Consider the following 56,865-nt stretch of genomic DNA (forward strand, 5'->3'; position numbering starts at 1 on the left):
AAGAAAAAATACTTCAAAGAAAATCCATTGCCTTTCGATTTAGATTCATTACAAGCCTTAGCTAATAATATACATGGATATTCTGCACAAAAAACTTTAGATATTACACAAGCTTTAAGAGATAAATATAAAGCAATTACATACAATAGATCAGAAATTCAATATTTGTCTGATGAACACTATAAAGAAGCACCTGAATTAGTTAAATATGTCTCAGATAAATTAAATATAAATGCTAATTTTAATTTTTCTGATAAACCTAGATGTTTTAACTCAAAAAAACTGGAAGGGAATCCACATCATGGCATTATTCCTACAATGGAAGCCTTTGAACTAAATAAACTAAGCTATGATGAAAAAAATATATATAAATTAATAGCTGAAAGATATTTAATTCAGTTTTTAGAAAGAATTGAATTAGAGAAGACAGAAGCTGAAATAGAGATTGAAAATAGTCTTTTTAAGCAATCGTCAATAAAAATAATAAATCCTGGTTATACTAAATATTTTAATGAAGTGAAAGATGAAGAAGATACAGAAGAAGAAAATCAACTTTCTAAGCTCTCAGAAGGTGTATATGATGTTTTATTAAATCAAGAGGACTTTTATATTGATGAAAAGGAAACAAAGCCTAAAAAACCTTATACAGATTCTACATTATTACTTGATATGAGAAATATAGCAAAATATATTAAAAATCCTGAAATAAGAGAAATATTAAAGGCGAAAGATAAAGGAAAACAGGGAATAAATGGAAGTATAGGAACTTCAGCAACAAGAGGACCGATAATTCAATCACTTTTTGATAAAGGTTATTTAAAAAAAGAAGAGAAATATATTGTTGCAACAGAACTAGCTAAAGAGTACTTAAAGATATTACCTGAATCTTTAAAAACAGCAGACGCAACAGCTTTATGGTATAGCATACAACAAGAAATTGTAGAAGGTAAGGCAGAAATAGAAGATTTAACCATATCAGTTCTTGAAGATGTAAAAAAGATTATAAATTCTTCTGAAAATATAAAAATCTCTTCTAAGGTTGTAAACCAAAATAATAATAAAGGAAGAGAAAATTTTGGAACTTGTCCTAAATGCAAAAAAGGGGAAGTATACTCAAGTGATAAAAACTTCTACTGTAGCGAATATAAAAACGGATGTAATTTTTCTCTTTTCAAAAAGCTGAAAATTTATGGATTAAAAGAAATAGATGTAACAAATGCAAGAGCTAAAACACTTTTAGCGGGTCAATCAATTTTAATAAATAAAGTTCAAAGCAAATCAGGAAAAGAATATGACGCGTATTTTAAATTAGAAATAAAAGATAAATACACAAATCTAATATTTGATAAGTTTAAAGAAACTAAAAAGAAATAAAAGTAAGAGACACATGTGTCTTATAGTTGGAGGTAAAAATGAAAGATAAATTTTTAGATGAATTAAGAAACTTTAAAATAGGGCAAATTAAAGAAGAATTAGGAATAGTTGATGAAGGAAATATTGTATCAGAAGAAGATTTAGAAGGTGATACAGATGAATAATGCTTTTGACATAGTAATGAACGACAGGAAAAAAATAGTAGATAAATTAATTCAAAACATGGAAAGGGGAGATTTAATATTTTCCAAAAATTGGAATAGCAGTGCTTTATATCCACAGAACCCGGTATCAAATGTTAGATATTTAGGTGGAAATAGAGTTAGATTAATGCTAAAGGCTATAGAAAAAGAATATAAAGATCCTCGTTGGTTGACTTTTAAACAAGCAGCAGAAAATGGCTGGAATGTGAGAAAAGGAGAAAAAGGAACTTTATGTGAAAAATGGATATTTACAAAAAAAGAAAAAGAGATAAATAAAGATGGTAAAGAAGTAGAAAAAGAAGTAAAATTAGATAAACCACTTGTAAATTATTTTTATGTTTTCAATGCAGAACAAATAGAAAATATTCCTAAATTAGAAATAAACAACTTTACTAAAGATGAGTCAAATGAAATTGTACAAGATTTTATAAATAGCTCTGAATGTAGTATAAAAGAAGTTGCACAGGATAAAGCCTATTATAATCCTGGAAAAGATGAAATAGTTTTACCTCTTAGAGAAAGCTTTAATAGTAGTCAAGATTTTTTAAAAACTACATTTCATGAAATGGTACATTCTACAGGACATAAAGATAGATTAAATAGAGATTTAACTGGATTAACTGGAGGATTTGGAAGTGAAGAATATGCAAAAGAAGAATTAGTAGCAGAACTAGGTTCTGTATTTCTTCAATCAAAATTAGGAATAAAACTAGAAGGAGAGCATTTTGATAACCATAGTGCATATTTAAAATCCTGGATAAACATTTTAAAAAATGATTCTAATGAATTATTTAGAGCTGCTGCACAAGCAGAAAAAGCAAGTGAAAGATTATATGAAAGATATATTGAACACGAGCAAGAACAACTAAGAGAATTTTCACAAAAAGAATTTAGACCACATCCGTTAGACTCTTTCTCAGTAGAATTTCATTATGCAGAAACATCAAAAGATACAAAAAATCTTAACTTTGAAGAAGAAAAAAAATACAGGGGAGTTAAAGCATATGAGTTTATAGAAAAAGTTATTAAATTTGATAAAGAATATAGCTTAAAAAGAGAAATTGAAGAAATGGGATATTATAAATCTTGGATGACTATTAATTTAAAGGGATACTCTACAGAAAAAATAAGAATAGATTTGGGAGACAAAGAGTTTGGAGGCTTTGAAAAAGTATCGGATGCATTAGAATACAGATTAAAAAGTTTTCCAAAAAATCTGTTAGAGCATAAAAATTCTTATGCTGAAAATTTTGGAACGACTCCTGAAGCAATTGAAAAGGATGCAAAGGAAATATTAGAAAAAATTGAAAAAAGTATAGGACATTTTAAAGAGAAGGAACAGTCGTATTTAACTGAAAGAGAAAAAATAAAGGAAAATGAGATATCTGAAAGTATAAAAAAAGAAATAAAAGCAAATCCTAATATAACTAAAACAGAAATATCTAAAAAAATAGGAATTGATGAAAAGCAACTAAATGAAAAACTTGGGAAATTAATAAAAAATAAAGAACTTTTTTATTCAAGTGATAAAGGAGAAATTAAGTATTATACAGAGAAATCAAATTATATAAAAGATATAGAAGAAAAAGAAAAACAAAAAGAGATAGTAAAAGAAAAAAGGAAAAAAGAACTGGAAGCTTTAGTAAAGGAAACAGTTAAAAAAGATATTCCAAAGGATCAATATAATTGTTTAACAGGGAATCAAATAATAGTAGAAAATCATTTGTCTGGTGAAAAAAGATGGATAGCAGCAAGTGATGTGAAAGATAATAATATATCTATAAAAGAGAATCAAACACCTACTCTAACAATAGCTTTACATAAAGAAGAAGAAAAATTATATGCAAAGCCAATAGAATACTATAATGTGTCTCAATTAAATATAACAAAAGAAATTGAGCAAAAATTTGTTCCAATGAAAGAAAGAACTGTAGAAAAAGCAAAAGATAAAGGAATTGAAAGATAAAACTATGAGACACATGTGTCCCATAATTAAAGGAGGGAAAATGAAAAGGAAAATTATTTTAAGTTTTTTATTGTTATCACTTGTTGTCAATGCTGGTATATTTGGGGGTAAAGGAGGAAGTAGTGCATTAAAACAAATAGTTAAAATTTTAGTAGCTATGCAAGCTAAACAAGCCCTTATGCAAACAGATTTAGGAAAAGAATTATTTGAGAATATTCAACAAACACAAAATCAATTAAAACAAATAGAAATGGAAATGACAAATATGATGAGTTTAGCTCAAGAACTTACAACAGGACAGCTTATGAAGATACAACAAGATTATCAAGAATTATTAGCTATTCAAAACGGTTTTAGAGACAGTATAAACTCTTTTAAAAATTTTGAAAATGCTTTTAAAAATACATATACAGACTTTAAAAATTTAGAAGGCTTGACTCCTGATGAATATATAAGAAAGGCTGATGATCTATTAGAAGCAACAAGAAAAATGACACATGATTCATTTGCTATGGTAGGATTAGGCAGTCCTGAAAAATTGTCAAATGACGCACAAAGAATAACAGCTCTTATGAATGCAGCTAATAGTGCAGAAGGGCAGAAGGCAGTTCTTCAAGCAGGAATAAATATGGCAGGAGAACAAGCAAGAATATTAGGAGAATTAAGAACCTTACTTGCTTCATCACTACAAACACAAAATGCTGAAGTTATGCAAAAATTGCAAAACGAAAAAATTGAACTTGAACATGAAGAAAATATTTTTAAGAGAATTGAAAAGAAAAAAGATCCAGGAGCAAATCTTTTAGATAGAAAATGGTAGGAGGAAAATATCATGAAAAAAATGTTATTAGGTTTATTAATATGTTTATTTTTAGTTAGTTGTGGAAAGAAAGAAGTTGAATATCCTATTTATACTAAAGCTGAAAAAGAGGCTATTTATAAGGAAGCTAAAGATAAGGATAATAAGGAAAAACTAAAAGAGATAGAAGATTTGATGAATAAATTAGAAATTTTAGGAAAAAATGGAGATAAAGTCGCAGAAGGAGAGTATTTGGATTGGGAAGAGACACAATTATTTTACAGAGCACCTAAACAAAAAGATCCAGGAGCAAATCTTTTAGATAGGAAGTGGTAGAATGCAAACTTTTACGGAGATACTGAATATCTTTATAAATGTTTTAGAAAAAATTCCACAAAACTTAAAAATTATGGCATATTCATTATTATTTTTTCTTAGTACTATAGAAATAGCTTTAACTATCTATAATAATATTGACAATGAAAGTTTTAGCTATATTAAATGGGGAAAAATTAAAATATTGAAGATTGGTTTTATTATGTTTGCTATTAACAGATACGAATGGATTTTAAATGGAGTAAAAAGTTTTTTTATGGAAATAGGTTCAAAGGGGCTGGGACTTTCATTAAAGGGTAGTAATTATTTTAATAAACCATCTGAAATTTATGATTTAGGAATAGATATAGCTAATCATGTACGAAAAGCAGTTAGTTGGAAACCTAGTACTTATGTATTTTTGATATTAGCTATATTGATAGCTATTGGCTTTTTTCTTATAGCAATACAAGTCATAATATGCTGGGTTGAATTTTACTTTTTAACAGGTATTTCTATTGTTTTTCTTCCATTTGGAGCTTTAGATATAACAGTAGAATATTATAAAAATGTTTTTAAAACTATTATGGGTGCCTCAATAAAACTATGTGTATTTAATATATGGGTTCTTATATGTGAAAAGATATTAAAAAGTTTAGCTGATGTTCCTAAAGAAAAAATAACTTTTGATTATTCTTTAATAGTAGCTGGAACAGCCTATATTCTTGTAACTGTTCTACTATCAATGCCATCTATGACAACAAGCTTACTAACTGGAACACCAACATTAAATGCTGGGGCAGCTATGTCAGCAGCGACAGGAGCAGTAGCTGGACTAGGAGCAGGAATGGCACATATGTACAGAGGGACAAAAGAAACAGTAAAAGGAGCATATGAAGGAGCAAAAACAGGAGGTAGTTTAGGAAAAACTGTAGGAGGAATTGTAGGTGGACCAGTAGGAGGAGCTGTTATTGGAACTTTAGGAGGAGCTATAGGAGGAGCAGTTAAGGGAACGTATGCAGCTGGAAGATATGCCATATTCAAAGAAAAGGGTAAAGATAAAACTAATGAAGAAAAACCAAGCAGTAATAGAAAATCAAGTAATCAATCGTTAGCTGAAAAATTGGCTGGTAATACAGATTCTCCTGACAATAACTCTTCTAGCATAAATGAAAATAAAAGTACTAATTCAAAAACTGATACCATAAATACAGGAAACAATAGACAATCCCAACAAACTAACAATTCTAGCAATACAATAGGTTCAACTGAAAATAATATAAATACATCATCGACAAACACAGAAAGTGCAACTAAACCTACTATGAATGGAGGGGAAATTCCTAATTGGGCGAAAGACGATTATTGAAAACTAAGAGACTCACGTGTCCTTTAGTTGAAGGAGGCTGGGTGAATACAAAAAAAAGAGCAAGTATAATGTTTCTAATGTTTTTTTCTTTTATGGCTTATTTAAAAATTCTATCTTCAAACTATACGATAAATGTAACAGAAAGTTTGCCATTAGGAATATATAAATTAACAGATATTGAGCATATAGAAATAGGTGATACTGTACAATTCTATTTAAATGAAAAAGAATTAGAAATACTTTATAGTAGAGGTTATTTGCCTCGATTTGCAAAAACTTTATTGAAAGAAGTTGCAGCTGATTATTCAAATAGAGATGAGATAGAAATTAAGGAAGATAAATTTCATAAATATTTATATGTATCTGGCAAGAATTATGGTCTTATATTCAATAAAGATTCAAAAGGTAGAGCTATAAAAGAGATTTGCTTGGAAGAATTAAAACCTAAAAATAAAAATGAATACTTACTATTATCTTCTCATTATAAATCTTATGATAGTAGATATTTCGGATTAATTAGTAAGGATAAAATTTTAAAGAAAGCAGAAATAAAAATAAAATTTTAAATATTGACATCATTCCTTAAAAATGATATATTTATACTATAGATATAATTTAATTGAAGGTGTTGTTATTAATTACTGAAAGTTTTGGAATGTTTAGAAAAAGGGTACTATCCTTTTATAGGAAGGAGAATGAGAGTAATGAAAATTTTTAAGACAATTATTTATCATTTTTTAATGGCATTTAGAGGAATATTTTTTGCAATTTTTAATATTCTTGCAGGAATTTTAGCTATTGTAATAGTCCTTTCTCTTGGGGTTTATATTTTTGGAGATGCTAAGAGTAATGTATTAGGAGCAACTTTTGGGGCTTCATTAATATTTTTAGGAATATATTTTTTAAAACATTTTTATGACAAGATTATATTTTGGGCAAAGCCAGATGACATAGATTTAACATTATTTAAATAAACTAGGAGACACATGTGTCTTCTAGTTGAGAAAATATAAAGAGGAATAATCTTATAAATAAAATAATTGTTAAAGAATAAAAAAGGCAGCCATAAATGACCACCCTTAACCGCAATTAAGTGTATCATTTTCTGCCTTAAATTTCAATAAAAAATTTAAAGGAGGAAATAATATGGTACTACATTATAATCAAGACGGGACTATTAGTATGAAATTAAACATTCGAGGAAAAGTGATTTTAAGGATATTTTTAACATATCAAGATTACAAAGAGTTTATTTCTCAATTAAACTAATAGCTTCTGAACAGGAGCAGTTATGAAAAGAAAAGTAAGCATTCTCAGGAAGAAAAATGGTGTTCTTAATCAAGCAAGATTTACATTAAATAAAGATATTCTAAAAACTTTGAATATTAAGGATGAGAAAGAAAACTTAAATCTTATTTATAAAAATGCTGAAATTAGAATAAAAAGATCTGAAATTAAAGAAGAAAAAATAATTTATGATAAAAATAAGATTTTAAAAGAATGTACTAAAAATCTTTCTCTTATAAAAAGTTTCAGTAATAGAGAAAAAGAATATGCAAATTATAATATTTTAATTCCTTTGCCAGTTGCAAAAGCAATGGCTTTGGACTCTAATCCAACAGTTAATGTTTTTCTTGAGAATAAAGAAATTAGAATAAAATCAGGAGGAATTATGAGTAAAGTATATACTGTAAAAAATAATAAAGGAGGTATATCAAAAACTTTTACAGCAGTTCAAATAGCTTCAGGACTTGCTTTAAATGGATATAAAACTTTACTGGCAACATCAGATAGTCAAAACAATATATTGCACTATACGATGAAAAAGGAAGAGCTTGAAAAATATGACATGACTCGTGGCTTGAGACATGCAGTTTTATTTGGAGATAATGAAGACTTATATATACAGTTAAGAAAAAATTTAGATTTTATACCTACTGAATCATCAGTATTTAGTGAAGCATTTGAAAAAAAATTTAAAACCTGGATAGAAAAAAAGAAAGAAGAATATGACTACATAATTATAGATTCTATCCCAACAATGGAAATAGATAAGAAATTTGTAGAATATTCAGATAAAATAATTATTCCAACTTTTTGTGATTATTCAACAACAGAAGGGATTTTAAAAGTCATAGAAGAAGCTGGAGCAGAAAAAGTACAGGCAGTCATTATAAGTCTATACAAAAATACTAAAACACAGAGAGAATACAGAGAAAAGCTTGGGAAATTTTTAGAAGGAACAGGAATTTGTTTTCCAGAGCCGGTTAAAGAACTTTCACAAATAGAAACATTAATAGAAAAAGGAAAAACAATTTGGGAGTCTAAAGCTAAAGTATTGGAAGAAGTTCAAAATAGCTTTTTAGATGTTATTTTAAGCATGATAGAAAAATAACAAGAAAAAGGGAGGAAGAAGAATGTCTAACTTTAATAAGTTATTAGTTATTACGATTTTTTTCTTCTTTTCTTTAAATAAATCTTCTTATCTTATTTCTGCACCACTATTATTACCAAGGTCATCAAGTACAGAAAGTAGTTTAAAACAAGAAATAAAAGAGAATACAGATAAAGAATTTGAGATTTTATACCTACAATCAGGAAATATAAAAGAACATGCTAAGGAATTTTCAATAGTATTGGAAACAGCAGAAAAAAGAATTTTAATAGATAAATTTGAAGAAAAAGAAACAGTTGATTTACTTTGGAAATCTTTTGAGGAAAAATATAAAAATGAAATTCATTCAAAAAGCTTTCTTTATTTTCTTAAATATCAGAATATTTTTAGTGGTATTTTTATGATTTTTACAATTACTTTATTAATGATATATTTAAATAAGAAAATAAAATAAAATTGTGAGGAGGTTATTATGAAGGTTTTAAAAGGAATAATAACAGGATTATTATTAATTTCTACTATTGTTCAAGCCAGCTGGTGGGGAAGTTTACAGGGAGAAGAAAGAGCAGCAATTATAATAGGCTCTGCTTTAATCTTAGGTAATTCTTATCAAGACTCTGAAATGAAGCATAGAGAAAATTTGAAGGATATAGATACTCAAATTAGAAGAGATTATGAAGTGCAAAGAACTGTAGAAGAAGCCCACAAAAAATACTCAAGTAAACAACAAATAGAAAAAGTATATGTTGTTGAAAACAAAATATATAATGAAGAGATAAAAAAACTAAATAATCATAATACAGAAGTAAGAAACCCTATAAAGGAATATGTTGATAACCCTAGTTTAGGTAAAATAATCTATTCAGATGAGAAATCAGCTCTCATAGAGCTATGGGATGGAACAAGATTCATGCTTGAAAAAAGATACTTGAAATAGAATACAAGGAGTAAAAAATAAAGGTGAGATGCAATGGGAATGGAGGAAAGATTTAGCAATTTGCTTAATAGTAGAAAAGAAAAGCAATCAGAAAAGAAACAGGAAATAAAAGCAGTGGTTAATTATAATAAATATGATAAATACTTAGATTTTGCAGGTCTTGTAGAGATTTCAGAAAGTAAAGATTTACAAGATTATTTAAAACAAAAAACGAGAGAAATAATATCTATTCAAGCTGAAGATACAATAAAGTTAGGAGAAATTTTATTTGATGTTGAAAAAGAATTAAGTAAAAAAGGCTCACCTGAAGCAAGTTATTTAAAATTTTTAGGCTACAACGGAATAAACCCTAAAACAGCTTTAAGGCTAAGAAAAAGATATGAGTTATATACTTTAGCTCCTGAGCATTCTAAGCTTATAATAAGCCTTTTAAGCGTCAGAGAGATAGAAGAATTATACAAGAACAAAGATTTACTTAAAGAACTCAATCCTGGTGTAAAATTAATAGAAGTAAAAGAGCTACTTAAAGAAAATGAAGCAGAAAAGATAGAAAATAAAGAAAAAGCAGAAGAAGTAAGAATTATAACAGATTTTAAATTTTTAAAAAATTCTTACCAGGATAAATTTGAAAGTTTACCTGAAGATAAAAAGGATAAGGTATTAGGATTATTGAAAAAAATAGAAAAAATATTTGAAATTGAATAAAAAAAATGTTATAATGAAAACACAGAATATAATTACATAAGAAGATAAAGAAAAAAGCGGTGTACTCTACCATTAAGTGAGAACTAAAAAAGTTTCCCAAAGTATTGGGATAGGAAAGGTTGGGAGAGATCTCGACTTTTTTTATTAAAGGAGAATATACTAATGAATAAAAGATTTAAGTTTTATCATATTAATGAAGAATATATTAGGTATTTAAGGATGTTTGACAGTAATGTAACTGATAACTCAAAAGAAAATAAGAAAGAAAAAAGACCTTATATTGGTATTCTTATAGAAGTAGAGAATTTTAAATACCTAGCTCCTCTTTCTTCGAAAAAATCAAAGTTTTATTCAATGAAGAATAATATTGACTTTATAAAAATAAATAATGGAAAGGAAGGAGCAATAAATTTAAATAACATGCTTCCTGTAAATAGTATTTTTGTTTCAGAATATAATCCCATATTAGAGAAAGATTTAGATTATAAAAAGCTGGTAGAGAAGCAGTTATCTTGGTGTAATGAAGAAGTAAATAAATTAAAGATTTTAAAACATGCAGGAAAGCTTTACAGATTATTGCAAACGAATAGATTACCTAAAAATATAGAGAAAAGATGTTGTAATTTTAAATTATTAGAGGAAAAAAGCTTAGAATATTTAGAAATTCAAAAACTTGAAAAGAAATTTGAAGTAAACAAAGAAAATTATGAACTTATTATAAATAATCTTAAAGAAATAAGAGAAAGTGTTAAAGATAAGAACTATAATTGTTTGACTGGGAATCAAATTCTAGTTAAATCTCATTCTGAAGATCGGAAATGGATTCCAGCAAGTATGGTTAAAGAACATAAAATAAGAATAAAAGCTAATGAGAGAGCTATAAAAGGAATTTTAACAAATATAGAAGAAGGAAAATTTTATGTAAAACCTATTGAATATTACAATGTATCACAACTTTATATAACAAAAGAACTAGAGCAAAAATTTGTTCCAATGAAAGAAAAGACAATAAAAATAGAAAAAGATAAAGGAATTGAAAGATAAAAAGTCTTCTATAGTATTTTACTATAGAAGACTTTTTTATATAGGGTAGTTTTAATCTATATCTCAAATTCTTCATATAATCTATTTATATCTTCTTCTTCAATTCCTATGTATTTTAGTGTAATTTGTGGACTAGAATGATTAAAAGCTTGCATTATAAGTGCTATGTTAAGAGTTTTCTCGTAGACGTTTTTTCCCCAAGTTTTTCGTAATGAATGAGAGCCTAAAGGATAAGAAATATTTAGGTAATCTTCAATTTTTTTAAATTCTTTAGAGACACCATTAATAGTAAAGGGCATATCTAGTTTATACTTCTTTTGATATGGAGATAAGCTTTTAAATAAATAACCTTTAGAATCATATCCTAGATCTTGATAGTATTTTTTCAAGCTTTTTATAGCCTTCTGACATACTTTATTTAGTTTAATAATTCTTTTCTTCTTAGTTTTCTTTTCAATTAATTCAATTCTCCAGTTCTTTTCGTCTATATCTTGGAAACATAATTTTGATAGATCTGAAATTCTGAGAGCAACATTGCAGCCAAAATTTATAAACTCTAGGAATACAATTTTATTTTTCCAAACTAGATATTCTCTTATTTTTTTTAAATCTTCAGTTCTAATATATTTTACTTCCTGTCCTTTTTTATTAACTTTCATAATTACCTCTTATACTACATATATTTATATAAATACTAACAAAATATATAGTAATAATCAATAAAAAATTTGTTTATCTTAAAAACATATTCAAATATAAAAAATTAATACTACATATAATATCTTAATATGGAGTATCATTATTTTTATTATAATAGTTTTTTTTATAAATATCAAGTAAAAAATAAGAAAAAAAGATATGTTTAGGAAAAAAGACAAAAAAGTCATTTTTATTTTTTTGAAAATAAAAATGCACGCTTACGCGTTTCTCTATTCAGAGAAACGAGCGTGTTTTTATGAGGCTTTGCCATCATAAAAAAGTAGCCCCTTGAGGGGCTGAAGGGGGTGTATGCAAAATAGCAGAATATAGATTTCATTATAAAAAAGGTAAATTAGGTTATGCAAGAGAACATGCTGCATACATATTAAGAGAAGAAAATTACATATCAAAAAAAGAAGAATTAATTTATTCAGAATCAGGGAATATGAATTTTTTTGATGGTACAAGTGCTGTTAAATTTTGGGAATATGCAGATACTTATGAGAGAGCAAATTCAGTCGTATACAGGGAGATGGAATTAAATATACCAAATGAATTTAACCATGAACAAGCCAAGACATTGATATCTAATTTTGTAAAAAAAGAACTAGGAGAAGGATTTCCATATACTTATGCAATACATGAATCTTTTAATAAAGAAGGTGAAAAAAATTTACATTGTCATTTAATGTTTTCTGAACGTGAAAATGATGGAATAAATAGAAAGTTAGACCAATTTTTTAAAAGAGCAAATTCTGAAAATCCTGCACTTGGTGGGGCTATGAAAAATAGACAATGGCAAGAAAAATCAAAGCTTTTAGAATTAAGAAAAAGCTGGGAAATTGAATCTAATAATTTATTAGAAAAGTATGGATTTGAAGCAAGAGTAGATTGTAGATCATTAAGAGAAATAAGAAGAGAATTATTAGAAAGAGAAATGTTTGATCAAGCTGAGAAATATAATAGGGTTCCTTTAAATATTTCAGGAAAAATATTGTATAAAGTAGATAGAAATATTACTTTGACTGATAAAGAGCAAGAGAAATATGATAATTTTTTAGAAGCTAAAAGAATACGGCTAGAAAAAATAAAAAAAGTTGAAAAGAAAGATTTAAAAGCAGAAATTCAAAAATTAGAAAAACAAAATAGTAATGAAAGGGCTTTAAATATAATAAGTAAAGGAAAATATTTTAAGTTAAAAAAAGAACTTGCTGCCGTTTCTAAAAAAATTAAAAATTACCCTGAAAATTCTATATTATCTATATTAAATGGAAGAAAAAAATCATTAAACGATGAAATTGAAAAAATAAAAAATAGTGTTGAAAACTCAATTAAATATAAAAATATAGTTGAACAATTAGAAAGAAATAGAATAAGAGATTTAGCTAAAGCTAAAGAACTCTTTATGAGTAAATTTAATGAGAATTATGAATCTAAAGATAACAATAAAGAAAATGAAAAAACAGTAAAGAAATACAAAAAGAAAGATAAATTACGATTAAAGATAGAAGAACAAATTTTGTTAAATGAAAATAGTGAAGAAAAAGCAATAAATGTTATAACAGACTACAAGTATAATGCAGAACTTGTGGATAATTTTAATTTACAAGATCATAGTGAAAAATTAAAAGAGAAATATAATGAAGCAGCTCTATATAATCAAGAAGAATTAAAAAATATAAAAGTAGAAATTCTGGAAAATGATTATAAATTAGGAAATAGCAAGAAAAATATATTAGAGTTACTTGAAAGTATTGACGAAGAAAAACTTAAAGAATTATCAGAAAAGATACAGAAAAAAGATAAATTTAGATTATATTTCGTAAGAGAAGAAATAAAAATGAAAGGTAATCTTATTTCAGATTTAGACTATGAAAAAGAAAGACTAGCTTTACTTTATAAGCATTCTAACTTAGAAAAATTATATAATAAAGAGAATGTAAAAGATATGAAAGATAATAAAAAGATGTATAATTTATCTTCAGAAATTGTTGCAATAGAAAACTTGCTAAACACTGAATACAAAGAAAGTAAAAGTGTTGAAAAATTAGTAAAAGAAAATATAGAAAAGATAAATAATAAAATAGAAAAAAATAATAACAGAATAAAAGTTGCTCAAGAAAATATTAACAAAATAGAAATTATAAATAAAGTATACAATAATAAGCATAACCTTAGAGGAATAGAAATCATAGTAATAGGAAGATTATCTAAGAATGAATATTGGAGATTAGGCAAAGAACAAGAAAAGTTAAAAAAAGAAATAGAACAAAAAGAGAAAGTACTAAAAAGAATGAGCTTAATTGCTTTTGGAAAAAATGTTTTAAAGAAAAGTCTTGAATTAAGTAGAGAAGAATTGAAAGCATCAATAAAAAAAGAAAATATTTTAGTTGAAAAATATACAAAGCATTTGAAGTTTAAAAGTGAAGTGAAAACATTAGAGGAGTATTATGAGAGGGTTATAAAAGATAATAGAAGAGTAATATTTCAATTAAAACAAGAAAACAAGATTAGTTATCAGTTAAAATCTAATATTCAAGATAATAAAAAAGAAGTAAGGGCATTTACTAGGTTACCTCAAAGAAGGTTAACAAATAAAAATACAGCAAGAACATTAAGTAGCTTAAAGAATAATATTCATAATATTTTAGCAGCAGATTCAAGTGAAATTAGGTCTAATTTAGATATAAATTTAAAAAGAGAGAAGGAGTACGAATGGGAAATGTAGATTATAATTCAAGAATCCATAATTTAAAAAAAAGAATAGCTGTCTTGACTAAAAGAAAAAGGTATTTACAGCGAAAAGGAAAGAAAAAAGAGAGAATCCTAAGAGCTAGAAAATTATTAAAATTAGGAATTATTTTTGAAATTACTTTAACAAAAGAGTACTCAACCGAAGTTATTGTTGGACATTTACTTGAACTGAATAACAAAGAAAATGAAATTGAATATTTTAAATACCTTGGTGAAAAAATATTGTCTGAAATTTCTATTGAAAAACATGATCAAAAAGAAGTTTTATTCCTAGATAGAGAAGAGAAAAAGAAAAGAAATCATAAATTGATTTCTTTAGGGGCATTGTTTGAAATGACTGAAAGGTTAGACTATCCTTTAGCAGTACAGATAGGATATATTGATAGTCTACATTCATCTACAGATACAGAAATGAAAGTAAAAGAGGAAAAAGGTAAAAAATATATAGAAAAAAGGAGGTTTCTAAAAAATGGAAGAAAGTATTTGGAAAATTTTTTATGAAAATGGAAATTTAAAAGAAGAATGTCCAATGAGATATGGCAGGCTTCATGGTATAGCAACATTATATAACGAAGATGGGAGTATAAAAGAAAAGAGAATCTATGAAAATGATATTTTAATGGGAAATCCTTTTAAGGGGGCAGAACCTGAGGATATTGTTGAAAAATTGGGTTTATTTTTAATAAATCAAGAAGAATGGGAATTAAGTAAAAAAGAAGATGAAGTGGTAATAGAAATAGATGAAAAATTAGCTTCAATGATTTTATTTGAAAAATAAAAAGCTTACTCCATATTAAGATATTATATTGAGTAAACTTTTTTTCATTTTAACAGATTTCTTGAAAAAAGAAAATAAAAAATTAAGGGAGGGAATAAAAAATGAAAAAAAAATTTAGATTTTTGAAAATTAACAAGAAAATGATAATGGTATTTTTACTTTTTGCCTTATCAAGTGTAGCAATGGCAACAACTTCGGATGCACCTTGGGATAAGATGTTAACCAAATTTCTGGGCTATCTTACAGGTTCTACTGCAAGGCTTTTATCAATTTTAGCTCTTGCATTTGCTGGCTATAAAATTATTTGGGGAAATGCTATGGAAGGTGGAAGTTGGCTTATGAAGGTCGTTATTGGGATGTCAATAATTTTTGCCGCTGCTAGCTGGGGTCCACTTTTTTTCGGATACTCAGGTTCTATTTTGATGTAATTAAGGATAGGGGAATTAACTATGAAAAAAATTTTTAGTTATAAATCTCCAAAAAGTAATTTTGGGAAAATAGGTGAGTTAGAGATATTTAATCCTGCATATGATAGATATTTAAATTTAGCTAAAAGTATTAGAAATTGGCAATTAGCTTTTCTTGTCATGTCATGTCTTGCTGGAATTTCTTTAATGTCATATATTTATTTAGCAAATAAGACTAAATTAGTCCCATACATTATAGAGATTGACAAAGAAAATGGTTCAATTTACTTTAAAGGGAGAATGGATCAAGTTAAATATGATATTAATGACTCCATAATTTTTTCTATGTTAAATGATCATGTTATGAATACTCGTTCAATATCACTTGATCAAGTATTTACTTATAAAAAATTTAAGCGTCAATATGCATTTTTAACAGCTGAAATGAAAAATAAAATGAGTGAAGAAATACAAAATTATGATTTGGAGAAAAAGTATAAAAATAAAGAAGCTATAGATGTAACTATAACATCAATGCTTAAAGAGAATGATTCATATAGAATAAATTGGACAGAAAGAAAATATATTTCTGGAAATAATGTTGAAACAAAAAAAATGACAGGAATCTTTTCTGTGGAGCAAGTAAATAATTTATCTGAAGAAGATATAATAATTAACCCTTTGCAAATTTTAATTAAAGATTTCAGTATAACAGCTGATAAATCTTATTAGGAGGACTTAAAAATGAAAAAATATATATTTTGTTTATGTTTACTACTCTCAAGTATTTCTTTTTCTGCTGTAGACAGGGCAAGTGAATTTGATGAATATTCAACACGTCAACCACAAATAGAAAAAGGTTATAAAAAAAGTAAAACTGATGTAGTGTCTACCTATTTTTATAATGAAAAAGATTCTTATAGAATAATTACAAGAGCAGGATACATTTCTACTGTTATTTTAAATAAAGATGAAGACATTATACATGCTGAAATAGGGGATGCTACAAGATGGAGTATACAAACATATTACACAGGAAGTGAGAAAGGAATGTCCCCAGCAATATCTATAAAACCTTTTATTCCAGAACTTCGTACAAACTTAATCATTTCAACAACAAAAAGAATATATAATTTGGTATTAGAAGCAAGCTTAAATAGCTATGCACCAATTACTACATTTGAATACCCTAAAGAGATAGAGTTACTTAATATACAAAAAAGAGAAAGAGAAAAGGATGAGATAAAAATAGACCTTTCTAATATGAATTTTAACTATGAATGGAAAAAAAATAAGTATTCTTGGTCGCCAGTTGCTGTATATGATGATGGAAAAAAGACTGTAATAACTATGCCAGAAAATATAGATACTCAACAATTACCAGCTTTATTTATAAAGGATGAGCAAACAGGAGATGATGCAATTGTAAGAAATAGATATAATCCACGACTTAATGCTTATGTGATAGATCGATTAATAGAACAAGCTGTCCTTAAAATTGGAGATAGAGAAATTATAATAAAAAGAAAAGGAAGTTTTATTAAGAAAAAAGAAAATTTCTCTGTTTCATTGTAGGAGGTGTCTATGAATAATCAAGATCCTCACATTTATGAGAATGCAAATACAGAGCAAAAAAACACAGTATCAGGGGAGCATATAAGAGGAATATTTTTAAATAGAAAATTCTTTAAAATAATATTTATTATAATAATTTTTATATTGGTTGTAATTATCTTTAGAAAAGACTTATTTGGAGATAGAGAAGTAGAGCAAGAGCAAGTAAAAAAATCAGAAACATTAAGTAATAAAAAAACAGATAATGAGGTAAATTATGAAAATATTAAAGACTTAGAGAATATTAAATATGGAGATGAAAATATTGCAGATGAAGATTACGATAATCCTGATTATAATGTTCCAGCACAAGAAGAATTGAGCCAAGAAGAACAAGATAGGCTGAACAGAATAAAGCAATTAGAAGACGAGGTAGTTACAGCTTTAAGAAGCCCTACAACAATTACAATTGCTTCTCGTCCTAAAGTAGAAGAATCATCAACTGGAAGCTTTTTAATGCAGCAAAATAAACCTGTAACTGATTATGATGGGAATAGGCAAGAGAGTAAGAAGAATTTTTTAATGAATGAACCTGCTCAAAGATTCTACCAAGAAAATTTTCTGGTGGCACAATTATCAGAGTTTGAGTTAAAAGCTGGAGATTTTATACCAGCCACTATGATAACAGGAATAAATTCTGATTTACCTTCAAAAGCTGTAGTAGCACAAGTTTCAGAAAATGTATTCGATAGTATTTCTGGTCGAAATTTACTCATACCACAGGGTACAAAAATAATAGGAACTTATGATTCAAGTATCACTTTTGGGCAAGAAAGATTAATAATTATATGGCAACGATTAATTTTCCCTAATGGAAAAACAATAGGTTTGGATAATATGCAGGGAGTAGACTTATCAGGACAAGCTGGAATAGATGGATTAGTTGATAATCATTTCTCTACATTATTAAAAGGGGTATTACTTTCATCTTTGCTAGGAAGTGCAGCATCTATTACAGTTGACAAAAGGGATTGGCGAGGAGCTGCTGCAGATGGGGCAGGACAACAAATAGTAGCAATAGGAGAAACTTTTGCAGAGAAAGCATTATCAAGGCAGCCTACAATTATAATAGAGAAAGGAACTAGATTTAATATAACAGTTCATTCTGATTTAATACTAGAGCCATACAATAACTAGGGGACACATGTGTCTCTTAGTTATGAGGAGACTAAGCATGAAGAAAGATTCTATAAAAAAGAAAATATCAAAAATACTATTTTTCATCATAGTTCCAGTCGTATTATCCGTTGGAACACAGAGTTTTGCGAAAAGGGTAGCTTATCATAAAGCATTAGGGAAGCCAATGTTTCACTTAAATAATATTCCTATATATTCTCCTATAAGAATATTAGAGTGGAATAAGATAAAAAGAGCTCCAAAAGCCATTGATTATGCACATAGAAATATGGGTGGGGCTTTGATTTTAGGAATTTTTATTTTAGCCTTGTTGAATTATAAAAAAAAGAAAATTACGGTTCATGGAAGTGCTGAATGGGCAACGAAAGAAGATATAGACAAAATGGATTTTTTCCCATATAAAACTGGAAGTTATAAAAAAGAATATAAATACTCAGGCATTGCTAAAATGTTAAGGGATAAAATATATGATGTTAAGCCATATATAAAAATAGAATTTCCTGAAAATAAGTTAGAAATGTCTAAAATGGTAATAAAATTATCAATATTAGAAAAAGAATATAAAAATAATGAGTATAAAAAACATGGAGTTTATTTAGGAAGAGATAAATGGGGTAGAGATTTGATAGATTCAAGCCCAGGTCATGTAATGATGATAGCAAGGACTGGAGGAGGAAAAGGAGTTTCGGTAGTTATCCCAACCCTACTTACTTGGAAAGGCTCAACATTAGTAAATGATATTAAAGGTGACAACTGGTTATATACAGCGGCATATAGAAGGAGCTTAGGACATAAAGTATTTAGATTTCATGCAACAGCAGATGGACAAATTGATAAAAAAGGAAACATTATAAAAACTGGAGAAAATCTATCTTGTCATTACAATCCTATGGTTGAAATAAGAAAAGGAACAGTTTATGAATATCAAGAAGCTTACATGATAGCAGAAACTATAGTTTCTCCTGATAAATTAAAAGACAAATTTTTCGGACCAAATGGGGTTAATTTTTTAGCAGCTGTAATTTTACATGTCTTGTATATGGTAAAAAATAGAACTGCAAATATCACTGATGTTTATAACTTTTTCACAAGCCCACAGTTTTCTGAAGAAGAAAAATTAAAGAAAATGATTTCAGAAGAACATAATTCAGAAGAAAGAGAAAGTCTTTTTTATGAAATATATAATGATGTTATTGTCTTAAAAAATGGGATGGAAAGTCCTAGAACACATCCTAAGGTATCAAGAGTAGCAGCAGACATGTTAGGAAAAGCAGAAAAAGAAAGGTCTGGAATAATGTCAACGGCTAAAACAGAATTATTTCCATTTTCTGTGCCTACAATAGCAAGAAATACAGCTTATTCAGATTTCAGAATAAAAGATTTAATGAATTATGAAACTCCTGTAGATTTATATTTTGTAACACCTCCTAATTCAGTTGATATAACCTCTGTTTTATTAAAGTTATTTTTAAATCAAATAATTTTTATTCTTACTGAAGAAATAAAACTGAACAAAAAAGGAGAGAATGTAGCTTATTTACATAGACTACTAATACTGATGGATGAATTAACTGCAATAGGGAGAGTAGATTTATTTCATAAAGCAATATCATATATAAGAGGTTATGGAATGAAAGCACTTCTAATTATTCAAGATATGAAGCAATTAAAAGAAGTTTATGGAGAAAATAATAGTTTCCTAGGTAACATGTCTACTACTATTTACTATACTACAAATGATGTAGATACAGCTCAATATATAGAAACAAGATTAGGAAATAAAACTGAAAAAATAATTACAAAATCATATGGGGCTGGATTATTTAAAAAAGTAAATTATTCTGAAAGTTATGTAAAAAGACCTCTTATGACTAAAGAAGAAATACATAACATGGGGGAAGATGATTCAGTGATTTTATCAGCAGGCAAACCTCCAATTAATGGAATATTAAATAGATGGTATAACGATGATGAGTTTAAAAATAGAATTGCAAGAGTTCCAGCACTCGAAAAAAATTCACAGTCAGACATAATAAAAGAATACAGATAAAAACTAAGAGACACATGTGTCCCATAGTTGATAAAGGAGGCAAAGATGATAGAAGAAAAAAATGAAGGAGTAACTGTTGAAGATAATTTAGAAACTCCTAAAAATAAAAAGAAAACAATAGATGAAAAAATTGAAGAATTAAAAGAAAAATTAAAATTAGCAGAATTAGAAAAAAAGAAATCGATAGAAAAAAAAGGAAAGAATTTATGGTTAAAAATAAAGTCTTTGTTTTTGACAGATGAAAATATAATAGATGAAATTCTTAATGATCCTGAAAAAATAGAGAATTTAAAACAGGCAATACTTAATTTTTTAGAAGAAGAGGAAAAGAAAAAAACAAGGGAGAAGTCAAATGAAAAGTAATTTATTAGATCTTCTTGAAATAAGCTTTGGTCCACAAATAATGGAATATATGAATGATGAAGATGTAGTTGAAATTATGAAGAATGATGATGGTAAAGTCTTTATAGACACATTATCACAAGGGATGATATTTAAAGGGTATATGGAAGCAGATAAGGCTTTAAATATAATTTATTTAGTTGCTAACCATTCTGGGCAAGAGGCTACAGTAGAAAATCCTATTATAAGTGCAGAATTGCCAGGAAGTGGATTTAGATTTGAAGGAAATATTCCTCCGCTCACAACAACAGCGGCATTCAATATAAGAAAATATTCTATTTTAGAATTAACATTAGATGATTATGTTAGGGACAAGATTATGTCAGAAACACAAGCCAAATGTATAAAAGAAGCTGTAAAGGAAAGGAAAAATATTCTTGTAGTTGGAGGAACGGGAAGTGGAAAGACAACATTATGTAATGCAATATTAAGTGAAATGTCTCAATATAACCAAAGAATTATAATTATTCAAGATACAAATGAGCTTAAATGTAGTTGTGAAAATAGATTATTTATGAAAACAAGTGAATATGTATCTATGAGAAAGTCATTAGTATCTACTCTTAGAAGAACGCCAACAAGAATAGTTATAGGAGAAGTTAGAGATGGAGCAGCACTAAATGTATTAATAGCCTGGAATACAGGACATCCTGGAGGTTTATGTACTTTACATGCAGATAATGCTATAAAGGGAATAAGGCAATTTGAAAGTTATATAATGGAAGTCTCAACATCACCACAAAGAGAAAAAATAGGAGATACGATAAATTTAATAATTGATTTACAAAGAGAGGGCTTAAGAAGAAAAGTAAAAGGAATAATAGAACTTAAAGGCTACGATACTAAAAAAGAAGAATATATATTAAAATATTTAACTTAAAGGAGTGGTATAAATGAAATATGAGGATTTAAGATTTCCTATTTGTAAAGGATTTATAAGCCTTCCAACAACTGCAGGAGGAGAGAGAACAGCGGTTCTTCTTAATATGTTGGTAGGATTAATTTCATTTTTTGCAACGGAAACATTATATTTTATAATTTTTGTAACAATTCCTCTTCATTATATAATAGTTAAATTAACAAAAAAAGATTATTTATTCTTTACTGTATTTAGAAATCATTTAAGGTATAAAGACTATTATCATTCATAAATTATAAGAGATAAGTATGTCTCTTAGGAGGAATAAAATGTTTAGAGAATTTAAAAAGAGAAATTTACCTAAAAAATTCAAAAATAATGATGATTCATTGACAGATTTATTGCCATGGGCGTATATCTATGAAAACAATGAATCTAACTTATTTATTGGAGAAGGTGAAGATTTAAAAACAATAACTTTCCCTATAGTAATGACAAAAGACGGAAGTTTTCAAACTACTTTTAAATTTAGGGGTAGAGATTTAGATAGCTGTACTCCAGATGAATTATATCTAGTAAATGAAAGATGTAATAATGTACTAAGACAATTAGATGCAACATGGACATTGCACTTGAATGCTATTAGAAGAAAAAGTCATAGCTATATTCAAAAAGAGAATATAAAAGCAATTCCTTTAAAGATAATTGAATTAGAAAGAAATGATTTTTTCACTTCTGGAAGCCACTACGAAAGTGATTATTACTTAACATTTACATACAATACTCCTGAAGATAAATTAAAAAAGGCTAGAAATATATTTTTTAAGAATACAGATGTGACAATAATCGAAAATCATTTTAAAGATAATCTTAAATATTATAATGATGAAATATACAGGTTATTTTTCTTATTAAGTGAAGTATTATCAGAGTGCAAGGTACTAAATATAGATGAAACTTTAACATATTACCATAATTTAATTTCAGATATAAAAATAGAGTTTTTAAAAGTACCAAAAGCATTTATAAAAGAAAGGTCTATTGTAAATGATGGAAAGTTGGTGAAAGAAAGTAAAATTATAGCAGTAGGAACAGAATTACCAGAAATGTATAAAAAAGATAAAGATAATATAAGGGAAGAAATACTCCCAATTTTAATAGATAATTACATTTCTGATACTCCATTAATTGGAGGTTTAACTCCACAACTAGGGAAGGAGTATATAAAGGCTGTTTCATTATTATCTTTTCCAGGAAATTCAATACCAGGAATCTTAGATCAATTAAATAGATTGAATTTTGAATATACTTGGAGTACAAGATATATGATGTTAGATAAATTAAATGCTCTAAAAACTATAAAATTTTATACAAAAAGATGGGGAAATGCGAGGACATCATTTACAAATTTAATTAAAGAAGGTTTACTTAGAAAGAAAACAGAGGAGAATGAAAGTGCAGGATATAAAGAGGAACAAGTAAAGCAAGAAGGAACATTAATAGAGCAAGAAGAGACAGCTTTAGGTTATTATACGATTACAATTATCTTGAAAGATCAAGATAAAAGTATTGTTGAAAAGAATGCTTTAACTATAAGAGCAAAGTTAAATTCTTTAGGATTTACAGCTCAAATAGAAGATTTCAATATTTTAGATTGTTTTTTCGGTTCGTTACCAGGAAATATAGTTATGAATGAACGAAAACCACCACAAAATTCAAGAGTTTATAGTCATCTAATTCCACTAAATGCGGTATGGGCTGGAGATGAGAAGAATGAATTTTTGAAAAAACCACCACTATTATACTGTCAAACAATAGGACATACGCCATTTAGACTAAATTTACATTATAAAGATGTGGCACACACTCTAATAATAGGTCCTACTGGATCTGGAAAATCTGTATTACTTGGAATGCTTCAAGCGGAATACTTGGCTTATGGAAATACAAAAGTTATAGCATTTGATAAAGGAGCTTCTACAAAAGTTTTAAATAAGGCTTGTGATGGAGTTTTCTATGATTTAGGAGAAGATAATATAAGATTTCAACCACTAAGAAGTATTGGAGATAATTCAAAATTTCTTATTGAAAAATTTAAAAAAGAAATAGAGATTGAAGGAAAAATAATAACAAAAATTGAAGAAGAAAAGATTTCAGAAATTGAAAGAAATGAAAAAAGTAGAGCAAATAAAGAAAAAGAGTGGTGTCAGGAGTGGATAGAAGACATATTAGAAAGTAATTCAGTTCAATTAACACCAGAAATAAAAAATTATGTATGGAATGCTTTAACACAATTAACTACTTTACCAGAACATAAGAGAACTATTTCATCGTTTGTAGATTTGGTTGGTGGACAATCAAAAGTTATAAAAGAGGCTTTGACAGCATATTATGGGAATGGAGCTTATGCAAAATATTTTGATGGGAATAGTGACTTTTTGAAAGAGTCAAATTACATAGTGTTTGAAATGGAAAAAATATTAGAGACGAAAAATGCAGTAATGCCAACTTTAAATTATTTATTTCATGTAATAGAAACTAAAATGGTAGATAAAAAAACACCTACACTTTTAACATTAGATGAATGTTGGGTATTTTTAGATAATCCTAAATTTGAAAACAAAATAAGAGAATGGTTAAAGGTAATGAGAAAAAATAATGTTGGAGTTGTATTTGCAACTCAGTCTCTATCTGATGTAGCAGAGAGCAAAATAAAAAGTGCAATCTTAGATGCATGCTATACAAGAATTTACTTACCAAATAGCAATGCAAAATCAGAAATTCAGCAATCGTATTATAAGATGTTTGATCTTAATGATACAGAAATAGATATAATATATAATTCAGTGCCTAAAAGACAATATTATTTTAAAAATCCTAAAGGATCAAGATTATTTGAATTGGCACTATCAAAGCTAGAACTTTCTTATGTTGCCACATCTGGAGGTAAGGATTTAGAAAAATGTAAAGAGTTAGGTCATCTAAGCCAAGAAGAATTTAATGTAAAGTGGTTAGAATATAAAGGATTTGAAGGAGAAATTGTTGTTGGGAAAATAAAAGAATTAATAGAAAAAAACAGTTTTTAAAAGTATAGGACACATGTGTCTTACAGATGGAGGAATTATGAAATTAAGATATTTAATCGTATTAAGCTTTTTAGTTAGTTCATATAGTTTTAGTCAAACAGTTGGAATAGGCATTTATTCAAAATCAAATGTATATCACTCAAAAAATAATCAAATAAATTTTACTCCACTTATAAATTTAGAAAGTAAGAAATTTTATTTGAAAGGTTATAAGATAGGATTATACTTCTATAAAGAACCAAATTTTAATGTTTCAGTCTTTTTTGATCCACTAGTAGGGTATAGTGATCTTTATATTAAAAACTCTGATTTAAAAGAAGGATATAAAAATATAAAAAGTAGAAATACATTTATTGGTGGAGGTATAGCGGCAGATTTTATTTTAGATAAAAAAACGTTTGGAAGAGTTGAAATTTCAGGTGGAGATAAAGGAATAAAAGGTGAAATGAGATTTAATCAATCTTTTATACTTACTGATAGAATTACATTTACACCTGGAGTTTACTTTAAGTTTTTCAATAAAAAATATGTTAACCATTTTTTGGGAACAGATATAAATGATACAAAAAAGAATGAAAAAATAAATAAAGTGTATAAAGGTAAGGACACCATAGTTGGAGGACTAAATGCTAATTTAGATTTTTCAATAACTGAACAAATGACAGCAACAATATTTACTGGAGTAGAATTATATGACAATATAAAGGATTCCCCATTAGTAAAAAAAGAATATTCTTACTATGCTGGAATTGGGCTTAGATATAGTTTCTAGAAAGTTTTTATAAATATGCTAAGGAGATTTTATCTCCTTGGCCTGAAAAATTAAAACTCTTTTTTAAATGAAGAAAAAGGAGTAAAATATGGAAAGAAAATTAATAACATGTAATATAGAAAAATCTGAAGAAGATATTGAATATTATAATTACTTAATTACATATTTAACGGAAATTTATTTAAAAGAGGTAGAGAATAATGAATAGAGTAGTAGCTTATTGTCGTTTTTCATCTGATCATCAAAGAGAAGAAAGTATTGATGCACAAGTAAGAGCAATAAAAGAATTTTGCTTAAAAAATGGCTATAACTTATTAAAAGTTTATAAAGATGAAGGAATTTCAGGAACATCAATTAGAGATAGAGAAGCTTTTCTACAACTAATAGAAGATAGTAAGAAAAATCAATTTGATTATGTTATAGTGCATAAGTTTGATAGATTTGCAAGAAATCGATATGACCATGCAATATACGAAAAAAAATTGAATGAAAATAAAGTAAAATTAATATCTGTCCTTGAGCAATTAAATGATAGTCCTGAAAGTGTTATTTTAAAAGCAGTATTAACAGGTATGAATGAATATTATTCTCTTAATCTCTCTCGAGAAGTAAAAAAAGGATTAAATGAAAATGCTTTAAAAGGAAAGCATAATGGGGGTGTACCACCACTAGGCTATGACCTTGATGAAAATAGAAAATATATAATCAATAAAAAAGAAGCTGAAGCTGTTAGATTAATATTTGACTTAGCCTTGAAAGGCATAGGGTATACAAATATAGCAAAGGAATTAAATAAAAGAGGCTATAAAAATAAATTAGGTAGAGAATTTAGGAAGGTTTCTATAAGAGATACCTTACTTAATGTGAAATATATAGGTACTTATTATTTTAATTTAAAGGATGAAAATGGGAAATTACAGAAAAAGCCTATACTAATTGAAAATAATCATGAAGCGATAATAGATAAAGATATTTTTTATAAAATACAGGAAAGATTTAAAATAAGCAAAAAAGGTCCTAGAAAAAGAAAGGGAAACAATTATATTCTAACAGGATTTTGTGCTTGTGGAGAGTGTGGAGGTACATATTCAGGGGGCTATAGAAGTAAAAATAGGGATGGCACAATTTCTTATGGCTATAATTGTAGAGAAAGAAAAGAAAAAATAAATAATTGTAAGAATAAACCAATAAGAAAAGAATTGATTGAAAACACAATAATTGATATAATAAAAAATAACATATTAAGTGAAAATAATATGGAAATAATAGCAAATGATATACAAAAAAACATAGAAAAGATAGATAATAGAAAGGAGATTGAGTATTGTGAAAGTGAGATAAAGAAATTAAATGAGATGGCACTAAAATTACTGGAAAAGAATTTAAATGGCATTGTAGAGGATGAATTTTTTAAAATAAAAAATATTGATATAAAGAGTAAAATTCAAGGATTAAAGGAAAGGTTGTATTCACTTGAAAAGGAAAGAAAAAAGGATTTAAGCAGAGAAAAAATAAAGGAATATTTATTAGAAATAAAAAAAGATTCTACTGATAATTTAAACAGAAAATTAGTAGAATCATTCATAAAAAATATAAAGCTTTTTCAAGATAAAATCGAAATAACCATTAGAAAATTCCCTAAAGAATTTGAAGCTACTTCTGTTAAATATGGTGGAAGTGACGGGAATTGAACCCGTGTCCAAAACTACAGAAACCATAAGCTTCTACAAGCTTAGTTTACTATTTAATTTCGTAATAATTATTCCCGTAAACAGGGCTAATTAAAACTATTCTCTGTATTTTCCTGTAAATTTAGAGAAGTCATTTACAGTAATCTGCATTAATCAACACCTTTAAAAAACTCATGCAGAGAAAGTTATTTAAGGTGTAGCTGAACTAAGCAGCTAAAGCGTAATTTTTGTTTCCATCTAAACGATGAGTTAGTCTTTTACAGCGACAAACCTGGCCTGCTACCTATGACCTTGTAACCCTGTCGAAACCTTTACACTCCCATATTTAATTTTAATAATATAGTTATTATAACATTAAAAAAGAAGAAATCAATTAAAAAATTTATTTTTACCTTATTTAATTTTATAAAAAAGATGTTGAACGAATAAGATAAATAATTCGTCAACATCAAAAAATATATATTCAAAACATTTTATTTTAAAAAAGAGGCAGTTCTTCAATGAAAATTATATCTTTTCTATTTTTTGCCTCACCTTCAGCTAAAATTGCAGCTTTAGCAACAATATTAGCTCCTGCTTTAAGAACTAAATCTTCTAATGCTTTTATTGATTGACCTGTAGATATAACATCGTCTATCAAAGCAACCCTTTTACCTTGAAGTTTTTTTATATCTTCATTATTAAGATAAAGTTTTTGTGGATTAGAAGTAGTTATCGAATTTACTGTAACCTCTATGGGATTTTCCATGTAGGTTTTGACAGATTTTCTAGCTACTACATAAGATTTAAAATTTAAAATTTTTGAAATTTCATATATTAGAGGTATACCTTTAGCTTCAGCTGTGACAAGAATATCAACTTGTGGTAGTTTAGCTGCAAGTAAAGGAGCAGTTTTTTCAACCAGTTCAGTATCACCTAGAATAACAAAACTAGCAATTGACAATTCATCTGAAAGCTTTATTATTGGTAATTCTCTTGTTAGGCCAGCAATATTTAAAGTGTAGTATTTCATTTCATCCTCCTTGTATTTTTAAAATAAAATAAAGATATATTTTACTACTAGGGCAACAAGTAAACCAATAAAAGGATCATTAGCAGCTGTTACAGTCATAGCAGTTGCGGATACTATATAAGTTTGTGCATCTCCATTTGAGAAAGCTAAAGAAGTATTTATAGGAACAGTTACAATAGCACCTAAAATAAATAAAAATCCATGGACAGAGTGTCCAGGTATATATTTACTTATTTTAGGAAGCAATCCTAAGATTAGAATTATAGCCATGATAGCCATCATTAAAATTCCACTCTTCATGGGATTAGGAGAAGCACCAGTAGCAGATATTATAGCCTCTACAGGTCCGCCACCAAATAAGGAAGAAACGGCATCAGCTAAGCCAGAATAAACTGTTAAATGATCTATATTAGCTTCATAACCATTAGTCATAGAAGCAGTAATGTTTCCAAAAGCTATATTTGCACCTATAGTTAAACAGGCAAGTGCTAAAGCTCCTCTTACTACATTTAAATTAAGTATAGGTTTTTTTATTTCAATTTTTTTATAATTTTCTACTATTCCTCCGCCAAAGTCAATTTTAAAAATATTAGCAACTAAGCTTGAAAAAATAACACAGACAACTATTGTATAAACTAAGTTTTGTCCAAAGAAAAAATAAGTTATAAATGCAGATAAGATTGAGCTTGCTGTAATAACAGGACTTTCTTTTAACCCAGATAAAGCTATTTTTGCAAGCATAATGCCAACACCTGCCATCATAGCATTTATAATATTATCTCCAGCAAAATTTACGATAGCCGACAAAACACCAGTTAAACCCAATAGAACCATTGTTAAACCAGCAAAAAAGATCATAGATAATCTTTCTCTGATATCTTTTCCTAGTATCCCTGCTAAAGCAATTGTTTCAGCCTGAAAAGAAATAGGAATGGCAGAACCATAAAAAAGACAGGCTACTGCACCGATTATAAAACCAAAAGCTGTGGGAACAGAAGCAAATCCATAAGAAGCAGCTAAAAGAGCCTGAGGTATTCCGTTCAATACAACTCCTAAAGCCGCCAAAATATCGTTGATAGTCATAATAATAGACCTCCTTCTTAAGAATATAATTTTATAATTATTTATAAAACAACAAGTTATTTTAACAAAAATAAATTAAAAGTCAACAAAATAAATAGTATTACAGTACTATTTTATTTATACAAAAAAAATTTATTAATATTTATAAAAAAACTTTTTTTTTTTTGAAATTTATGATATACTAAAAAAAGTGCATAAGAAAGCAATCTCATCTTATGTAGATAATTTAAAGGAGGTGCAAGATATATAATGGCTTCTAACAAATTAAGAATCTATTTAAAAGCATATGATCATACTTTATTAGATGAATCAGCAAAAAGAATAGCTGAGCTGGCTAAAAAAAATGGAGCAGAAGTAGCTGGACCTATGCCACTACCTACAAAAATTAGAAAGTATACAGTTTTAAGATCAGTGCATGTTAATAAAGATTCAAGAGAGCAGTTTGAAATGAGAGTACACAGAAGAATGGTAGAGCTAATTAATTCTACTGAAAAGACTATGAGTTCGTTAACATCAGTTCACTTACCAGCTGGTGTAGGAATAGAAATTAAGCAAGTTTAATTTTTATTCTGGGTATTTATTTATGGGAGATGATGCAAAAGCATCATACTTACAGAATAGTACATGTTGATTTTATTTTTGTGGGTAGTTTTAGAACCACGAGGATAAGTTGTATCAACCTATATATTATTTGATGGAGGTTAAAAATGTCAGGAATTTTAGGAAAGAAAATTGGAATGACTCAAATTTTTGAAAATGGAAAGTTTGTTCCTGTAACAGTTGTAGAAGCTGGTCCTAATTTTGTTCTTCAAAAGAAAACAGAAGAGAAAGATGGATATGTAGCTTTACAATTAGGATTTGATGAAAAGAAAGAAAAAAACACTACTAAACCTTTAATGGGAATTTTTAACAAAGCTGGAGTAAAACCTCAAAGATTTGTTAGAGAATTAGAAGTTGAAAATGTTGATGGATATGAATTAGGACAAGAAATAAAAGTAGATGTTCTAAGTGAGGTAGAATTTGTAGACATTACTGGGACTTCAAAAGGGAAAGGAACATCTGGAGTTATGAAAAGACATGGATTTGGTGGAAACAGAGCCAGTCATGGGGTTTCAAGAAACCACAGACTAGGAGGATCTATCGGTATGTCATCTTGGCCAGGAAAAGTTCTTAAAGGAAAAAGAATGGCAGGGCAACATGGAAATGCAACAGTGACAGTTCAAAACTTAAAAGTGGTTAAAGTTGATGCAGAGCATAATCTACTATTAATAAAAGGTGCAGTTCCTGGAGCTAAAAATGGTTATTTAGTAATAAGACCAGCAGTAAAGAAAGTAATAGGTTAGTAGAGGGAGGAGGAAAACAATGGCAGTTTTAAACATATATAACTTAGCAGGAGAAAAAACTGGAACTGTTGAAGTTAATGACGCAGTGTTTGGTATTGAACCTAATAAAGTAGTATTACATGAAGTGTTAACTGCAGAATTAGCAGCTGCTAGACAAGGTACAGCTTCTACTAAGACTAGAGCAATGGTTAGAGGTGGAGGAAGAAAACCTTTCAAACAAAAGGGTACTGGTAGAGCTAGACAGGGTTCTATAAGAGCACCACATATGGTAGGTGGAGGTGTTACGTTTGGACCACATCCAAGATCATATGAAAAGAAAGTAAATAAAAAAGTGAGAAATCTAGCACTTAGATCTGCGTTATCTGCAAAAGTTGCAAATGGAGAAGTAATTGTTTTAGAAGATGTTTCAATAGAAACACCAAAAACAAAAGTGATAGTAAATTTAGTTAATAAAGTTGATGCAAAACAAAAACAATTGTTTGTAGTGAATGACTTAGCATCTATAAACGATTTTAATTTATATTTGTCAGTAAGAAATTTAGAAAATGCAGTGGTATTACAACCAAATGAGATTGGTGTATACTGGTTATTAAAACAAGAAAAAGTAATTCTTACTAGAGAAGCATTGGCGACTGTAGAGGAGGTACTAGGATAATGACTGTTTACGATATAATTAAAAAGCCTGTTGTAACTGAAAAATCAGAGGCTTTAAGAAGAGAATATAATAAGTATACTTTTGAAGTACATCCAAAAGCAAATAAAATAGAAATAAAAAAAGCTGTAGAAGCTATATTTAATGTGAAAGTAGAATCAGTTTCTACAATGAACAAAAAGCCTATTGTAAAAAGGCATGGAATGAAACTTTATAAAACTCAATCTAAGAAAAAGGCTATAGTTAAACTAGCAAATGGCAATAGTATAACTTTATTTAAAGAAGTTTAATTTAAAAGATTAAAGATAGATATAGGTCAAATGGAGGAAAAAAAGAAATGGCTATTAGAAAACTGAAGGCAATTACTAATGGTACTAGACACATGTCTAGATTAGTAAATGATGAATTAGACAAAGTAAGACCTGAAAAATCTTTAACTGTACCTCTAAAATCAGCGTATGGTAGAGATAATTATGGGCACAGAACTTGTAGAGATAGACAAAAAGGGCATAAAAGATTATATAGAATTATAGATTTTAAAAGAAATAAATTAGATGTTCCTGCAAGAGTAGCTACAATAGAATATGATCCAAACAGATCAGCAAACATTGCGCTTTTATTCTATGTAGATGGAGAAAAAAGATATATTTTAGCTCCTAAAGGATTAAAAAAAGGAGACGTAGTTTCAGCTGGAAGCAAAGCAGACATAAAACCAGGGAATGCTCTAAAATTAAAAGATATGCCAGTTGGGGTTCAAATACACAATATTGAGCTTCAAAGAGGTAAAGGTGGGCAATTAGTTAGATCAGCTGGAGTAGCAGCTAGACTTGTTGCTAAAGAAGGAACTTATTGCCATGTTGAATTACCATCTGGAGAATTAAGATTAATTCATGGAGAATGTATGGCAACTATTGGTGAAGTAGGAAATGCAGAACATAATCTAGTTAGTATAGGTAAAGCTGGTAGAGCTAGAAATATGGGTAAAAGACCTCATGTAAGAGGATCTGTAATGAACCCAGTAGATCACCCACATGGTGGAGGAGAAGGAAAGAATCCAGTTGGAAGAAAATCACCTTTGACTCCTTGGGGAAAACCAGCACTTGGTGTTAAAACAAGAGGAAGAAAAACATCTGACAAATTTATCGTAAGAAGAAGAAACGAAAAATAATTTGCGAGAGGAGGCTAATAGATAATGGCAAGATCATTAAAAAAAGGACCTTTTTGTGATCATCACTTAATGGCTAAAGTTGAAGAAGCTGTAGCTTCTGGAAATAATAAAGCAGTTATTAAAACTTGGTCAAGAAGATCTACAATATTTCCTAACTTCATAGGAATGACTTTTGGAGTATATAATGGTAAAAAACATATACCTGTTCATGTAACTGAGCAAATGGTAGGACATAAATTAGGAGAGTTCGCACCAACAAGAACATATCATGGACATGGAGTAGATAAAAAGAAAAAATAATAAATTATAGATAAAAAGGAGGTTGGACTAGTGGAAGCTAGAGCAATAACTAGATTCGTAAGATTATCTCCTAGAAAGGCTAGATTAGTAGCAGACTTAGTGAGAGGTAAATCAGCCCTAGAAGCGTTAGATATTTTAGAGTTTACAAATAAAAAAGCAGCTAGAGTTATTAAGAAGACTTTAGAATCAGCAGTGGCAAATGCAACAAATAATTTTAAAATGAATGAAGATAAATTAGTTGTGTCGACTATAATGATAAATCAAGGACCAGTTTTAAAAAGAGTAATGCCAAGAGCACAAGGTAGAGCAGACATAATAAGAAAACCTACAGCTCATGTAACTGTGGCAGTATCTGAAAAAGAATAAATTAAGGAGGTAAAACTGTGGGACAAAAAGTAGACCCTAGAGGACTTAGACTTGGAATTACAAGATCTTGGGATTCTAATTGGTATGCAGATAAAAAAGAGTATGTAAAATACTTCCATGAAGATGTGCAAATAAAAGAATTTATAAAGAAAAACTACTTCCATACAGGAATTTCGAAGGTAAGAATAGAAAGAACATCTCCTTCACAAGTAGTTGTTCATATACATACTGGAAAAGCAGGATTAATAATTGGAAGAAAAGGTGCAGAAATTGAAGCTATTAGAGCGAAATTAGAGAAATTAACTGCTAAAAAAGTAACTGTAAAAGTTCAAGAAATAAAAGAACAAAATAGAGATGCTGTTTTAGTTGCTGAATCAATAGCTGCTCAAATTGAAAAGAGAATAGCTTATAAGAAGGCTATGACACAAGCAATAGCTAGAACTATGAAATCAGGAGCTAAGGGTATTAAAGTTATGATATCTGGAAGATTAAATGGTGCAGAAATAGCTAGATCTGAATGGGCTGTTGAAGGAAAAGTTCCTCTACATACATTGAGAGCAGATATAGATTATGCAGTTGCTACAGCTCATACAACATATGGAGCATTAGGAATAAAAGTATGGATATTCCATGGTGAAGTTCTTCCAAGTAAAGTGGAAGGAGGGGACGCATAATTATGTTGATGCCAAAGAGAACAAAACATAGAAAGATGTTCAGAGGTAGAATGAAGGGTGCAGCACACAAAGGAAATACTGTTGCATTTGGAGAATATGGATTACAAGCTCTTGAACCATCTTGGATAACAAATAGACAGATAGAATCTTGCCGGGTTGCTATAAACAGAACATTTAAAAGAGAAGGGAAAACATATATAAGAATATTCCCTGATAAACCTATTACTGCAAGACCTGCTGGTGTGAGAATGGGTAAAGGTAAAGGTAATGTTGAAGGATGGGTATGTGTAGTAAGACCAGGAAGAATAATGTTTGAAGTTTCTGGTGTAACAGAAGAAAAAGCAGTAGCTGCATTAAAGAAAGCATCTATGAAATTACCTATCAGATGTAAAGTTGTAAAAAAAGAAGAAAATGGTGGTGAAAACTAATGAGAGCTAAAGAAATAAGAGAAATGACTAGTGAAGACCTAGTTGTTAAGTGTAAAGAGCTAAAAGAAGAATTATTCAACTTGAAGTTCCAACTTTCATTAGGTCAGCTAACAAATACTGCAAAAATTAGAGAAGTAAGAAGAGAAATAGCAAGAATTAACACTATTTTAAATGAGAGATAATTTTTGTATAAAATAATTGATTCTTTAATTATGGTAAAGAGGAGGTTAATATCTTGAGAAACGAAAGAAAAGTAAGAGAAGGAATAGTTGTTTCAGATAAAATGCAAAAAACTATAGTTGTTGCAATAGAAACAATGATACTTCATCCTATATACAAAAAGAGAGTGAAAAGGACTACTAAATTCAAAGCACATGATGAAAATAATGTAGCTAAAGTAGGAGATAAAGTAAAAATCATGGAAACTAGACCTTTATCTAAGGATAAAAATTGGAGACTAGTAGAAGTTTTAGAAGAAGCAAAATAATCACAATAAAAGTGAGAGGAGGATAATTTAATGGTACAACAACAAACTATCCTTAATGTTGCTGATAACTCAGGGGCTAAAAAACTTATGGTAATAAGAGTTTTAGGAGGTTCTAAAAAGAGATTTGGAAGAATTGGTGACATAGTTGTGGCATCAGTTAAGGAAGCTATCCCTGGTGGTAACGTTAAAAAAGGTGATGTAGTAAAAGCTGTTATAGTTAGAACTAAAAAAGAAACTAGAAGAGAAGACGGTTCATATATAAAATTTGATGATAATGCAGGAGTTGTTATTAACACAAGTAACGAACCAAGAGCAACAAGAATATTTGGACCTGTTGCAAGAGAATTAAGAGCAAAGAATTTTATGAAAATCTTATCTCTAGCACCAGAAGTAATATAATGAGAGAGGAGGCTTATTATCGTGGCTAAACCTAAAATTAAATTTGTACCTGAATCACTACATGTTAAAACAGGAGATACTGTATATGTAATTTCAGGAAAAGATAGAGGTAAAACAGGTAAAGTTATAAAAGTTTTCCCTAAAAAAGGAAAAGTAGTAGTAGAGGGAATAAATATAGTTAAAAAACATATGAAGCCATCTCCAGTAAACCCACAAGGTGGAGTTGTGGAAAGAGCTGCAGCAATATTTTCATCAAAAGTTATGCTTTTTGATGAAAAAGCAGGAAAACCTACAAGAGTTTCTCATGAAGTCAGAGATGGGAAAAAAGTAAGAATATCAAAAAAATCTGGAGAAATAATTTAAGAAAGGAGGAAAGCATAAGTGTCAAAATATGTTTCTAGATACCACAAATTTTACAACGATGTTGTGGTTCCTAAGTTAATGAAAGAATTAGAAATAAAAAATATTATGGACTGTCCAAAATTAGAGAAGATAGTTGTTAATATGGGAGTTGGAGAAGCAACTCAAAATACAAAATTAATGGATGCAGCAATGGCTGACTTAACAATAATAACAGGTCAAAAACCTTTACTTAGAAAGGCTAGAAAATCTGAAGCTGGATTTAAATTAAGAGAAGGTATGCCTATAGGAGCTAAAGTAACTTTAAGAAAAGAAAGAATGTATGATTTCTTAGATAGATTAGTAAATGTAGTTCTTCCAAGAGTTAGAGACTTTGAAGGAGTTCCTACTAATGCATTTGACGGAAGAGGAAATTATTCATTAGGATTAAGAGATCAATTAGTATTTCCTGAAATTGATTTTGATAAAGTTGAAAAACTTTTAGGAATGTCTATCACTATGGTTTCTTCTGCCAAAACAGATGAAGAGGGTAGAGCATTATTAAAAGCATTTGGAATGCCTTTCAAAAAGTAATAGCAAGGAGGTTAAAATAAATGGCGAAAAAGTCAATGATAGCAAGGGATGTAAAAAGAGCAGAACTTGTTGACAAATATGCTGAAAAAAGAGCTGAATTAAAGAAAAGAATAGCAGCTGGAGACATGGAAGCTATGTTTGAATTAAATAAACTTCCAAAAGATTCTTCTGCAGTTAGAAAAAGAAATAGATGTCAATTAGATGGAAGACCAAGAGGATTTATGAGAGAATTTGGAATTTCAAGAGTTAAATTTAGACAACTTGCAGGTGCTGGAGAAATACCTGGTGTAAAAAAATCATCTTGGTAATAAATCAATTAAGGAAGGAGGATTTTAATAGATGTATTTAACAGATCCAATTGCTGATATGTTAACAAGAGTTAGAAATGCTAATGCAGTTATGCATGAGAAAGTAGATATTCCTCATTCAAAGATGAAAGAAAGAATAGCTGAAATCTTGAAAGAACAAGGATATATTTCTAACTTTAAAATTGTAACAGAAGGAAACAATAAAAATATAAGAGTTTATTTAAAGTATGCTGGAAAAGAAAGAGTTATAAAAGGAATAAAAAGAATTTCTAAACCTGGAAGAAGAGTTTATTCTTCTGTAGAAGATATGCCAAGAGTATTATCTGGTCTTGGAATTGCTATAGTTTCAACTTCAAAAGGAATAATTACAGATAAAGTTGCTAGAGCAGAAAAAGTAGGTGGAGAAATCCTTGCATTTGTGTGGTAATAAAAACTTAGGAGGTGTCCATTAATGTCAAGAGTAGGTAAAAAACCTATTGCAGTGCCTTCTGGAGTTGAATTTACAGTAAAAGATAATGTTGTTACTGTAAAAGGATCTAAAGGTACTTTAACAAAAGAGTTTAACAAAGATTTAGTTATAAAATTAGAAAATGGTGAAATAAATGTAGAAAGACCTAATGATGAACCAGCTGTAAGAGCTATTCATGGGACTACAAGAGCTTTAATAAATAACATGGTAAAAGGAGTTTCTGAAGGCTTCAGAATAACTCTTAATCTTGTAGGGGTTGGATACAGGGCAGCAGCTAAAGGAAAGGGACTTGAAATTTCTTTAGGATTTTCACATCCTGTGATAGTTGATGAAGTTCCTGGTATTACTTTCGCTGTTGAAAAAAATACAACTATCCATGTAGATGGAATAGAAAAGGATGTAGTTGGTCAAGTGGCAGCTAATATAAGAGCTAAAAGACCTCCTGAACCGTATAAAGGAAAAGGAGTTAAGTACGCTGACGAACATATTAGAAGAAAAGAAGGTAAAAAGGCTTAAAATAGCTTAAAAAGGAGGTAAGACAGTTGTTTAAGAAAGTTGATAGAAAAGCATCAAGACAAAAAAAGCAAATGTCAATAAGAAATAAAATTTCTGGAACTCCAGAAAGACCAAGACTTTCAGTATACAGATCAAACACTAATATATTTGCTCAATTAATAGATGATGTAAATGGAGTTACTTTAGCTTCAGCTTCAACAATAGATAAAACATTAAAGACAAGTGTTGTTAATGGTGGTAATGTAGAAGCAGCTAAATTGATCGGAAAGACAATAGCTGAAAGAGCAAAAGCAAAAGGAATTGAAACTATCGTATTTGATAGATCAGGATATAAATATACAGGAAGAATAGCAGCTCTTGCAGAAGCGGCTAGAGAAGCTGGGTTAAGCTTCTAATTTCTTTAAGAGAGGAGGATTTCACTTTGTTAAATAGAGAAGAAAATCAATATCAAGAAAAATTATTGAAGATTTCAAGAGTTTCTAAGACAACTAAAGGAGGAAGAACAATATCTTTCTCAGTATTAGCTGCTGTTGGAGATGGAGAAGGAAAAATAGGATTAGGACTTGGAAAAGCAAATGGAGTTCCAGATGCTATAAAAAAAGCAATAGCTGCGGCTAAGAAAAATATAGTAAAAGTTTCTTTAAAAAATAAAACGGTTCCACATGAGATTGAAGGAAAATGGGGAGCAACTTCAGTATGGATGGCACCTGCCTATGAAGGAACAGGAGTGATTGCTGGATCTGCTTCAAGAGAAATATTAGAATTAGTTGGAGTACATGATATATTAACAAAAATAAAAGGTGCAAGAAATAAACATAATGTGGCAAGAGCTACAGTTGAAGCATTAAAATTACTTAGAACTGCAGAAGAAATAGCAGCTTTAAGAGGAAAAGAAGTTAAGGATATCTTAAGCTAGGAGGGAATAAGAAATGGCAAAGCTTAGAATAGAGCTTGTAAAAAGCATAATCGGAAGAAAGCCTAACCACATAGCAACTGTAAAGTCGCTAGGGCTTAAGAAAATGCATGATGTAATTGAACAAGTTGAGACACCTGAATTAAAAGGAAAATTAGCTCAAGTTTCTTACTTGTTAAAAATTGAGGAGGTGCAAGGATAATGAAACTTAATGAATTATCTCCTTCAGTACCGAGAAAAAATAGAAAAAGAATAGGAAGAGGAAATTCATCTGGTTGGGGAAAATCTGCTGGAAAAGGAAGTAATGGACAAAATTCAAGAGCAGGCGGAGGAGTGAAACCTTATTTTGAAGGTGGACAAATGCCTATCTACAGAAGAGTGCCTAAAAGAGGGTTTTCTAATGCTGTTTTTAAGAAGGAATATACAATATTATCTTTAGATTTATTAAATAATTTTGAAGATGGAGAAACTGTATCAATAGAAACTTTATTTGATAAATTTTTAGTAAAATCTATAAAGAAAGATGGAATTAAAATTTTAGGAAATGGAGATTTAACAAAAAAGTTAATAGTTAAAGCTCATAAAGTTTCTAAATCAGCAAAAGCTGCTATTGAAGCTAAAGGTGGTTCAGTTGAAATAGTTGAATTTGGAGGATTTGAAAAAGTAGCTGGAAATAATAAAAAATAGTTTTTTATCTAAGGTAGGTGAATGCGTTGACTTTAATAGAAAAGTTTAATTCGAAGTTAAGCAGTATAATGAAGATTCCTGAACTTAGAGAAAGAATTTTTTTCACATTAATGATGTTTTTAGTTGCCAGAGTGGGAACTTTAATTCCTGCTCCTGGTGTTGATGTTGATAGATTAGCAGCTATGACAGCTCAAAATGATATTCTTGGATATATTAATATGTTTTCAGGAGGAGCATTTACAAGAGTTTCTATATTTGCTTTAGGAATAATTCCTTATATCAACTCATCGATAGTAGTTAGCCTTTTAACATCAATAGTTCCTCAGCTTGAAGAAATTCAAAAAGAGGGAGAGTCAGGAAGAAATAAAATAACTCAGTGGACACGGTACTTAACAATAGCTATAGCGACAGTACAAGGTTTTGGAGTATGCTTATGGTTACAATCTGTTGGTCTAGTTTATAATCCTGGACTTGGTTTTTTCTTGACAACGATGACTACATTGACAGCTGGAACTATATTTTTAATGTGGGTAGGAGAACAGATATCTATAAAAGGAATAGGAAATGGAGTTTCTCTTATAATATTTCTTAATGTAATATCAAGAGCTCCTTCAAGTGTTGTACAAACAATACAAACTATGCAAGGGAATAAATTTTTAATTCCTTTACTTGCTGTAGTAGCATTTTTAGGAACTTTGACTATTGCAGCAGTAGTTATGTTTCAATTAGGACAAAGAAAAATACCTGTTCATTATGTGGGAAAAGGATTTTCTGCAAAGGGAGGAATGGGACAAAATTCATATATTCCATTGAGATTAAATAGTTCAGGAGTTATGCCTGTAATATTTGCCTCAGTATTTATGCTTATACCTGGAGTTATAGTAAATGCTATTCCATCAGAATATTCTATAAAAACTACGTTGGCTATAATATTTAATCAAAAACATCCAGTATATATGTTACTGTATGCAGTGATAATTATATTTTTCTCATTTTTTTATACTGCATTGGTATTTGATCCTGAAAAAGTAGCTGAAAATCTTAAACAAGGTGGAGGAACGATTCCAGGAATAAGACCAGGGAATGAAACTGTAGAGTATCTTGAAGGTGTTGTTACTAGAATAACATGGGGTGGCGGATTATTTTTAGCTTTAATCTCAATACTTCCAGATATTATATTTACATCTATGAATCTTCCAGTTTATTTTGGAGGGACAGGAATAATAATAGTTGTTGGTGTTGCTTTAGACACTGTACAGCAAATTGATGCTCATTTAGTTATGAGAGATTACAAAGGATTTATATAATAATAAAGATATAAATAAGCTTAAATATATATTAATTGTAGTGTATAAGATAGCAGTAAAATGCTTTTGCACAAACATAAAAAGATAGAATATAAAAAAATGGTATTGAACTGCATTTTCAATCTTAGATAAAGACTGAAGTGCAGTTTTTTTCATCAACACCATTTGACACAGAGCCTAAGAATTTTCTAATTCTAATCTATTCTATTTAAAAATCATAGAAGGCAAATTTACAGAAATTAGTTCATATTCTCTCTAAAAATTTATTATCAATCTTTAATCCCCTTTTTTAATTTAACTCTCTCCAATCATGCAAACTTAAGTTTTTATATCCTTTACCATAAAATATAACTAAATACACTTTATCTTTTTTAAGAGCATTGTAATTAGGCTCTGTATATTGTTTTGACTGTGTAAAATTAAAAGTCTTCCCTGACTGCAAACTTATACAGTCTATATACTTTGTTCCATCTTCATATTTACCGACAGAAGTCACCTTACATCTTTCTACATATCTTTGCTCACCTTGTGAAAAACTCAGTACTCCCATTAACATAAAAAATCCTATTATTATCTTTTTCATATCTATCATCTCCTATTTTTATTCTGCATAAAGCCTATGTATTCTTTGTCTTTTATAAAAACTTATACTATCTAATAATTTTCGGACTGTTTTCTAGATTTATTAAGTAGTTTTTGAATAACTTTATTTTCATAAGCGATTATATAATCCTCTTTTTTAAGATAGTTATGTATTTTTTTCTTTTTTATTTAATTTATCTCTTAGCATGAAATAGATCCTCATTTCTCAATTTTAATTATTTTATATTTTTAAATTTTAATAACTAAATAATTCATCAAGATAACTTACGACTTTATTAAGTAAGATTTCTTGAAGCCATGAACTTAAAATGAATAAAATTATTAAAACGATTATACACATAAATAGGTGGATTGTCAAATCAAGAGCAAAAAAGTTTTAATTTAATGGTTATGAATAAAAGGAAGAAGCAATGCAAATAATGAAAGAAAAAACAGATTAATATTTTACATTGTGTAATAAGTAAATAAATAAGTACGTATGAAAGAGGTGAAAATGATAAATATAAATGCCACTAATTTAGGAAAAAATTTATTTAATTATTTTATTTGGATGCTGCTATAACCTATAATGATGTTATCAATGTGAATACTAAAAAAGGTAATGTGCTTATAATAAAGACATATAAAAGTGTATTGCTAAAAGGTTTCTGTTATAGAATGAACATAAAACGAAAAGAAGACTTTCTTCTTATGCATTCTTATTTTTAAGTTTTTTATAGTATAAAATATTAATTGAAGATAGAATTTTTTAAATATTTATTTTTAATTATAAACTATCTGCAAAATATGATATAATAAATTTAATAAAATCAAAAGAAAGTAGGGATAAAAATGGATATAGTTCACTGTGAAGGAAAAGGTTTTTATATATATGGAGAAAATAGAGAAATTTTAGCAGAATTAGAATATAAGATGAAAGATGATATTTTAGTTTTTGATCATACAGAAGTATCGGATAAATTAAAGGGGCAGGGCATAGCAGCAAAGCTTTTAGATGAAGCCACAAAATATGCAAGAGAGAATAAATTGAAGGTAAAAGCAGAATGTTCTTATGTTGTTAAAAAATTTGAAACAGGTGCATATGATGATATAAAGATTTAAATACATAAAAAAGTTATTGCAATTTAAAATTTTTTAGATATGGATTCAAAACATTTGAAGAGCTAGAAAATGAGAGGCAATAACTTTTTTTGTATATGTTAATATATAGTTTCAATAAATTTAAGCTATAATTTAGAAGATTTTATTAGATTATGCTAGTTTAAAAATGGGGGAAAAATGTCAAATTACATTATTTCAAAAATATATCCTAATGATAAAAAAAATTATGACTTAATAGAAAAATTATTATTGCAAGAAAATATAAAAAAGGATGAAAATTTAGATTACACTTGTGCAATGTTCAATGAAAGTATGGAGATAATAGCAACAGGAAGTTGTTTTGGCAATACCTTACGTTGTCTTGCTGTAGATAGCAAATATCAAGGGGAAGGTTTACTAAATCAGATAATAAGTCATCTAATAGATTTTCAATTTTCCAGAGGTATAACTCATCTATTTGTTTATACGAAAAGTTCAGCAGCTAAATTTTTTAGAGATTTAGGTTTCTTTGAAATCATAAGAATAGAGGATCAAATTGTATTTATGGAAAATAGAAGAAGAGGTTTTAGTGAATATCTTGAAAATTTGGAAAAACATAAGAAAACAGGGAAAAATATAGCGGCCCTTGTAATGAATTGCAACCCTTTTACCCTAGGACATCAATATTTAATAGAGAAAGCAGCTAAAGAAAATGACTTTTTGCATTTATTTATGGTTAGTGAAGACAGCAGTTTAGTTCCTTTTGAAGTCAGGAAAAAACTTATTATTGAGGGAACAGCTCATTTAAAAAATATAATTTATCATGAAACAAAAGATTACATAATAAGTTCTGCCACTTTTCCAAGCTATTTTCAAAAAGATAATATTGCAGTCATAGAAAGTCAGGCTAATCTAGATATAAGTATTTTTATAAAGATAGCTAAGGTTTTAAACATTAACAAGCGTTATGTTGGCGAAGAACCAAATAGTTTAGTAACCAATATTTATAATAAAATTATGGAAAAGAAATTAGTAGAGGAAAATATAGAATGTATAGTGATTCCTAGGAAAAAATATGATGAAGATAAAGTGATAAGTGCTTCAAAAGTTAGGCAGGCAATAAAAGATGGAGATTTTGATTTGTTGGAACAACTCGTTCCTAAAACTACATTGGACTTTTTTTTATCCGAAAAAGCGAAATCAGTTATTACAAGGATAAGAGAGGCTAAAAACGTAATACATTATTAGAGGAGAACATATGAAAGGGAAAGAAGTAAAGGCAGATGAAATTTTACTTTCTAGGGAAAAAAGATTGAATTATCAAAATAGTTTAATAAAAAAATATAATATGCCAATAATTTCTTTTACTATGAATATACCTGGACCTATAAAAACAAATGAAAGTATAAGGAAAGCCTTTAATTATGCGAAAAAAGAACTTTTAAAAAGTTTAGAAAAAAATAAAATGAAAATTTTAGAACTTTTAGAATTTTATGAGAATACAGGGGATGTATTATTTATTGTTGTGGATGGTGAAACAGAAAAGTTAAAAGATATAGCCATAGAGCTTGAAGAAAGAGAAGAGATAGGTAGACTTTTTGATATGGATGTAATAGATATAAATTTTAAAAAATTATCAAGGTCATCATTTAGAAAGTGCCTTATTTGTAATAAACAAGCTCAGGAGTGTGGAAGGGCGAGAAGCCATTCTGTTGAAGAATTACAGTGTAAGGTTATGGAGCTTTTAAAAAATATTAAAATAAAATGAATTAAAAGCTTTTATATGTTATAATAAAAACAATCATTTAAAAATGTGAGTTTTTAGAATGAATAAGTAAAAATAGAGATAAAAAGATAATTTATAAGAATTTTATAGGTAGAAATATTATGAATGAAAAAAGTAAAAATCAAATATATCAGTTAGAATTTTTAAAGAAACAGAAGATAGAAGAAATTTTTGGTCTAAGTGAAGAAAGTAAAAAAAAGAAAAATATAGATTTTAAGAGATTGAAAAAGTTAATTTTCTTTTTTATGCTTATTTTTATAAGTTTTACAATATTTTTTTTATGGAAAAAATATATTGAATTTCAAAAATATGTTGAAAATACAAGGGAAAGTATTATTTTAGCTGAAAAATATAAAGAAGAGCAGTCAGTTAAAGAAGAAGAGGAGAGAAAAAAGCAAGAAGGCTTGGAGGAAGAAAGACTAAGAAAAGAAAAAGAGTTAAAAGATTTAAAAAAGCTTAGTTTTGAGACTATAAACAATCTTCCTGATGAAAAAAAAGAAGTTATGCTTAATATTATTCCAAGTGGTAATCCATTGAATGGTGAAATAGATATAATGAAAGCTTTTGGAATAAAATCACAATCAGCAAGCAATCAAAAAAAGTTGCATCAAGGTATTGATTTAAGACTTACAGTTGGGAATGATGTTATGTCAACAGCTATAGGCAAGGTTAGCTATGCAGGGAAGAAAGAAGGTTATGGATATGTGGTAGTGGTAGATCATATGTATGGCTTTCAAACTGCTTATGCATATTTAGATAAGGTCTATGTCAAATTTGGAGAAATAGTTGGAAAAGGTAAAGTTATTGCACTTGGAGGAAAGTCTAGTATATCAGCTGAACCGCATCTTTACTATGAAGTTAGATATAAGGGCTTACCTATTAATCCACAAAATTTTATAGAATGGAACAAGAAACAATTTAATATAGTTTTTGAAAATGAAAGGAGTGTGCCATGGGATTATTTTCTAACGATAATGGGAAAAAATTAAAGGACGAGGGGGCAAGTACTAGCTTAGCAACGAGAGAAAATGAAGTAAATAGTGTTTGTTTAATCTCTAAAGAAACTCTTATAAAGGGAACAATAGAGACAGCATCAATGTTTCAATTGGAAGGAGTTTTAGAAGGAGATATAAAAAGTGAGAGTCTTGTTCATATTGGAATTACAGGAAGAGTGAAGGGAAATATAGACACAGAATCACTATTAGTTGACGGAGAAGTTTTTGGAGAAGTAAGTGCTGAAAGAGTGGAAATTGGTAAAACAGGGAAAGTTTTTGCTAATATAATATCTAATGTTTTTGTCATACAGGAGGGAGGTTTGTTTGAAGGAACAAAAAAAACTAAAATCAATCCTGTGAATGAAGAAGAAAAATTAAAATTAGAAAGTAAGAGTGAAGATTCATTTGAAGAAGAGCCAGAAGAAGACTAAGGCAAAATTTTATTTTTTGAGGAGAAATGAATATGCAGAAGCGTTTACTAAATTGTTTTTCTAGTGATTTTATAAATATTACAAAAGAAGAGTTAAAATCAGCAATAAAAGCCAATGAAGGTAGAACAATAGTTTCAGAAAATATAGTGACACAGGAACCTTTTTCACATGGGATAACAAACAGTGAAGTTGCACGTGCCTTTGGAGCTGATTTAATTTTGTTAAATACATTTGATATGGATAAAAAATTTATTTGGGGTTTAGAAGAAAGTAAAGATCCGATAAATTTGCTAAAAAAATTAGTGGGTAGACCTATAGGCGTAAATTTAGAACCTGTTGATTTCTCTGCTTCAATGTTAGAAAAAATAGATTTAATCCCTAAGGGAAGAATATGCTCAAAAGAGTCATTAAAAGAAGCTAGTGAACTAGGATTTGATTTTATTTGTTTGACAGGAAATCCAGCAACTGGTGTGAGTAACAGAGAAATTGCAAAGGCAGTAAAATTAGCAAAGGAGTTTTTTAATGGACTTATCATAGCTGGGAAAATGCATGGTTCTGGAGTTGATGAGGATTTTATAAATCTAGCATCTATAAAAGAGTTTATTGAAAGTGGAGCGGATGTTATTATGGTTCCAGCAGTTGGAACTATTCCTGGATTTACACAGGATAAATTAGTAGAGATCGTAAATTTTGTTAAAAGACATAATTGTTTAATTATGACTGCAATAGGGACAAGCCAAGAGAGTGGAAGAAAAGAAATGATAAGAGAAATAGCTATACAGAATAAAATTGCAGGAGCAGATATTCAACATATAGGAGATGGAAGTCATTCGGGAATAGCACCTTATGAGAATATTTTTGAAATGTCTTTGGCACTGAGAGGAACAAGACATACTATAAGGCTTATTGCAGCTTCTATAAATAGATAAGAAAAGGGATTGTTGTATTTTAAGATTTTATAAATTTTGCAACAATCCCTTTTAAATTTTAGTCAATTTCTCTAATAGATTTCACTAATCCAGCTAAATTTTGTAATTCACTAGGAATTATAATTTTAGTTGCTTGACCATTGGAAACTTTTTCAAATGTTTCAAGCGACTTTAAAGCTAGAATTTCTTTCTCTGGTTTAGCGCTATTTAATACTTTTATTGCTTCAGCTTGGGCTTTTTGTATTTCTAAAATAGCTTGAGCTTTTCCTTCAGCTTCTTTAATTCTAACTTCCTTTTCTGCCTCAGCCCTTAAAATAGCGGAACGCTTTTCTCCTTCAGCAACTAAAATAGCAGACTCTCTTAAGGCTTGAGCTTCAAGAATTTTAGCTCTCTTTTCTCTTTCGGCCTTCATTTCTTTTTCCATTGCAACTCTGATATCATTTGGAGGGAGAATAGATTTTAATTCAACTCTGTTTACTTTTATTCCCCAAGGATCAGTAGCTTCATCTAATTCTTGACGCATTTTAGTATTGATTATATCTCTTGAAGTAAGTGTTTCATCAACTGTCATATCTCCAATTATATTTCTTAAAGTGGTAGCAGTCAAATTTTCAATAGCAGAGATAGGTCTTTCAACTCCATAAGTATAAAGCTTAGGATCAGTAATTTGAAAATAAACAACAGTATCAATTTGCATAGTGGCATTATCTTTAGTTATAACAGCTTGAGGCTCAAAGTCAACAACCTGCTCTTTTAAAGATACAATTCTTGAAACCCTATCAAAAAAAGGATTGATAAAATTAAGCCCTGAACGAAGAGTAGAAGAATATTTCCCTAACTTTTCTACTATATAAACTTGAGATTCAGGAATTATTTTTATAGCTTTTAAAGCTATAAAAGTTATAAGAACTAATAACAAAATAAAAAATGGAATATAAAACATAAAAACCTCCTCAATTATTTTTTTATAATAATTTTATTACCTTTAAATTCATCTATAATGACTATGTCATTTTTGCTAAAAGTATCAGAGCTTATTGCAGTCCATATAGAGCCTTTAAATTTAACTTCATAAATTTTTTCCCTATGACTTGTATCAACAACTTTTTCAATACTAACTTTAGTACCTACCATTGAAGCATCAAAATTTTCTTTATTTTTTGAAAGGTATTTTTTAGCATAAGGTCTTGTAAAGAGCATAAAAAATATAGAAAGAATTGTAAATGTTAAAATTTCAAAATTTAAATTTTTAAAAGCAAAGGCAACAATAACAGTAAATATAGCTGCAATTGCAAACCAAATTGTAATAAGAGTAGGAATAAGTATCTCAAGAATAACGAAAATAAAAGTTAAAATAAGCCAAAATGTACTTCCCATAATAACACCTCACTATATTTTTTATTTATTATAGCATAAGAGTACAGTACTTTGTAGAAAATAAATTATTATCTATATTCAAAGGTAAATAGCGTAATCTTTTTTTTAAGAATGTTTAATAAAAATACAGTTATAAAAAATACATAGCAAAAAATGAAAAATATGCTATAATAATAAAAAATGAATTAAAAATTCTTTTTAAATTAATTTTTATGAATTATATTATAAAATAAGGAGGAAGTAGTATGTTTAGTTATTTACAAAAAATAGGAAAAGCGTTAATGGTACCAGTTGCTGTTCTACCTGCAGCGGCAATACTTATGGGTATAGGTTACTGGATAGATCCTACAGGTTGGGGTGCAAATAGCCAATTAGCAGCATTTTTAATAAAAGCAGGGGCAGCTATAATTGATAATATGCCTATCTTATTTGCTATAGGAGTTGCTTATGGGCTTTCAAAGGATAAAAATGGTGCAGCAGCTCTTACTGGTTTAGTAGCCTTTCAAGTTGTTACTACCTTGCTTTCAAAGGGTGCAGTAGCTCAAATTACTGGAACTCCTATTGAAGAGGTGTCTCCTGCCTTTGGTAGAATAAATAACCAATTTATTGGAATACTTTGTGGTGTTATCTCAGGAGAGTTATACAATAGATTTTCTAATGTAGAATTACCAAGATTTTTAGCATTTTTTAGTGGAAAGAGATTTGTTCCTATTTTAACATCGGTTGTGATGATATTTGTTTCTTTTATACTACTTTATGTATGGCCAGTTATATTTGCAGGTCTAGTTGGATTTGGAACTAGCATAGCTAAAATGGGAGCTGTAGGAGCAGGTGTATATGGTTTCTTAAACAGACTTTTAATTCCAGTTGGTTTACACCATGCACTAAACTCAGTTTTCTGGTTTAATGTGGCTGGAATAAATGATATAGGAAGATTCTGGGGAAGTCCTGAACTTGCATATGCAGATTTACCAGCAGTATTAGAAGGGACATACCATGTTGGAATGTACCAAGCAGGATTTTTCCCAATTATGATGTTTGGACTTTTAGGAGCTTGTCTTGCATTTATTCAAACATCAAAATCAGAAAATAAAACTAAAATAGCATCTATAATGATGGCAGCAGGTTTCACTAGTTTCTTTACGGGTGTAACAGAACCAGTTGAGTTTGCATTTATGTTTGTTGCTCCAGCTCTATATCTATTGCATGCTGTGTTAACAGGAATTGCAGTATTTTTAGCAGCTTCATTTAATTGGATGGCAGGTTTTGGTTTCTCAGCAGGATTTGTAGATTTTGTATTATCTTTAAAGAATCCAAATGCAAATAGTCCATTTATGTTACTTATATTAGGTCTAGTTTTCTTTGTAATCTATTACTTAATATTTGTTACAGCGATAAAGATGTTTAATTTAAAAACTCCAGGAAGAGAAGATACAGAGGAAGAAATTATAGAAGAAAAAAATACAAAAGTTTCTCATAGTCAATTAGCATCAAGTATAATCCCTCTATTAGGTGGAGCTGAAAATATAGAAGAAGTTGATTACTGTACAACTAGATTGAGATTAAGAGTTAAAGAAAGTGCAAATGTGGATGAGGTAAAAATAAAAAAATTAGTTCCTGGAATATTAAAACCTTCAAAAAATGCAGTTCAAGTTATAATTGGTCCACAAGTTGAATTTGTAGCTGATGAAATCAAAAGATTATTGGGAAAATAAAAGTCAAATAAAAATCATATTTTAAATGAAAGGTAATAGATAGTATATTAAATATCTTAGAAGTATAAATAAAGAAACTAGTGCAAATTTGCACTAGTTTCTTTTATATGTGTCTATAGCTAAATCAGAAATTAAATATATTTTTATTCAATCAGTTCTTTTAAATTATTAATATAGATTGTTGGATAAATTTTAAATTTATCTATATCTTTTTTAGAGTGGACTCCAGTACAAACCATTACAGTTTCAATTTTAGAGTCATAACCAAGTTTTATATCAGTTTCTAAATTATCTCCAATTAAGATTATATCTTCTTTTTTTAGATTATATTCAACAAATAGCATTTCTAAAATTTTTGAGTAGGGTTTACCTATTTTTATACTTTCACTTTGAGTAGCATATTCAAGCATAGCTACTACTGAGCCATTTCCAGCATCAAATTTACCATTATTTGGTAAGAGTCTATCAGTGTTTGTTGCAATGAATTTTGCACCATTTAATATACTGTGAATAGCAGTGGAATATTTTTTGTAGTCAGCATTTCTATCAAGCCCTACAAAGACAAAATCAGCATTATCTTCAACTAAAGAAAAACCTTCATCTTTTAAAGCTTCAATCAGTCCTTCTTCGCCAATAGCAAAACATTTTCTTTCAGGAAAATTTTTAGCAATATATTTAGCGGAAGCTATGGCTGAAGTGAAGAAATCTTCCTCTTTTATATTTTTAAAACCTAAATTTAACATATGCTCCTTAGCTTGTTTTCTAGTTCTTGTTGCATTATTAGTTAAAAAAATATATGGAATACCTTTTTGTTGTAAGTAAATTATAAATTCTTTAGCACCGTCAATATTTTTATTTCCACTATACATAGTTCCATCTAAATCAATAACATATGTTTTCATTTTTTTACCTCAATAAAATATTTTTATATAGATTATAGAAAAAAAGCAAAGAAATTTCAAGTTATGCTATAGATATTAGATAAAAAGATTAGTATTTGCTTCATCTGCTTCTCCAAGATATTGAGCAACTCCACCAAAATCAATTCCTTCAATCAATTCCTCTTTACTAATACCCATAGCCTCCATAGACATTGTGCAAGCAATCATATTTATATTATTTTTCTTAGCTTCTTCTAAAAGTTCAGCTAAGGAAATCAATCCTTTTTTTCTCATAACGAGCTCCATCATTTTTCTCCCCATACCAGCAAAATTCATTTTAGAAAGAGGAAGTTTTCTCCAAGAACTAGGTAAGCAAAGAGCAAACATTTTATCTAAGAAAGATTTTTTTATCTTAACAGTTTTTTCTTTCTTTAGAAGAGAAAGTCCCCAGAATGTAAAAAAGATAGTAACTTTTTTACCCATGGCAACAGCACCATTAGCTAAAATCAATGAAGCTATAGCTTTATCATAGTCGCCACTAAAAAATATAAGAGTCATATTATTTTTATCTTCTTTTATTCTAGTATTTTCTTTAATATTTTGAGATGAATCTTTTTCTAAAATAACATTTATAAGACCTTTATTATTTGTTATAGATAATATTTTATTTCCACTTGATTTAGCCCAAGCTTGCACATCGTTTCTAAAAGCAGGATCAGAAGCAATAACCCTTATTTTTTGACCTAAGGAAAGACCCTCCATCTTTGTTTTTAAAGTTAATAATGGGCCTGGACACGCAAGACCTGTTAAATTTAGTTCCTCAATATCTAAAATATCATTATTTTCTATATGTTTTCCACCTTGAGCCGCAGAATCATCTCTGTTAGAAATTTTAAAGTACTTTGAAAGCATTTTATATCCACCAGAAATATTTTTTACTTTAAATCCAGCTTGAGTTAAAATTCTAGCTGCTATATAACCACGAAGACCAACAGCACAAAAAACCCAGATTTCCTTTTCTTTATTTAATTTTTCCAAATTGTTACGCAGTTCATCAACAGGTATAAAAAGAGTATTTTTTATAGATGTTGTTGCGACTTCTTCTTCAGTTCTAACATCTAAAAGTATATGCTTTTCTGGATTGAAGAGTTTCATTTCCTCCTCAGAAGCAATTACAGCTACAAAATTTTCATATATGTTTCTAGCAATGAAGCCTCCCATATTAGGTATTGATTTAGCACTGCCAAATGGAGGAGCATAGCAAAGTTCTAATTCAGACAAATCGTATATCGTGCCTTTAAAGTGCATAGTAGTGGCAATAGAATCTATAAATTTATCCACTCCCTCATAGCCCACAGTTTGTGCACCTAATATTTGTCCGCTATCTTTTTCGAAAAGTATTTTACAATGTAATTGAGTCGCGTTAGGATAGTAGCCTGCATGAGAATTGGGATAAAAAATAACAGTGGAATAATTAATTTTCTCCTGTTTTAATATTCTTTCATTCTTACCTGTGGCAGCAGCAACCATATCAAAAATTTTTATAATGGAAGTTCCCATACTTTTTTTATATTTTTCTTTTTGTCCAGCTATATTATTGGCAACTATTCTACCTTGTCGGTTTGCAGGTCCAGCTAATGCAAAACCTGGTATAGCATCACCAAGAGCATAAATATTTTTAAAATTAGTTTCTAAGTATTCATTGACAATTATATTTCCTCTTTCGTTTAAAATTATTCCACTGTCTTTTAAAAAATCTGTGTCAGGCTGAACGCCTATTGCTGAGATGACTAAGTCAACAGAAATTTTATTGTTGTCATCTAAAAAAATATCTATAGCTTTATCCTTATCATAAAATTTTATAACTTTTTTTGAAAGATGTAACAAAATATTATTCTCTTTCATTTTTTCTTCTAATTCTTCTGAGAAATCTGAGTCAAAAGGAGATAGTATATGTGGAGCAGCTTCTATTAAATGAGTTTGAAGGCTTAAGTGTCTTAAATTTTCTGCCATCTCTACACCAATAAATCCTCCTCCTATAACAGCGACAGATTTAACATTTTCAGACTTAATTTTTTTAATTATTTTATCCATATCTGGTATATTTCTAAGTGTACAAATCTTATCTGATTCTATTCCTTCTATTTTTGGTATAAAGGGTTTTGCACCTGGGGATAAGATTAAATAGTCAAAAGTTTCCTCATATATTTCCCCAGATTTTTTCTGGACACTTATAAATTTTTCAGAAGCTGAAACTTTTATTACATTTGAAAAAATTCTGACATCTATGTTAAATCGATTTTTAAAACTTTCAGGTGTCTGTATAATTAAACTATCTCTATCGGCTATAATACCACCTATGTGATAAGGTAGACCGCAGTTAGCAAAAGAAGGGTATTCTCCCCTATCAAACATAATAATTTCAAAATTTTCAGACAGTCTTCTCAATCTTGTTGCAGCACTTGCTCCTCCTGCAACAGCACCTACAATAAGAATTTTTTTCTTCATTTTTTATCCTCCTCACAATATAATTCACGAAGTAGATTCATAAATTTTGACATACGCAAATCTAATACAGAATAATAAACAAACTGACCTTCTTTTTCATCTTTTAATAATTTATTTGATTTTAAAATTTGTAGCTGTTGTGAAATCGAAGGTTGGGAATATTTAGGAAACAGCTCTCTCAGTTCATTTACATTCAATTTGCCTCTCTCAGATAAGTAGCATACTATGCCCAATCTTAAAGGATTAGAAAGTAACTTAAAAATTTCAGCAACTTCTAAAATTTGTTTTTCTTTACTCATATAAAGCTCCTTACATAATTATATAATAATATTATAATATATTTATATCATAATTTGTTATTTTTTTCAAATAAAAAATTGCTATATTTTAGAAATTTTACAGAAATTATTAGTTGATACTCTATAATTTTTTATATAAAAAAGAAAATTATATTGACTGAGCCTCACTAACAAAATGCCTTAAAGCTTCCACCCTTCAAAAACTAAGTTTTTTTTGATTATTCGATAAATAACTTTCCTAGATATTAAAAAAAGCGACTGTTGTCGCCGTAAAAAATATTTTTAAATTAAAAAAGCTTTTTATACTCTTTGATAGATTTATTAAAATAATAAAAAATTAATAAAAAGAGAAAAGTAGCTAGCCAAATGGAACGATTAAAAAAAACAGAGCTTAAGTAAAAAGCAAGGGAAGCACCACTTATAAAAGAAATTATCATAATTAGATGGCTCAATGAAAAGATTAACTTTTCTTTATTTTTAGTTCTTAAATATCTTACAAGATTAGTAGCAGTTTGTTTTAAATGGTTGGTGCAAAAACCAGTTGCCATTCCCATTCCATGAGCTTTTTCAAATGTGGCAAATTGCATGGCGACAATAAAAGCTATTGGATAAAGAAAAACTTCAAAGGCTATATTTTCTGGTAGGAAACCTAAAACTAAGGTTACTATAAGAGAAAAAATTAGCAAAAATCTCTCCCAAATATAATTTTTTTTCTCATTAATTTTTTTTGAAAGATACTCAGCAAGCATAAGAGCAATAAAATAAACTAGGAGTAGGATAAAAGTATTTTTGATGACAAGGCTATCAAAATTTCCTATGCCTGACGAAAGTAAAATCATATTTCCAGTTTGTGCATTTACAAAGAGTTTACCTTTTAATGAAAAAGTAAAACCGCCTAAATAACCACCTACAAAGACTAAAGATGAAAAAAGCCAAAGTCTTTCATTTGGTGGAAAAGCGATGTTATTATTAAAAAAATTTTTTAGTTTTTTATACATGGAGTTCTCCTTATTGATACTCTTATAAATAATTTACATTATAACATAAATAAGAAATTCTAATTAGAAAAATTTATTGATTTTTTTATTAAAATGCTATAATATAGGCAGAAGTTTTTGAAGGAGTAGACTTATGGAAAGGTATAGTATAAAAAACAGAGAATTTTTAGATGTAAATGATGTTGAAACAGAAAAAGGGAAAAGCTATGGTTTTACTCAAGAATGGTTCAAAGATGATTATCAAGTTTTAGCTGGCTGTGGAGCAACAGTGGCTTCAACTATTTTGACTTACTATGAACAGTGTAAAAATTTTAAAAAATTAGAAATAGTAGATGTTCTACCTAAAATGGAAGAATTATGGAAATATTTACCCCCGATAAAAGGTAAGGGTTTAAATTCAACTAAACTTTTTTATGATGGCATATTGAAATATTTTAAAGATAGAAATATAGATATAAAATACAGTTATATTGATATAGATATAAAGAATAAAATTTCATTGGAGGAAATAATATCCTATTTAAAAAATGAAATTTCTAATAATAGACCAGTAGCTTTTTTAAATCTCTGCAATGGAGAAGAAAATATTTTAGATAAGTGGCATTGGGTTACAGTATATGAACTGTTTAAAGATAATTTTGAAGGCAAGGAGGAATACTTTTTAAAAATTTTAGATGATAGGGAAATAAAAAAGATAAATTTGAGTTTATGGTATAGAACTATAAAAAATGATGGAGGCTTTGTGAGTTTTTATTTTTAAGATTAAACTTTATAAAAAGTATATAAGTCTAATAATATAGTAATAGTAATATTTTATTTTTTATAAGATTTAGGAGGACTGTCAGATGAAAGGAAAAAAAATAATATCATCTTTATTAATAGCAACAACATTGGTAGGTTGTACAGCAGCAGATGATCTTGGAGGTTTCTCTGGAAGAGGAAAAGGAACAGTTGGAGGTGCAGCAGCAGGTGCATTAGTAGGTCAATTAATAGGTAAAGACACAAAGTCTACCTTAATAGGAGCTGGAGTTGGAAGTTTATTAGGACTTACTTGGGGAGCTTATTTAGATAGACAAGAAGCAGCATTGAAGGATTCTTTAAAGGATAGTCCAGTAAAAGTTTCAAGAGAGGGAGAAAATTTAAATATTAATTTACCTGGAGGGGTTACTTTTGCAAGTGATAGTGCAAAGATATCTTCAAGTTTTTATGCATCTTTAAATGACATAGCCAATGTTTTAGTTCAATATCCTGAAAGCAGAATATTAGTAAATGGTTATACTGATAGCACAGGAGGAGATGCTCATAATCAAGCTCTTTCAGAAAGAAGAGCAGCTAGCGTTGCAAATTATTTGATATCTAAGGGAGTTGAAAGAAATAGAATTATAGTTACAGGCTATGGAAAGAGTAATCCTATAGCAACTAATACAACGGAAGCAGGGAAGCAGGCAAATAGAAGAGTTGAGGTAAAAATAGTTCCGTTGAATTAAAAATAAAAAATATAAGTAGTTAGACTGTTGTAAACTAGATTTTTTCTAAAAATACAGCAGTCTTTTTTTATTATTGTAAATATAGGTAAAATAGATTAAAATATAAGGTATGAAAAAAGATAAGGAGAGCAGATATGAAAATTGTTATTGGCTTAGGAAATCCTGGGAAACAATATGAAAATACAAGACATAATATAGGTTTTATGGCTATAGATATGCTTATAAAAAAATATGGACTTGATGAGAAATCAAAATTCCAAGCTCTTATAAGTGAAACAAATATAAAAGGAGAGAAAATTATCTTCTTAAAACCACAGACATTTATGAATTTAAGTGGAAATTCTATTATAGAAATATTAAATTTTTATAAATTAGATCCGAAGGAAGATATAATTGTTATATATGATGATATGGACTTACCTTTTGGACAACTGAGAGTAAAAGATAGGGGGAGTTCTGGTGGTCATAATGGAATAAAATCTATTATTTCACATGTGGGAGAAAATTTTATAAGGATAAAATGTGGCATAGGAAATAAAAAAAATAATGCAGTTGAACATGTGCTTGGTAAGTTTAATCAGACTGAACAAAAAGAATTAGATGAAATATTGACTGAAATAGTAAGTTGTATAGAAGCAATAATAAGTGTTCAAAATTTACCACAAGTAATGCAAATATATAATAAGAAAAAAATAATACCTTGTTAAATAACGATATATGTGTTAAAATTCTTTAGTGGAAGATAAACTATTAAATGAAAGGAGTGTTAATGATGAAATTTTTTGGTTTCAGAGGCGGAGTTCATCCCCCTGAAAATAAACTACAGACTGAAAAAATGCAAACAGAGCGACTAGCATCTCCAAATGAGCTATATGTGCCGCTTTTACAACATATAGGAGTTCCTTTGAACCCTATTGTTCAGGTTGGTGATAAGGTATTGAAAGGGCAAAAAATAGCAGAAGCAGAAGGGCTTGCAGCACCGATTCATTCTCCAGTTAGTGGAACTGTAAAGAAAATTGAAAGTAGAGTATTTCCTTTATCTGGAAAAACTATGACAGTTTTTATTGAAAATGATGGTGAAGAAAAATGGGCAGAGCTTTCTAAAATAGAAGATTGGGAAAATGCTGATAGACAAACTTTGCTAAATATGATTAAGGAAAAGGGAATAGTTGGTATAGGTGGAGCAACATTTCCAACTCATGTGAAACTAAATCCACCAGCAAATGTTAAAATTGATACTTTATTATTAAATGGAGCTGAGTGTGAACCATATTTAAATTCAGATAATAGACTTATGCTGGAAAATCCTAAATCTATTATAGAGGGTATAAAAATAATAAAGAAAATTTTAGATGTAAGAAAAGCCTATGTTGGT

General features: G+C 28.6%; 70 protein-coding genes and 1 other RNA gene (1 of these 71 only partly in view). 60 read left to right on the forward strand and 11 right to left on the reverse strand.

Annotated features, from left to right (window positions below; all coding sequences use genetic code 11):
* The 13 genes from Q4A58_RS00745 to Q4A58_RS00805 all read left to right on the forward strand — a co-directional run.
* The coding region (locus tag Q4A58_RS00745; protein ID WP_303115531.1) for a DNA topoisomerase at positions 1-1,374 on the forward strand (1,374 nt) is incomplete at its 5' end.
* A gap of 38 nt (positions 1,375-1,412) precedes the next feature.
* Entirely contained in the window at positions 1,413-1,538 is a 126-nt protein-coding gene (locus Q4A58_RS00750) for a hypothetical protein (RefSeq protein WP_303115534.1), read from the forward strand.
* Positions 1,531-3,543 carry an ArdC family protein gene (locus Q4A58_RS00755; RefSeq protein WP_303115536.1) on the forward strand — a complete coding sequence of 671 codons (2,013 nt, stop codon included), beginning with the start codon at positions 1,531-1,533 and terminating at the stop codon, positions 3,541-3,543. Before Q4A58_RS00750 ends, Q4A58_RS00755 begins: the two co-directional genes overlap by 8 nt.
* Before the next feature lie 40 nt (positions 3,544-3,583).
* The gene (locus Q4A58_RS00760) at positions 3,584-4,363 is read left to right on the forward strand and encodes a conjugal transfer protein TrbJ (protein ID WP_303115539.1); all 780 of its coding nucleotides are present in this window, start codon (positions 3,584-3,586) and stop codon (positions 4,361-4,363) included.
* 12 nt (positions 4,364-4,375) lie between these two features.
* Positions 4,376-4,678, forward strand: a complete 303-nt coding sequence (locus Q4A58_RS00765; protein WP_303115542.1) for a hypothetical protein — start codon at positions 4,376-4,378, stop codon at positions 4,676-4,678.
* 1 nt (position 4,679) lies between these two features.
* Positions 4,680-6,026, forward strand: a complete 1,347-nt coding sequence (locus Q4A58_RS00770) for a type IV secretion system protein (RefSeq protein ID WP_303115544.1) — start codon at positions 4,680-4,682, stop codon at positions 6,024-6,026.
* 41 nt (positions 6,027-6,067) lie between these two features.
* Positions 6,068-6,592, forward strand: a complete 525-nt coding sequence (locus Q4A58_RS00775) for a S26 family signal peptidase (protein WP_303115546.1) — start codon at positions 6,068-6,070, stop codon at positions 6,590-6,592.
* Positions 6,593-6,730: 138 nt separating this feature from the next.
* Positions 6,731-7,000, forward strand: a complete 270-nt coding sequence (locus Q4A58_RS00780) for a hypothetical protein (protein ID WP_303115548.1) — start codon at positions 6,731-6,733, stop codon at positions 6,998-7,000.
* Between the two features lie 317 nt (positions 7,001-7,317).
* On the forward strand, positions 7,318-8,421 hold the full coding sequence (locus tag Q4A58_RS00785; protein WP_303115552.1) for a ParA family protein: 1,104 nt from the start codon (positions 7,318-7,320) through the stop codon (positions 8,419-8,421).
* 22 nt (positions 8,422-8,443) lie between these two features.
* Positions 8,444-8,875 (forward strand): hypothetical protein, encoded by a 432-nt coding sequence (locus tag Q4A58_RS00790; protein ID WP_303115554.1) that lies wholly within the window; start codon positions 8,444-8,446, stop codon positions 8,873-8,875.
* Between the two features lie 18 nt (positions 8,876-8,893).
* The gene (locus tag Q4A58_RS00795) at positions 8,894-9,358 is read left to right on the forward strand and encodes a hypothetical protein (RefSeq protein WP_303115556.1); all 465 of its coding nucleotides are present in this window, start codon (positions 8,894-8,896) and stop codon (positions 9,356-9,358) included.
* A gap of 33 nt (positions 9,359-9,391) precedes the next feature.
* Entirely contained in the window at positions 9,392-10,063 is a 672-nt protein-coding gene (locus Q4A58_RS00800) for a hypothetical protein (RefSeq protein WP_303115558.1), read from the forward strand.
* A 162-nt stretch (positions 10,064-10,225) separates the two neighbouring features.
* A complete protein-coding gene (locus tag Q4A58_RS00805) occupies positions 10,226-11,107 on the forward strand; it encodes a type III toxin-antitoxin system ToxN/AbiQ family toxin (RefSeq protein ID WP_303115560.1) in 882 nt (293 codons plus the stop codon).
* 56 nt (positions 11,108-11,163) lie between these two features.
* Here Q4A58_RS00805 and Q4A58_RS00810 read toward each other — a convergent pair whose 3' ends face one another.
* Positions 11,164-11,766, reverse strand: a complete 603-nt coding sequence (locus Q4A58_RS00810) for a tyrosine-type recombinase/integrase (protein ID WP_303115562.1) — start codon at positions 11,764-11,766, stop codon at positions 11,164-11,166.
* Between the two features lie 485 nt (positions 11,767-12,251).
* Between Q4A58_RS00810 and Q4A58_RS00815 the strand changes: the two genes are divergently transcribed.
* The 14 genes from Q4A58_RS00815 to Q4A58_RS00880 all read left to right on the forward strand — a co-directional run bounded on the left by Q4A58_RS00815 (position 12,252) and on the right by Q4A58_RS00880 (position 27,356).
* The gene (locus Q4A58_RS00815) at positions 12,252-14,534 is read left to right on the forward strand and encodes a MobA/MobL family protein (RefSeq protein WP_303115564.1); all 2,283 of its coding nucleotides are present in this window, start codon (positions 12,252-12,254) and stop codon (positions 14,532-14,534) included.
* Positions 14,522-15,061 (forward strand): hypothetical protein, encoded by a 540-nt coding sequence (locus Q4A58_RS00820; protein ID WP_303115567.1) that lies wholly within the window; start codon positions 14,522-14,524, stop codon positions 15,059-15,061. Before Q4A58_RS00815 ends, Q4A58_RS00820 begins: the two co-directional genes overlap by 13 nt.
* Positions 15,030-15,338 carry a toxin-antitoxin system YwqK family antitoxin gene (locus Q4A58_RS00825; RefSeq protein ID WP_303115569.1) on the forward strand — a complete coding sequence of 103 codons (309 nt, stop codon included), beginning with the start codon at positions 15,030-15,032 and terminating at the stop codon, positions 15,336-15,338. Before Q4A58_RS00820 ends, Q4A58_RS00825 begins: the two co-directional genes overlap by 32 nt.
* Positions 15,339-15,439: 101 nt before the next feature.
* The gene (locus Q4A58_RS00830) at positions 15,440-15,766 is read left to right on the forward strand and encodes a TrbC/VirB2 family protein (protein ID WP_303115571.1); all 327 of its coding nucleotides are present in this window, start codon (positions 15,440-15,442) and stop codon (positions 15,764-15,766) included.
* Between the two features lie 21 nt (positions 15,767-15,787).
* Positions 15,788-16,477, forward strand: coding sequence for a type IV secretion system protein (locus tag Q4A58_RS00835; RefSeq protein ID WP_303115574.1), 690 nt, complete (start codon positions 15,788-15,790; stop codon positions 16,475-16,477).
* A gap of 12 nt (positions 16,478-16,489) precedes the next feature.
* Positions 16,490-17,320: a TrbG/VirB9 family P-type conjugative transfer protein gene (locus tag Q4A58_RS00840; RefSeq protein ID WP_303115576.1), complete on the forward strand. Its 831-nt coding sequence runs from the start codon at positions 16,490-16,492 to the stop codon at positions 17,318-17,320.
* A gap of 9 nt (positions 17,321-17,329) precedes the next feature.
* Positions 17,330-18,496 carry a TrbI/VirB10 family protein gene (locus Q4A58_RS00845; RefSeq protein ID WP_303115578.1) on the forward strand — a complete coding sequence of 389 codons (1,167 nt, stop codon included), beginning with the start codon at positions 17,330-17,332 and terminating at the stop codon, positions 18,494-18,496.
* A 37-nt stretch (positions 18,497-18,533) separates the two neighbouring features.
* Positions 18,534-20,546, forward strand: coding sequence for a type IV secretory system conjugative DNA transfer family protein (locus Q4A58_RS00850; RefSeq protein WP_303115581.1), 2,013 nt, complete (start codon positions 18,534-18,536; stop codon positions 20,544-20,546).
* A gap of 45 nt (positions 20,547-20,591) precedes the next feature.
* Positions 20,592-20,909 (forward strand): hypothetical protein, encoded by a 318-nt coding sequence (locus Q4A58_RS00855; RefSeq protein ID WP_303115584.1) that lies wholly within the window; start codon positions 20,592-20,594, stop codon positions 20,907-20,909.
* Positions 20,899-21,828 (forward strand): P-type conjugative transfer ATPase TrbB, encoded by a 930-nt coding sequence (gene trbB / locus Q4A58_RS00860; protein WP_303115587.1) that lies wholly within the window; start codon positions 20,899-20,901, stop codon positions 21,826-21,828. The genes Q4A58_RS00855 and trbB overlap by 11 nt, the downstream gene beginning before the upstream one ends.
* A gap of 13 nt (positions 21,829-21,841) precedes the next feature.
* Complete coding sequence (locus tag Q4A58_RS00865) at positions 21,842-22,099, forward strand: VirB3 family type IV secretion system protein (protein WP_303115590.1); 258 nt, start codon at positions 21,842-21,844, stop codon at positions 22,097-22,099.
* A 37-nt stretch (positions 22,100-22,136) separates the two neighbouring features.
* Complete coding sequence (locus tag Q4A58_RS00870) at positions 22,137-24,893, forward strand: conjugal transfer protein TrbE (protein ID WP_303115593.1); 2,757 nt, start codon at positions 22,137-22,139, stop codon at positions 24,891-24,893.
* A 37-nt stretch (positions 24,894-24,930) separates the two neighbouring features.
* On the forward strand, positions 24,931-25,665 hold the full coding sequence (locus tag Q4A58_RS00875; protein ID WP_303115596.1) for a MipA/OmpV family protein: 735 nt from the start codon (positions 24,931-24,933) through the stop codon (positions 25,663-25,665).
* A 200-nt stretch (positions 25,666-25,865) separates the two neighbouring features.
* Complete coding sequence (locus tag Q4A58_RS00880) at positions 25,866-27,356, forward strand: recombinase family protein (RefSeq protein ID WP_303115598.1); 1,491 nt, start codon at positions 25,866-25,868, stop codon at positions 27,354-27,356.
* On the opposite strand, the gene ssrA is transcribed toward Q4A58_RS00880, so the two are convergent.
* The 3 genes from ssrA to Q4A58_RS00895 all read right to left on the reverse strand — a co-directional run bounded on the left by ssrA (position 27,335) and on the right by Q4A58_RS00895 (position 29,451).
* Positions 27,335-27,677: a transfer-messenger RNA gene (gene ssrA / locus Q4A58_RS00885) on the reverse strand. The two genes, Q4A58_RS00880 and ssrA, sit on opposite strands and share 22 nt — an antisense overlap.
* Before the next feature lie 157 nt (positions 27,678-27,834).
* On the reverse strand, positions 27,835-28,368 hold the full coding sequence (locus tag Q4A58_RS00890) for a phosphoribosyltransferase family protein (protein WP_303115601.1): 534 nt from the start codon (positions 28,366-28,368) through the stop codon (positions 27,835-27,837).
* Positions 28,369-28,386: 18 nt separating this feature from the next.
* Positions 28,387-29,451: an NCS2 family permease gene (locus tag Q4A58_RS00895; protein WP_303115603.1), complete on the reverse strand. Its 1,065-nt coding sequence runs from the start codon at positions 29,449-29,451 to the stop codon at positions 28,387-28,389.
* A gap of 249 nt (positions 29,452-29,700) precedes the next feature.
* Between Q4A58_RS00895 and rpsJ the strand changes: the two genes are divergently transcribed.
* From rpsJ to secY, 22 genes are all read left to right on the forward strand, one after another.
* Positions 29,701-30,012: a 30S ribosomal protein S10 gene (gene rpsJ / locus Q4A58_RS00900; protein WP_303115606.1), complete on the forward strand. Its 312-nt coding sequence runs from the start codon at positions 29,701-29,703 to the stop codon at positions 30,010-30,012.
* A 146-nt stretch (positions 30,013-30,158) separates the two neighbouring features.
* Entirely contained in the window at positions 30,159-30,794 is a 636-nt protein-coding gene (gene rplC, locus Q4A58_RS00905) for a 50S ribosomal protein L3 (RefSeq protein ID WP_303115608.1), read from the forward strand.
* 19 nt (positions 30,795-30,813) lie between these two features.
* Entirely contained in the window at positions 30,814-31,449 is a 636-nt protein-coding gene (gene rplD, locus Q4A58_RS00910) for a 50S ribosomal protein L4 (RefSeq protein WP_303115610.1), read from the forward strand.
* Positions 31,449-31,736, forward strand: a complete 288-nt coding sequence (rplW, locus tag Q4A58_RS00915) for a 50S ribosomal protein L23 (RefSeq protein WP_303115612.1) — start codon at positions 31,449-31,451, stop codon at positions 31,734-31,736. The genes rplD and rplW overlap by 1 nt, the downstream gene beginning before the upstream one ends.
* 47 nt (positions 31,737-31,783) lie before the next feature.
* Positions 31,784-32,614 carry a 50S ribosomal protein L2 gene (gene rplB, locus Q4A58_RS00920; protein ID WP_303115614.1) on the forward strand — a complete coding sequence of 277 codons (831 nt, stop codon included), beginning with the start codon at positions 31,784-31,786 and terminating at the stop codon, positions 32,612-32,614.
* A 24-nt stretch (positions 32,615-32,638) separates the two neighbouring features.
* Positions 32,639-32,914 carry a 30S ribosomal protein S19 gene (rpsS, locus tag Q4A58_RS00925; protein WP_022819630.1) on the forward strand — a complete coding sequence of 92 codons (276 nt, stop codon included), beginning with the start codon at positions 32,639-32,641 and terminating at the stop codon, positions 32,912-32,914.
* Between the two features lie 30 nt (positions 32,915-32,944).
* A complete protein-coding gene (rplV, locus tag Q4A58_RS00930; protein WP_022819631.1) occupies positions 32,945-33,280 on the forward strand; it encodes a 50S ribosomal protein L22 in 336 nt (111 codons plus the stop codon).
* A 17-nt stretch (positions 33,281-33,297) separates the two neighbouring features.
* The gene (rpsC, locus tag Q4A58_RS00935) at positions 33,298-33,954 is read left to right on the forward strand and encodes a 30S ribosomal protein S3 (protein WP_303115619.1); all 657 of its coding nucleotides are present in this window, start codon (positions 33,298-33,300) and stop codon (positions 33,952-33,954) included.
* 2 nt (positions 33,955-33,956) lie between these two features.
* Positions 33,957-34,382 (forward strand): 50S ribosomal protein L16, encoded by a 426-nt coding sequence (gene rplP, locus Q4A58_RS00940; RefSeq protein ID WP_303115621.1) that lies wholly within the window; start codon positions 33,957-33,959, stop codon positions 34,380-34,382.
* Complete coding sequence (gene rpmC / locus Q4A58_RS00945; RefSeq protein ID WP_005892361.1) at positions 34,382-34,564, forward strand: 50S ribosomal protein L29; 183 nt, start codon at positions 34,382-34,384, stop codon at positions 34,562-34,564. Before rplP ends, rpmC begins: the two co-directional genes overlap by 1 nt.
* A gap of 53 nt (positions 34,565-34,617) precedes the next feature.
* On the forward strand, positions 34,618-34,869 hold the full coding sequence (gene rpsQ / locus Q4A58_RS00950; protein ID WP_303115682.1) for a 30S ribosomal protein S17: 252 nt from the start codon (positions 34,618-34,620) through the stop codon (positions 34,867-34,869).
* A gap of 30 nt (positions 34,870-34,899) precedes the next feature.
* Positions 34,900-35,268 carry a 50S ribosomal protein L14 gene (gene rplN / locus Q4A58_RS00955; protein ID WP_303115684.1) on the forward strand — a complete coding sequence of 123 codons (369 nt, stop codon included), beginning with the start codon at positions 34,900-34,902 and terminating at the stop codon, positions 35,266-35,268.
* A gap of 21 nt (positions 35,269-35,289) precedes the next feature.
* Positions 35,290-35,631: a 50S ribosomal protein L24 gene (gene rplX, locus Q4A58_RS00960; RefSeq protein ID WP_303115686.1), complete on the forward strand. Its 342-nt coding sequence runs from the start codon at positions 35,290-35,292 to the stop codon at positions 35,629-35,631.
* 18 nt (positions 35,632-35,649) lie between these two features.
* Positions 35,650-36,201, forward strand: coding sequence for a 50S ribosomal protein L5 (gene rplE / locus Q4A58_RS00965; RefSeq protein WP_303115688.1), 552 nt, complete (start codon positions 35,650-35,652; stop codon positions 36,199-36,201).
* A gap of 20 nt (positions 36,202-36,221) precedes the next feature.
* Positions 36,222-36,509: a 30S ribosomal protein S14 gene (gene rpsN / locus Q4A58_RS00970; RefSeq protein WP_303115691.1), complete on the forward strand. Its 288-nt coding sequence runs from the start codon at positions 36,222-36,224 to the stop codon at positions 36,507-36,509.
* Between the two features lie 31 nt (positions 36,510-36,540).
* Complete coding sequence (gene rpsH, locus Q4A58_RS00975; protein WP_303115693.1) at positions 36,541-36,936, forward strand: 30S ribosomal protein S8; 396 nt, start codon at positions 36,541-36,543, stop codon at positions 36,934-36,936.
* A 24-nt stretch (positions 36,937-36,960) separates the two neighbouring features.
* Entirely contained in the window at positions 36,961-37,494 is a 534-nt protein-coding gene (gene rplF, locus Q4A58_RS00980) for a 50S ribosomal protein L6 (RefSeq protein ID WP_303115696.1), read from the forward strand.
* 26 nt (positions 37,495-37,520) lie between these two features.
* Complete coding sequence (gene rplR / locus Q4A58_RS00985) at positions 37,521-37,889, forward strand: 50S ribosomal protein L18 (RefSeq protein WP_303115699.1); 369 nt, start codon at positions 37,521-37,523, stop codon at positions 37,887-37,889.
* A gap of 26 nt (positions 37,890-37,915) precedes the next feature.
* Positions 37,916-38,410, forward strand: a complete 495-nt coding sequence (gene rpsE / locus Q4A58_RS00990) for a 30S ribosomal protein S5 (protein WP_303115701.1) — start codon at positions 37,916-37,918, stop codon at positions 38,408-38,410.
* A gap of 13 nt (positions 38,411-38,423) precedes the next feature.
* On the forward strand, positions 38,424-38,609 hold the full coding sequence (gene rpmD, locus Q4A58_RS00995; protein WP_303115703.1) for a 50S ribosomal protein L30: 186 nt from the start codon (positions 38,424-38,426) through the stop codon (positions 38,607-38,609).
* Positions 38,609-39,094, forward strand: a complete 486-nt coding sequence (gene rplO, locus Q4A58_RS01000; RefSeq protein WP_303115706.1) for a 50S ribosomal protein L15 — start codon at positions 38,609-38,611, stop codon at positions 39,092-39,094. Before rpmD ends, rplO begins: the two co-directional genes overlap by 1 nt.
* A 26-nt stretch (positions 39,095-39,120) precedes the next feature.
* Entirely contained in the window at positions 39,121-40,401 is a 1,281-nt protein-coding gene (gene secY / locus Q4A58_RS01005; RefSeq protein ID WP_303115709.1) for a preprotein translocase subunit SecY, read from the forward strand.
* 289 nt (positions 40,402-40,690) lie between these two features.
* Here the strand turns inward: secY and Q4A58_RS01010 are convergent, their stop codons facing one another.
* Positions 40,691-40,984 (reverse strand): ubiquinol-cytochrome C reductase, encoded by a 294-nt coding sequence (locus Q4A58_RS01010; protein WP_303115712.1) that lies wholly within the window; start codon positions 40,982-40,984, stop codon positions 40,691-40,693.
* 851 nt (positions 40,985-41,835) lie between these two features.
* Between Q4A58_RS01010 and Q4A58_RS01015 the strand changes: the two genes are divergently transcribed.
* From Q4A58_RS01015 to Q4A58_RS01040, 6 genes are all read left to right on the forward strand, one after another.
* Positions 41,836-42,105 carry a GNAT family N-acetyltransferase gene (locus Q4A58_RS01015; protein ID WP_303115714.1) on the forward strand — a complete coding sequence of 90 codons (270 nt, stop codon included), beginning with the start codon at positions 41,836-41,838 and terminating at the stop codon, positions 42,103-42,105.
* Positions 42,106-42,282: 177 nt separating this feature from the next.
* Entirely contained in the window at positions 42,283-43,332 is a 1,050-nt protein-coding gene (gene citC, locus Q4A58_RS01020) for a [citrate (pro-3S)-lyase] ligase (protein WP_303115716.1), read from the forward strand.
* Positions 43,333-43,342: 10 nt separating this feature from the next.
* Positions 43,343-43,852: a citrate lyase holo-[acyl-carrier protein] synthase gene (gene citX / locus Q4A58_RS01025; protein ID WP_303115718.1), complete on the forward strand. Its 510-nt coding sequence runs from the start codon at positions 43,343-43,345 to the stop codon at positions 43,850-43,852.
* A gap of 119 nt (positions 43,853-43,971) precedes the next feature.
* Positions 43,972-44,859 (forward strand): M23 family metallopeptidase, encoded by an 888-nt coding sequence (locus Q4A58_RS01030; RefSeq protein ID WP_303115720.1) that lies wholly within the window; start codon positions 43,972-43,974, stop codon positions 44,857-44,859.
* Positions 44,823-45,296 carry a polymer-forming cytoskeletal protein gene (locus Q4A58_RS01035; protein WP_303115722.1) on the forward strand — a complete coding sequence of 158 codons (474 nt, stop codon included), beginning with the start codon at positions 44,823-44,825 and terminating at the stop codon, positions 45,294-45,296. The genes Q4A58_RS01030 and Q4A58_RS01035 overlap by 37 nt, the downstream gene beginning before the upstream one ends.
* Before the next feature lie 32 nt (positions 45,297-45,328).
* On the forward strand, positions 45,329-46,225 hold the full coding sequence (locus Q4A58_RS01040) for a haloacid dehalogenase-like hydrolase (protein ID WP_303115725.1): 897 nt from the start codon (positions 45,329-45,331) through the stop codon (positions 46,223-46,225).
* A gap of 58 nt (positions 46,226-46,283) precedes the next feature.
* On the opposite strand, the gene Q4A58_RS01045 is transcribed toward Q4A58_RS01040, so the two are convergent.
* Complete coding sequence (locus Q4A58_RS01045; protein ID WP_303115728.1) at positions 46,284-47,168, reverse strand: SPFH domain-containing protein; 885 nt, start codon at positions 47,166-47,168, stop codon at positions 46,284-46,286.
* Between the two features lie 14 nt (positions 47,169-47,182).
* On the reverse strand, positions 47,183-47,602 hold the full coding sequence (locus tag Q4A58_RS01050) for an NfeD family protein (protein WP_303115730.1): 420 nt from the start codon (positions 47,600-47,602) through the stop codon (positions 47,183-47,185).
* A gap of 245 nt (positions 47,603-47,847) precedes the next feature.
* Between Q4A58_RS01050 and nagE the strand changes: the two genes are divergently transcribed.
* A complete protein-coding gene (nagE, locus tag Q4A58_RS01055) occupies positions 47,848-49,317 on the forward strand; it encodes an N-acetylglucosamine-specific PTS transporter subunit IIBC (RefSeq protein ID WP_303115733.1) in 1,470 nt (489 codons plus the stop codon).
* A 143-nt stretch (positions 49,318-49,460) separates the two neighbouring features.
* On the opposite strand, the gene Q4A58_RS01060 is transcribed toward nagE, so the two are convergent.
* From Q4A58_RS01060 to Q4A58_RS01075, 4 genes are all read right to left on the reverse strand, one after another.
* Positions 49,461-50,219, reverse strand: coding sequence for an HAD-IIA family hydrolase (locus tag Q4A58_RS01060; protein WP_303115736.1), 759 nt, complete (start codon positions 50,217-50,219; stop codon positions 49,461-49,463).
* Between the two features lie 75 nt (positions 50,220-50,294).
* The gene (locus Q4A58_RS01065; RefSeq protein WP_303115738.1) at positions 50,295-52,706 is read right to left on the reverse strand and encodes an FAD-dependent oxidoreductase; all 2,412 of its coding nucleotides are present in this window, start codon (positions 52,704-52,706) and stop codon (positions 50,295-50,297) included.
* Positions 52,703-53,005: a helix-turn-helix transcriptional regulator gene (locus Q4A58_RS01070; protein WP_303115740.1), complete on the reverse strand. Its 303-nt coding sequence runs from the start codon at positions 53,003-53,005 to the stop codon at positions 52,703-52,705. The genes Q4A58_RS01065 and Q4A58_RS01070 overlap by 4 nt, the downstream gene beginning before the upstream one ends.
* Positions 53,006-53,292: 287 nt before the next feature.
* Positions 53,293-54,003 (reverse strand): YoaK family protein, encoded by a 711-nt coding sequence (locus Q4A58_RS01075; protein WP_303115742.1) that lies wholly within the window; start codon positions 54,001-54,003, stop codon positions 53,293-53,295.
* A gap of 133 nt (positions 54,004-54,136) precedes the next feature.
* Between Q4A58_RS01075 and Q4A58_RS01080 the strand changes: the two genes are divergently transcribed.
* The 4 genes from Q4A58_RS01080 to rsxC form a co-directional block, all read left to right on the forward strand.
* Positions 54,137-54,763, forward strand: coding sequence for a hypothetical protein (locus Q4A58_RS01080; protein ID WP_303115745.1), 627 nt, complete (start codon positions 54,137-54,139; stop codon positions 54,761-54,763).
* A gap of 85 nt (positions 54,764-54,848) precedes the next feature.
* Positions 54,849-55,490 (forward strand): OmpA family protein, encoded by a 642-nt coding sequence (locus tag Q4A58_RS01085; protein WP_303115748.1) that lies wholly within the window; start codon positions 54,849-54,851, stop codon positions 55,488-55,490.
* A 134-nt stretch (positions 55,491-55,624) separates the two neighbouring features.
* Positions 55,625-56,197 (forward strand): aminoacyl-tRNA hydrolase, encoded by a 573-nt coding sequence (gene pth / locus Q4A58_RS01090; protein WP_303115750.1) that lies wholly within the window; start codon positions 55,625-55,627, stop codon positions 56,195-56,197.
* 65 nt (positions 56,198-56,262) lie between these two features.
* Positions 56,263-56,865: the start of an electron transport complex subunit RsxC gene (rsxC, locus tag Q4A58_RS01095; protein WP_303115768.1), read on the forward strand. The gene runs 705 nt beyond the window's last position; only the first 603 of its 1,308 coding nucleotides appear in the window; its start codon is at positions 56,263-56,265; the stop codon falls past the right edge of the window.

The organism is Fusobacterium sp., assembly GCF_030528405.1.
GTDB lineage: Bacteria > Fusobacteriota > Fusobacteriia > Fusobacteriales > Fusobacteriaceae > Fusobacterium.

Coding starts and splice junctions, on each gene's coding strand:
- Q4A58_RS00830 (WP_303115571.1), top strand. CDS start 15,440: ATGAAAAAAAAATTTAGATTTTTGAAAATTAACAAGAAAATGATAATG.
- citC (WP_303115716.1), top strand. CDS start 42,283: ATGTCAAATTACATTATTTCAAAAATATATCCTAATGATAAAAAAAAT.
- Q4A58_RS00805 (WP_303115560.1), top strand. CDS start 10,226: ATGAATAAAAGATTTAAGTTTTATCATATTAATGAAGAATATATTAGG.
- Q4A58_RS01010 (WP_303115712.1), bottom strand. CDS start 40,984: ATGAAAAAGATAATAATAGGATTTTTTATGTTAATGGGAGTACTGAGT.
- Q4A58_RS00835 (WP_303115574.1), top strand. CDS start 15,788: ATGAAAAAAATTTTTAGTTATAAATCTCCAAAAAGTAATTTTGGGAAA.
- rplB (WP_303115614.1), top strand. CDS start 31,784: ATGGCTATTAGAAAACTGAAGGCAATTACTAATGGTACTAGACACATG.
- Q4A58_RS00865 (WP_303115590.1), top strand. CDS start 21,842: ATGAAATATGAGGATTTAAGATTTCCTATTTGTAAAGGATTTATAAGC.
- Q4A58_RS00855 (WP_303115584.1), top strand. CDS start 20,592: ATGATAGAAGAAAAAAATGAAGGAGTAACTGTTGAAGATAATTTAGAA.
- Q4A58_RS01070 (WP_303115740.1), bottom strand. CDS start 53,005: ATGAGTAAAGAAAAACAAATTTTAGAAGTTGCTGAAATTTTTAAGTTA.
- citX (WP_303115718.1), top strand. CDS start 43,343: ATGAAAGGGAAAGAAGTAAAGGCAGATGAAATTTTACTTTCTAGGGAA.
- Q4A58_RS01030 (WP_303115720.1), top strand. CDS start 43,972: ATGAATGAAAAAAGTAAAAATCAAATATATCAGTTAGAATTTTTAAAG.
- Q4A58_RS01075 (WP_303115742.1), bottom strand. CDS start 54,003: ATGTATAAAAAACTAAAAAATTTTTTTAATAATAACATCGCTTTTCCA.
- Q4A58_RS00795 (WP_303115556.1), top strand. CDS start 8,894: ATGAAGGTTTTAAAAGGAATAATAACAGGATTATTATTAATTTCTACT.
- Q4A58_RS00790 (WP_303115554.1), top strand. CDS start 8,444: ATGTCTAACTTTAATAAGTTATTAGTTATTACGATTTTTTTCTTCTTT.
- rpmC (WP_005892361.1), top strand. CDS start 34,382: ATGAGAGCTAAAGAAATAAGAGAAATGACTAGTGAAGACCTAGTTGTT.
- Q4A58_RS01050 (WP_303115730.1), bottom strand. CDS start 47,602: ATGGGAAGTACATTTTGGCTTATTTTAACTTTTATTTTCGTTATTCTT.
- Q4A58_RS00765 (WP_303115542.1), top strand. CDS start 4,376: ATGAAAAAAATGTTATTAGGTTTATTAATATGTTTATTTTTAGTTAGT.
- Q4A58_RS00815 (WP_303115564.1), top strand. CDS start 12,252: ATGAATTTTTTTGATGGTACAAGTGCTGTTAAATTTTGGGAATATGCA.
- rpsS (WP_022819630.1), top strand. CDS start 32,639: ATGGCAAGATCATTAAAAAAAGGACCTTTTTGTGATCATCACTTAATG.
- Q4A58_RS00800 (WP_303115558.1), top strand. CDS start 9,392: ATGGGAATGGAGGAAAGATTTAGCAATTTGCTTAATAGTAGAAAAGAA.
- rplD (WP_303115610.1), top strand. CDS start 30,814: ATGGCAGTTTTAAACATATATAACTTAGCAGGAGAAAAAACTGGAACT.
- Q4A58_RS01040 (WP_303115725.1), top strand. CDS start 45,329: ATGCAGAAGCGTTTACTAAATTGTTTTTCTAGTGATTTTATAAATATT.
- Q4A58_RS01060 (WP_303115736.1), bottom strand. CDS start 50,219: ATGAAAACATATGTTATTGATTTAGATGGAACTATGTATAGTGGAAAT.
- rplW (WP_303115612.1), top strand. CDS start 31,449: ATGACTGTTTACGATATAATTAAAAAGCCTGTTGTAACTGAAAAATCA.
- Q4A58_RS01035 (WP_303115722.1), top strand. CDS start 44,823: ATGGGATTATTTTCTAACGATAATGGGAAAAAATTAAAGGACGAGGGG.
- rplC (WP_303115608.1), top strand. CDS start 30,159: ATGTCAGGAATTTTAGGAAAGAAAATTGGAATGACTCAAATTTTTGAA.
- Q4A58_RS00825 (WP_303115569.1), top strand. CDS start 15,030: ATGGAAGAAAGTATTTGGAAAATTTTTTATGAAAATGGAAATTTAAAA.
- Q4A58_RS01065 (WP_303115738.1), bottom strand. CDS start 52,706: ATGAAGAAAAAAATTCTTATTGTAGGTGCTGTTGCAGGAGGAGCAAGT.
- Q4A58_RS00870 (WP_303115593.1), top strand. CDS start 22,137: ATGTTTAGAGAATTTAAAAAGAGAAATTTACCTAAAAAATTCAAAAAT.
- pth (WP_303115750.1), top strand. CDS start 55,625: ATGAAAATTGTTATTGGCTTAGGAAATCCTGGGAAACAATATGAAAAT.
- Q4A58_RS00890 (WP_303115601.1), bottom strand. CDS start 28,368: ATGAAATACTACACTTTAAATATTGCTGGCCTAACAAGAGAATTACCA.
- Q4A58_RS00785 (WP_303115552.1), top strand. CDS start 7,318: ATGAAAAGAAAAGTAAGCATTCTCAGGAAGAAAAATGGTGTTCTTAAT.
- rpsN (WP_303115691.1), top strand. CDS start 36,222: ATGGCGAAAAAGTCAATGATAGCAAGGGATGTAAAAAGAGCAGAACTT.
- trbB (WP_303115587.1), top strand. CDS start 20,899: ATGAAAAGTAATTTATTAGATCTTCTTGAAATAAGCTTTGGTCCACAA.
- nagE (WP_303115733.1), top strand. CDS start 47,848: ATGTTTAGTTATTTACAAAAAATAGGAAAAGCGTTAATGGTACCAGTT.
- Q4A58_RS00875 (WP_303115596.1), top strand. CDS start 24,931: ATGAAATTAAGATATTTAATCGTATTAAGCTTTTTAGTTAGTTCATAT.
- Q4A58_RS00895 (WP_303115603.1), bottom strand. CDS start 29,451: ATGACTATCAACGATATTTTGGCGGCTTTAGGAGTTGTATTGAACGGA.
- Q4A58_RS01015 (WP_303115714.1), top strand. CDS start 41,836: ATGGATATAGTTCACTGTGAAGGAAAAGGTTTTTATATATATGGAGAA.
- rpsH (WP_303115693.1), top strand. CDS start 36,541: ATGTATTTAACAGATCCAATTGCTGATATGTTAACAAGAGTTAGAAAT.
- rplN (WP_303115684.1), top strand. CDS start 34,900: ATGGTACAACAACAAACTATCCTTAATGTTGCTGATAACTCAGGGGCT.
- Q4A58_RS00845 (WP_303115578.1), top strand. CDS start 17,330: ATGAATAATCAAGATCCTCACATTTATGAGAATGCAAATACAGAGCAA.
- Q4A58_RS01045 (WP_303115728.1), bottom strand. CDS start 47,168: ATGTTTTATATTCCATTTTTTATTTTGTTATTAGTTCTTATAACTTTT.
- rplF (WP_303115696.1), top strand. CDS start 36,961: ATGTCAAGAGTAGGTAAAAAACCTATTGCAGTGCCTTCTGGAGTTGAA.
- Q4A58_RS00760 (WP_303115539.1), top strand. CDS start 3,584: ATGAAAAGGAAAATTATTTTAAGTTTTTTATTGTTATCACTTGTTGTC.
- Q4A58_RS00850 (WP_303115581.1), top strand. CDS start 18,534: ATGAAGAAAGATTCTATAAAAAAGAAAATATCAAAAATACTATTTTTC.
- Q4A58_RS00770 (WP_303115544.1), top strand. CDS start 4,680: ATGCAAACTTTTACGGAGATACTGAATATCTTTATAAATGTTTTAGAA.
- Q4A58_RS00820 (WP_303115567.1), top strand. CDS start 14,522: ATGGGAAATGTAGATTATAATTCAAGAATCCATAATTTAAAAAAAAGA.
- rpsJ (WP_303115606.1), top strand. CDS start 29,701: ATGGCTTCTAACAAATTAAGAATCTATTTAAAAGCATATGATCATACT.
- Q4A58_RS00840 (WP_303115576.1), top strand. CDS start 16,490: ATGAAAAAATATATATTTTGTTTATGTTTACTACTCTCAAGTATTTCT.
- Q4A58_RS00755 (WP_303115536.1), top strand. CDS start 1,531: ATGAATAATGCTTTTGACATAGTAATGAACGACAGGAAAAAAATAGTA.
- rplO (WP_303115706.1), top strand. CDS start 38,609: ATGAAACTTAATGAATTATCTCCTTCAGTACCGAGAAAAAATAGAAAA.
- rplP (WP_303115621.1), top strand. CDS start 33,957: ATGTTGATGCCAAAGAGAACAAAACATAGAAAGATGTTCAGAGGTAGA.
- Q4A58_RS00750 (WP_303115534.1), top strand. CDS start 1,413: ATGAAAGATAAATTTTTAGATGAATTAAGAAACTTTAAAATAGGGCAA.
- Q4A58_RS00880 (WP_303115598.1), top strand. CDS start 25,866: ATGAATAGAGTAGTAGCTTATTGTCGTTTTTCATCTGATCATCAAAGA.
- Q4A58_RS00810 (WP_303115562.1), bottom strand. CDS start 11,766: ATGAAAGTTAATAAAAAAGGACAGGAAGTAAAATATATTAGAACTGAA.
- Q4A58_RS00780 (WP_303115548.1), top strand. CDS start 6,731: ATGAAAATTTTTAAGACAATTATTTATCATTTTTTAATGGCATTTAGA.
- Q4A58_RS01085 (WP_303115748.1), top strand. CDS start 54,849: ATGAAAGGAAAAAAAATAATATCATCTTTATTAATAGCAACAACATTG.
- rpmD (WP_303115703.1), top strand. CDS start 38,424: ATGGCAAAGCTTAGAATAGAGCTTGTAAAAAGCATAATCGGAAGAAAG.
- Q4A58_RS01080 (WP_303115745.1), top strand. CDS start 54,137: ATGGAAAGGTATAGTATAAAAAACAGAGAATTTTTAGATGTAAATGAT.